Origin of the sequence: Atlantibacter sp. (assembly GCF_032062175.1) — a bacterium.
Lineage (GTDB): Bacteria > Pseudomonadota > Gammaproteobacteria > Enterobacterales > Enterobacteriaceae > Atlantibacter.
Genome location: NZ_DAMBQK010000028.1, coordinates 1 through 53,492 on the forward strand (window position 1 = coordinate 1; position 53,492 = coordinate 53,492).

A 53,492-nucleotide genomic window follows, 5' to 3' on the forward strand; every position below is an offset into this window, starting at 1 on the left:
TATCAGAATATGGTGCTGGTTTATTAGCGCTGAGTTTGTGGGGATCCCTCAGCGCCAAGGCGGGGTTTTTTATCTCTGCCTTACTCGTCGAAATACCAGTAACCCTGGTTAATCAGCGCGGTTAACTCATCCACGAACGCCGGGTTATCCAGCGCCGCGCCGAGTTGTTGTTTACCGAGGGTGGTATAGCGACACAGCGCATCGGCTGCCTGCGGCTCGACCGTCTCCAGCTTTTCGCTGTTGATAAAGAAGCTGTCGCCAATATGCAGCACCCGCAGCCCGCTGAGGCGTGTCAGCATTTCACCATCCATTAACGCGCCAAGCACTTCCTCTGCCTCGTACGGCGGCTCTGCCGGGGCGATATCCAGCTCGTGGCGCGGCGTGGTGGCGAAGCGGCCAAACCACTGTTTGAAATCTTCCGGCTGGTTGATCATGGCGATCATCATCTCGCGCAGACGATCCAGCTCGTATTCTTCAACGCGGCCCGGATGTTCCCGGCAGGTTAAATCTGGATCGCTATAATGCTCACCGCCCAGATCGTTTTCCAGCGCATAATCGGCAAAGCTGCTGATCAAGTCGCGGCCATTCGGCCCACGGAAGCCGACGGAGTAGTTGAGCGCAGTTTGATGCGTGAAACCGTCGTGCGGAAATCCCGGCGGGATGTAGAGAATATCGCCCGGTTCAAGATCTTCATCGATGATCGGTGGGAAAGGATCGACGTGCAGCAGCGCCGGGTGTGGGCAGAACTGGCGCATTGGCAGTTTATCGCCCACGCGCCAGCGGCGGCTGCCCATGCCCTGAATGATAAACACATCATACTGATCGATATGCGGGCCCACACCGCCGCCCGGCACGGAAAACGAGATCATCAGATCGTCCAGACGCCAGTCGGGCAGTACGCGGAACGGCTTAACCAGTTCTGCGGACGGCATATGCCAGTGGTTTACGGCCTGGGCCAGTAGCGACCAGCCGGTCTCACCTAAGTTATCGAAATCCTCGAAAGGCCCATTAGCGGCCTGCCATTGACCATTTTTATGGCTGACCAGGCGGCTATCCACTTCGGGTTCCATCGCCAGCCCTGCCAGTTCGTCCGGAGTAATCGGATCGACAAAATTGGGAAAGGCATTTTTCAACACAACAGGTTGTTTCTGCCAATATTTCTCTAAAAACTCGGGCCAGTTAAGATTCAGTTGATAAGCCATGATGGTGACCATTGTGAAGACAAACGGGCCTGATTATAAAGAGGCGAAGATTGGAACCGCTTTGTCATTGGTCAAGGTCGGATGCGCCGTCCTGTAAAAATGGACAGTGTAGTGGGATGCTTATAAAGCAAAACCCCGCCGAAGCGGGGTTTCTAATGTGTGAAGCTGACCGATAAGCCGCGTTCTTTTCATAGAGAGTGTCGTGGACAGTCATTCATCTTTCCATGCTTTAGAAAAAGCAAAACCCCGCCGAAGCGGGGTTTCTAATGTGTGAAGCTGACCGATAAGCCGGGTTCTGTCGTGGACAGTCATTCATCTAGGCCAGCAATCGCTCACTGGCTCAAGCAGCCTACCCGGGTTCAGTACGGGCCGTACCTTGTGAACCCCTATTTGGCCTTGCTCCGGGTGGAGTTTACCGTGCCGCGAACTGTTACCAGTCGCGCGGTGCGCTCTTACCGCACCCTTTCACCCTTACCTGATCCCGCTTGCGCGGGCCATCGGCGGTTTGCTCTCTGTTGCACTGGTCGTGGGTTTCCCCCCCAGGCGTTACCTGGCACCCTGCCCTATGGAGCCCGGACTTTCCTCCCCTCCGCCCGTCTCCCCCCGAAAGAGGACGACGACGAAGCGGCGACTGTCTGGTCAGCTTCGGCGCGGAGTATAGAGGGTTTGCGCCTGCCTGTCACGCCTTAAGGCGCGGTATGCATCCCGACATTCAGCGTCGCCGCGATGTTGCGCGATGCACGATAGATGTTTTCAAACGCATTCTTTAACGCCTCTTCCAGCGAACCAATGCTGGTTAGCACGCTGAATACCGCGTCGATGCCGTACTGATGTACCACGCCGACGTCCGGCGTCAGGCTACCTGCAATACCGATAACGGGCTTGTGGTACTTCATCGCCACATTCGCCACGCCTACCGGCACTTTGCCGTGAATACTTTGGCTGTCGATGCGCCCTTCGCCCGTCACTACCAATGTACAGTCGTGAATATGTTCTTCGAGGTTGAGCGCTTCGGTGACAATCTCAATCCCGCTACGCAACTCCGCGTTCAGGAACGCCATCAGCGCCGCACCCATCCCGCCTGCCGCGCCCGCACCCGGCACAGCTTTAACGTCTACACGCAGCGATTTTTTGATCACATCGGCAAAATGGCCGAGATTGCGATCGAGCTCGACGATCATCGCTTCCGTCGCGCCCTTCTGCGGGCCAAAAATCCGCGATGCGCCCGTCTCGCCTACCAGCGGATTGGTCACGTCGCAGGCAACGCGAATCGAGCATTCGGCAAGACGCGGATCGAGCCCGGAAATATCAATACTGTTTAGCGCCATCAAACTGCCGCCACCGTGGCCGATCTCTTTACCGGTCGCATCCGTCAGCTTTGCGCCCAGCGCCTGCACCATGCCTGCGCCGCCATCATTGGTGGCACTGCCGCCAATGCCGATAATAATATTGCGCGCCCCGTTATCCAGCGCGTGCAGAATCAACTCGCCAGTTCCACGCGAAGTGGTAATCAGCGGGTTGCGTAAGTTCAGTGGCACCAGCGAAAGCCCGCTGGCTTCCGCCATTTCAATAAAAGCGGTCGTTTTATCGCCCGAAATACCCCAACTGGCATTCACGCGCTCACCCATGGGACCGGTCACCTGAGTGGTAATTTTGCTGCCGTCAGTCGCCGAAATCATGGCATCCACGGTCCCTTCGCCGCCATCGGCAACCGGTACGCGAACATACTGAGCGTCAGGGAAAATTTCCCGAAATCCTTTTTCGATGGCCTGGGCTACCTCAGCAGCAGGAAGGCTTTCTTTATAAGAGTCTGGTGCTATTACAATTTTCATCATTATTAAGCCCTTCTTGCCGTGCGGGGCGTGAAACCAAGGGCGCGTCCCCGCGCCCTGTTTTATTACCGGGTGACTTCGATCTTCGCCAGTTTTTCGTAGTAGCACGCCAGCGCGCTATGGTCGTCGTTGCCATGACCATCGGCACGCAGCGCCTGCATCATTTCCATAACCGCAGCGGTCAGCGGCAACTGCGCGCCCACGCCGTGAGAGGTGTCCAGCGCGTTAGCCAGATCTTTAATATGCAGATCGATACGGAAACCCGGTTTGAAATTGCGATCCATCACCATCGGCGCTTTCGCGTCCAGTACGGTACTGCCTGCCAGGCCGCCACGGATAGCCTGGTAAACCAGATCCGGATTAACACCCGCTTTGGTTGCCAGGGTCAGCGCTTCGGACATCGCCGCGATGTTCAGCGCCACAATCACCTGGTTTGCCAGCTTGGTCACGTTACCCGCGCCGATTTCACCGGTATGCACCACAGAGCCCGCCATCGCTTTCAGCAGATCGTAGTACTTGTCGAAAATCGCTTTATCGCCGCCAACCATCACCGACAGGGTGCCGTCGATAGCTTTCGGTTCGCCGCCGCTCACCGGTGCGTCCAGCATGTCGATGCCTTTGGCTTTCAGCGCGTCGCTGATTTCACGGCTTGCCAGTGGGGCGATGGAGCTCATATCAATCACTACGGTGCCCGGCTTCGCGCCTTCGATAATGCCGTTTTCACCCAACGCGACGTCTTTGACGTGCGGAGAGTTCGGTAGCATGGTGATGATGACGTCACATTGCTGAGCGATCTCTTTCGGGTTGGCGGCGGTACTGGCGCCAGCCTCAACAACTTCAGCAATCACCTCAGCATTGCGGTCGGCAACCACCAGGGAATAACCGGCTTTAATGAGGTTTTTACTCATTGGTTTACCCATGATGCCCAGGCCAATAAAACCAACTTTCAGTGTCATAGCGTTAATCTCTCTCGTTAATTACGGGGGTGGTTATTTTTTAAAAGCGTCACACAGTTTCTGCGTGGCGGAGCGGAACACACCTAAATCGCTGCCGACGGCAACAAAGGTCGCGCCCCATTCCAGATAGCGACGAGCGTCGGCTTCAACCGGGGCCAGGATCCCTGCCGGTTTGCCGTGCGCTTTAGCGCGTTCGAAAATGTACTGAATGGCGCGCTGCACATCGGGGTGATTGGCGTTGCCCAGATGGCCCAGCGCTGCGGCCAAATCGCTTGGGCCGACAAAAATACCGTCTACGCCGTTGGTCGCGGCAATCGCGTCAACGTTATCCACGCCCTGCTGGCTTTCGATCTGCACCAGGATGGTGATGTTTTTGTTCGATTCGGTCAGGTAATCCGGCACGGTGCCAAACATATTGGCGCGATGAGAAACCGACACGCCGCGAATACCTTCCGGCGGATAGCGGGTAGACGCCACCGCCAGCGCCGCTTCTTCCGCCGTTTCCACGAACGGGATCAGGAAGTTGTAGAAACCGATATCCAACAGGCGCTTGATGATGATCGGCTCATTGGTTGGCGCGCGAACAACCGGCGCGCTGTGGCTGCCTTTTAACGCCATCAATTGCGGGATAAAGGTGGTGATATCGTTCGGTGCGTGTTCGCCGTCCAGCACGATCCAGTCAAAACCTGCCAGACCCAGCACCTCGGCGCTGATCGGATTTGCCAGTGCGGACCAGCAGCCGATTTGAGTCTGTTTGGCCGCCAGCGCGGCCTTAAATTTGTTAGGGAAAATAGCGCTCATTCTGTTTACCTTCATGTCATCGATGCTTATTTCTGCAGTTCCATACGCTTGATGTCGCCCACCACGAACAGGTAGCAAACCATCGCCATCAGGGCGGAACAGCCCACGAACAGCAGCGCAGCGTTAAAGGAGTGCAACTCACTCACCAGATAGCCAATCACCAGCGGGGTGACGATAGAGGCGACGTTACCAAACACATTGAATACCCCGCCGCACAGGCCGACAATTTCTTTCGGCGCGGTATCGGAGATAACCGGCCAGCCCAGTGCGCCAAAACCTTTACCGAAGAACGCCAGTGCCATCAGGGCAATGACCAGCACGGTATTATCGGTGTAGTTACAAAGAATAATGGTTGATGCCAGCAGCATGCCCAGCACAATCGGCAACTTTCGGGCCAGCGTCAGTGAATGGCCGCGTTTAATCAAGGAATCGGAGAACACACCGCCCAGTACGCCACCGGCGAACCCGCACAGCGCCGGGATAGACGCCACCATCCCCACTTTCAGAATCGACATGCCCTTTTCCTGCACCAGGTAAATCGGGAACCAGGTGAGGAAGAACCAGGTAATAGTGTTGATAAAATATTGGCCGAAGAACACGCCTAACATCATGCGGTTAGTCAGCATCTGCTTGATGTAATGCAGTTTCGGGCCGCTGTCAGTGGTGGTTTTTTTGTGGTCCATATCAACCACCGCGCCGCCCTTCTTGATGAACGCCAGTTCAGCCGCAGACATTTTCGGGTGGTCGGTTGGGTTATGGATAAATTTGACCCACATGATCGTCAGCACAAAACCCATCGCACCCATGACGGTAAAGACATGCTCCCAACCCCATGCGAAAGTCAGCCAGCCCAGCAGCGGCGAGAAGATCGCCAGGGAAAAATATTGCGCTGAGTTGAAGATAGCCGAGGCGGTGCCGCGCTCTTTGGTAGGGAACCAGGCCGCCACGATACGGGCGTTGGCCGGGAATGACGGCGCTTCGGAGAAGCCGAGCATAAAGCGCATCAGGAACATCGACACGCCCGCCCAGGCCAGCGGCACCATATCCACAAAACCTTGCAGGAAGGTAAACAGTGACCAGAAGAACAAGCTGTAGGTGTAAACTTTCTTCGAACCGTAGCGGTCAAGCAGCCAGCCGCCCGGAATTTGCATCAACAAGTAGGCCCACCCGAAAGCGGAGAAGATGTAACCCATGGAAATCGCGCTGAGCTGGAGCTCCTTCGCCACTTCGGTCCCGGCGATCGACAACGTTGCGCGGTCGGCGTAGTTAATCGCGGTAACAATAAAAATAATCAGCAATATATAATATCGGGTATGCATACCCTTTTTTGTTTCACTGGCGGCGTCAAGCATCATATTATTTACCTCTGGCTCAGGCACTCTATTCGGAATTAAATTGAACCGGCGTGGGCGTAGTATTTATATTTGTTTTGTTATTCAGGGATATTACTTTCACACCATTAGGTTATGAATCAGTATAAACAGCACCCTTCACCCCCGCATCATGCATTTGCACAACAAAATAAAGTTAAACAGGATTTTTGTTTTGCCAAAGCCCAACTTCATGGGCGCTAATCCACAGAATTAATCATTGCCGCCCTTGCCAGCACTGGCTTCACGGCGTCTGGTGATCTGCGTCACATTTTTATTTTTGAACACCTGACATTCTTACTGTCATTACTGCTTGATACCGATAAAAATAATATTCCTTAATTTATTAACCATGCCTTGAGCACGCGGAGAATACTGGACAATGGCTAATATAGAAATTAAACAACAACCGCCCGGCGCTTTTTATATTAAAGTGCACGACACTGATAACGTTGCCATCATTGTTAATGATTACGGCTTAAAAGCGGGCACCCGTTTCGCGGATGGTCTTGAGTTGATTGAACATATTCCTCAGGGCCATAAAGTCGCGCTGAGCGATATTCCCGCGCATGGCGAAATTGTCCGTTACGGTGAGGTCATCGGTTATGCGGTAAAAGATATCCCGCGCGGCAGCTGGATTGAAGAGTCCCTGGTAGAGCTACCGAAAGCGCCGCCGCTGAATACTCTGCCGCTGGCGACCAAAGTGCCAGAGCCGTTACCGGCGCTGGAAGGCTATACCTTCGAAGGCTATCGCAACGCGGACGGTAGCGTCGGCACCAAAAACCTGCTTGGCATCACCACCAGCGTACATTGCGTGGCGGGCGTCGTTGATTACGTGATTAAAATTATCGAGCGCGATCTGCTGCCGCGCTACCCGAACGTGGACGGCGTAGTCGGCCTGAACCACCTGTACGGCTGCGGCGTGGCGATTAACGCCCCGGCGGCGGTGATCCCGATTCGCACTATCCACAACATCGCCCTGAACCCTAACTTTGGCGGCGAAGTCATGGTGATCGGCCTGGGCTGCGAAAAACTTCAGCCGGAGCGCCTGCTTCAGGGCACCGAAGACGTACAGCCCATCGCGGTCGACGATGCCAGCATTGTACGCCTGCAGGACGAACAGCACGTAGGCTTCCGCTCGATGGTGGACGATATTCTGCGCGTCGCCGAGCGCCATCTGGAAAAACTCAACCAGCGTAAGCGCGAAACCTGCCCGGCCTCTGAACTGGTGGTCGGTATGCAGTGCGGCGGCAGCGATGCATTTTCCGGCGTAACGGCTAACCCGGCGGTGGGCTATGCCTCCGATCTGCTGGTGCGCTGCGGCGGCACGGTGATGTTCTCGGAAGTGACTGAAGTCCGTGATGCTATCCATCTGCTGACGCCGCGTACCGTCGACGAACAAGTCGGTAAACGCCTGCTGGAAGAGATGGCCTGGTACGATGATTATCTCGATATGGGCAAAACCGACCGCAGCGCCAACCCGTCTCCGGGCAACAAGAAAGGCGGCCTGGCCAACGTGGTGGAAAAAGCGCTGGGTTCTATCGCGAAATCTGGTCAGAGCGCCATTGTGGAAGTGCTGTCGCCGGGCCAGCGCCCGACCAAACGCGGTTTAATCTACGCGGCGACCCCAGCCAGCGACTTTGTGTGCGGCACCCAGCAGGTGGCCTCCGGGATCACCGTGCAGGTGTTCACCACGGGTCGCGGTACGCCGTACGGCCTGATGGCGGTGCCGGTGATTAAAATGGCGACCCGTACCGAACTGGCGAACCGCTGGTATGACTTAATGGACATCAACGCAGGCACTATCGCTACCGGGGAAGAGACCATTGAGCAGGTGGGCTGGAAGCTGTTCCACTTCATCCTTGATGTGGCGAGTGGTCGCAAGAAAACCTTCTCCGATCAGTGGGGCTTGCATAACCAGTTGGCGGTGTTCAACCCGGCCCCCGTGACCTGATATCGCCTTTCAGTTTCCTTGCCATTATGCCAGCCGCCGTGCTGGCATTTTTTTATTACTGCCTTGCCTCCCCACCGAGTTTCTCAGCATTTTCCTGCACATTCCTGGTACATATTCCGAATGTATCCGATAACTTTCTTTTGTGAATGCAGATCACAATCATCAAAAACGAAAACGATTAAATTCCTTTCAAAAGAAATAAAACGAAAGATTAAGGAAAGGATATGGCAATCACTTCACATCAACCGAAGCTCTTATATGATGCCGCTGGCGTTGCCTGGCACCCCAGCGCTAAAACGCGCGCTTGCTTCCGAATTGAAAAATCACTTTGCGGCGTGCCCCGAAGAAAACGCTGCACGTCATTCCAGACAGCCGGCCAAAACGGTTATGAAACCAGTCGTACACAAGTAATTGAGACTTGCCGTTGTAAGGGAGAGATATCGGGCACGGTTTAAGTCTGGCCAGAAGAAACCCAAACTCACGATGCAGAAATAAATTTAACTGACTGAATAACAGCAATTTTATACAGATTGCTGATGGGCTTTCTTTGCCCTGAATAAATCAAATACACCAACGAATTCGTACTGCCAGAGGAGAAAGTCATGACCCAACTGTTCGTTCGCACCGGTATCCACTTCGCCAACAGCGATGAGGCGCTTGAGCATATCGGCGCGGAAATGCTGGCAAAAGGCGTCGTGAAAGCGAGCTATCCGCAGGCCCTGAAACAGCGCGAAGCGGTGTTTCCGACAGGTATCGCCCTGGAGCAACACGCGGTTGCTATCCCGCACTGCGAAGCCCTGCACGCCATTTCGCCCGCTATCTATCTTATCCGCCCGGATAACCCTGTCTGTTTTCAACGCGCGGATGATGACGGTGAAATTGCCGTCCCGCTGATTATCGCGCTGATCGTTGAAAACCCAGACGCTCAACTCAGACTGCTGCGCCAGCTATTCAACGGGTTGCAAAACCCGCAGCGAATAGCGGCGCTACTGAATACCCCGCAGGCAGAACTGGGCAAAGCATTTTGGGAAACCCTGATTGAACCGCAGCCCGACGCGGCTTCGTCATTATAAAAAAGGAAAATGTTATGAAACGAAAAGTGATCGTCGCCTGCGGCGGCGCTGTGGCGACATCTACCCTGGCTGCCGAGGAAATCAAAGAGCTGTGTGCGGCGCAGGGCATCGAACTCGATCTGGTGCAGTGTCGCGTGACGGAAATCGAGACCTATATGGAAGGCGCTGACCTTATTTGCACCACCGCGCGGGTCGATCGGACCTTTGGCGATATCCCCGTGGTGCATGGCATGCCGTTCGTCTCCGGCGTGGGTATTGAAGCCTTGCAGCAAAAAATCCTGGCTATCCTGACGGAGTAAAATCATGTTTAACGACATCATGCGTTATATCCTCGATCTTGGCCCCACCGTGATGCTGCCGGTGGTCATCATTATTTTTTCCCTGTTGCTGGGGATGAAACTGGGCGACAGTTTTAAATCCGGTCTGCATATCGGCATCGGTTTTGTCGGCATCGGACTGGTGATTGGCTTAATGCTCGACTCCATCGGCCCCGCGGCGAAAGCAATGGCGGAAAACTTCGACATTAACCTGAGTGTGGTGGATGTTGGCTGGCCCGGATCTTCACCGATGACCTGGGCCTCGCAAATTGCGTTGGTCGCGATTCCCATCGCCATTGCGGTCAATATTGTGATGCTGGTGACCCGGATGACCCGGGTGGTGAATGTCGATATTTGGAATATCTGGCACATGACCTTTACCGGCGCGCTGTTGCATCTGGCGACCGGCTCATACTGGATTGGCATTCTCGGCGTTGTGGTCCATGCCGCCTTTGTTTACAAGCTCGGTGACTGGTTTGCTAAAGACGTGCGCGACTACTTTGGACTAGAGGGCATGGCGATCCCCCACGGCACATCCGCCTATCTGGGGCCCATCGCCGTGCTGGTGGATACGCTGATTGAAAAAGTACCCGGCCTGAACCGAATCCACTTTAGCGCCGACGATGTCCAGAAGCGGTTTGGCCCTTTCGGCGAGCCGGTTACCGTGGGCTTTGTGATGGGGATTCTGATTGGTTTGTTGGCCGGATATGACGCCAAAGGCGTGCTGCAACTGGCGGTCAAAACCGCCGCCGTGATGCTGCTGATGCCGCGCGTGATTAAACCGATCATGGATGGCTTAACGCCCATCGCAAAGCATGCGCGTAAACGCCTGCAGGCTAAATTTGGCGGCCAGGAATTTTTAATTGGCCTCGACCCGGCATTGCTGCTCGGCCAGACCTCGGTGGTATCCGCCAGCCTGATCTTTATTCCGCTGACCATTTTGATTGCCATTGCGGTTCCCGGAAACCAGGTGTTGCCTTTTGGCGACCTCGCTACCATTGGCTTCTTTGTGGCGATGGCAGTGGCGGTGCACCAGGGAAACCTGTTCCGCACCCTGATTTCCGGCGTCATCATCATGAGCATCACACTCTGGATCGCCACGCAAACCATTGGGCTGCACACCCAACTCGCCGCTAATGCCGGCGCGCTTAAAGCAGGCGGTATGGTGGCGTCTATGGATCAGGGCGGTTCGCCGGTGACCTGGCTACTGATCCAACTCTTCACCTGGCAAAATGTCGTTGGGTTCTGTGTCATCGCCACGATTTATGCCACCGGCGTATTCCTGACCTGGCGCAGGGTCAGGGGCTTCATCGCCGCAGAAAAACAGGCTGCGTTGACATCCTCGCAGTCGCCTTCTTAATTCAACGGGGGGCGTTGCCCCCTTATTCTGCCGTTCTGGTGATCCATACTGACGTCGAGCCATGTATAACCAAAGCGATTAGCAAAATACCGACCCGCTGCGGGTGGAATAAAAAATAAGATTTTATCTACACATGGCACCAGGGACAGGCTGGCAGACTTCGTTCACGCCGTAATGGTGCTGATAAACCGCCCCCTACATGGCAAATGCCTGTCGCCGCAGAATTAACCCCCGGTCCTCATTTAACGCTGGCTATCATCGCCTTTCGAAAGGCAGCGCTAACCTTTCAAAACGCTTTCGATTACACTAAGGATAATTATTTTTAAGGATAGAAAAGATGAACTCCTTTGAACGACGCAACAAGATAGTCGAACTGGTGAATGCTCATGGCAGTGTACTGGTGCTCGACTTGTCGAACACCTTTGGTATCTCAGAAGTGACGATTCGCGCCGACCTGCGCCTGCTTGAGGAAAAGGGTCTGGTAACGCGTTTTCACGGCGGCGCGGCGAAACCAGGCAATAACACAGCAGAGAGCGATAATCATGAAGTGCTGCTCGAAGCACGCTATCAACTGGCTAAAGATCCTAAAAAACGTATCGCACAAACGGCAGCCGCGATGATCGAAGAAGGCATGACCGTGATCCTTGACAGTGGCAGTACCACACTGTTGATCGCGGAGGCGCTGGTTAAGCGCGCCAATATCACGGTGATCACCAATAACCTGCCCGCTGCGTATATTCTTTCTGATAATAAAGACATCACCCTGGTGGTGTGCGGCGGTACGGTACGCCATAAGACTCACTCAATGCACGGGACCATCGCCGAGCGCTCACTCCAGGGGATCAGCGCCGATGTAATGTTTGTTGGCGCTGATGGTTTTGATACCACCAACGGTATTACCACCTTTAACGAAGGCTATTCCATCAGTGCGGTAATGGCGGCGACGGCACATCGCGTGATTGCCGTTCTCGACGCATCGAAGTTCAATCGCCGTGGTTTTAACCAGGTCATTCCCATGGAAAAGATCGACGTCATCATAACGGATGACGGAATAAGCGAAGAGGATAAGCTTCTGCTGAATAACAGCGGCGCGAAATTGATGGTGGTGTGAGAAACCGGTACGGCAAATCCGGTTTCTCAGTGGCGCAGCGCAAGATCACTCTTGCGCTTGCTGTTCCAGCGCATATTTATACAGCGCGTTTTTCTTCACGCCGTGAATTTCCGCCGCCAGCGCCGCCGCTTTCTTTAACGGCAGTTCGGCTTGCAACAGCGCCAGAGTACGCAATGCATCAGCGGGCAACGCCTCTTCCTGCCTGTCGAAGCCTTCAACGATGAGTACCATTTCACCCTTGCGGCGATTTTCGTCTTCTTTAACCCACGCCAGCAGTTCGCCGATGGGCGCGCCGTGAATTGATTCCCAGGTTTTCGTGATCTCGCGGGCCAGCACGACATAACGCGACTCGCCCAGTACCGTACAAATATCTTCCAGGCTTTCCAGCAGGCGATGGGTGGATTCGTAAAAAATCAGAGTACGCGGCTCCTGCTCGATGGCTTTGAGCGCATCGCGGCGGGCTTTCGATTTGGCAGGCAAAAAGCCTTCGTAGCAAAAACGGTCGGACGGCAGCCCGGCAGCGCTTAACGCGGCAATGGCGGCGCACGGCCCCGGCAGCGGTACAACGCGAATACCCGCCTCACGACAGGTGCGAACCAGGTGATAGCCCGGATCGTTGATCAATGGCGTACCCGCATCGGACACCAGCGCGATATTTTGCCCTTCCCGCAGTTTCGCCAGCAGTGTTTGCGCTTTTTGTTGCTCATTATGATCGTGTAATGCGAACAACCGCGCGGAAATAGCAAAGTGTTGCAGCAATAAGCCGGTATGGCGCGTATCCTCGGCAGCAATCAGGTCAACCGACTGCAACACCGAGAGCGCCCGCTGGGTTATGTCCCCAAGATTGCCAATCGGCGTCGGGACAATATAAAGCTGGCCCTGAGAATTCTCGGTGGAATCGTGTTGTTTCATTGTTTAGTCCGTATTGCCGATTTAATATTGAATATTGATTAAAAAAAAACTCACTGGATACAGTATGGTACCGTCAACCTTAATACGTTCTAAAGCCGCGCGCTGCCTGCCTGTCGTGCTGGCCGCGCTGCTTTTCGCCGGCTGCGGCACCCAGGCGCCGGATCAAAGCGCCGCGCATATGCAGGGTGAAGCACAAGCGAATTCCGCTTACTACTTACAGCAAATGCAGCAAAGCTCGGATGATACCAAGACCAACTGGCAATTACTCGCGATACGTGCCCTGATTAAGGAAGGTAAACGCGAACAGGCGACCGAACTGTATCGACAATTACCCACCGATCTCACCGCTGAACAGCACCGCGAACAGCGTCTGCTGGACATCGAATTAATCCTGGCGAATAAAAACTATCAGGGTGCCGCTGCGGAACTGGCCTCGCTGGATATCTCTGATTTCAACGACGGCCAGAAAGCCCGGTACTATCAGGCACAGATTGACGCCAACCAGGGCCGCCCGTCGCTGGAGCTGCTGCGCGCATTGATTGCGCAGGAGCCGCTGCTGAAACCTGCCGATAAGCAAAAAAATATCGACGCCACCTGGCAAGCACTCTCATCCATGACGCCCGACCAGGCCAATGCGCTGGTGATTAGCGCTGATGAAAACGTGCTGCGCGGTTGGCTCGATTTACAGCGCATGTGGTTCGATAACCGCAGCGATCCCGCCATGCTGAAAGCGGGTATCCAGGACTGGCAAACCCGTTATCCCCAAAACCCAGGCGCGAAGCTACTCCCGACCCAACTGGTAAACGTGCAGAATTTCAAACCCGCCTCGGCGGACAAAATCGCCCTGTTGTTACCGCTTAATGGCCAGGCCGCGGTATTTGGGCGCGCGATCCAACAGGGTTTTGAAGCAGCGAAAAACAGCGGCGTCAGCCCGGTAAACACGCCGGCAAATGCGCCGCAAACCGAAACCGCCCAGCCCGCCGCTGAACAGCTTACCGCTGACCAGCCAGCCGCTGAACAACCTGCCGGAGCCGATGGCATCGTCAGCCCGTCGGCGGCAAACGTTAATGATCTGACCCGGGACGCCGCCGCGCCAGCCGCTGAACCCGCGACGCAGACACCGGTTGCGCAAGCCTCTGTAAGTGCGCCCGCCAATCCTGGCGCGGAAATTAAAATCTACGACACCAGCAGCCAGCCGCTCAATCAGGTTCTGAACCAGGTGCAGCAGGATGGTGCCAGTATTGTCGTCGGCCCGTTGCTGAAACCTAACGTTGAAGAGCTGGTACGCAGTAACACCCCCTTAAACGTATTGGCGATGAATGAACCTGAAAACGTGCAGAACCGCGCCAACGTTTGCTATTTCGCCCTCTCCCCCGAAGACGAAGCCCGTGACGCTGCGGAGCATATCTGGCAACAGGGGCAACGTAATCCGTTGGTTTTGGTACCGCGCAGCGCGCTGGGCGACCGCGTGACCCGCGCGTTTGCCGAACAATGGCAGCATCTGGGCGGCGGTACGGTGTTACAGCAAAAATTCGGCTCGGTATCGGAGTTGAAAATGGGCATCAACAGTGGCTCCGGGATTGCCTTAACCGGTTCGCCGGTGGCGTCCAGCCTGCCGTCCCAGCAAGCCACCACTATCGGCGGCCTGACTATTCCTGCTCCGCCGACCGATGCGCAAATCACCGCAGGCAGCAGCGGCAACGTCGATTCGGTTTACATTGTGGCTAGCCAGGATGAAATCGCATTAATCAAACCGATGATCGCCATGCGTACCGGCAGCCATAACGGCGCGACGCTGTATGCTTCGTCACGCAGTTCGCAGGGCAATACCGGGCCGGATTTCCGTCTGGAAATGGAGGGCCTGCAATTCAGCGAAATCCCAATGTTAGCTGGGGAAAACCCCGGTTTGCAGCAGCAGGCGCTGGCCGCAGTGAATAATGACTTTTCACTGGCGCGACTGTACGCCATGGGCGTTGATGCCTGGTCCCTGGCGAATCACTTCTCGCAGATGCGCCAGGTGCAGGGCTTCCAGCTCAACGGCAATACCGGCACGCTGACCGCCGATCAGGATTGTGTGATCAACAGGAAGTTAACATGGCTCAAATACCAGCAGGGACAGGTGGTGCGGGCAAATTAAGCTCACAGCAGGGCGCGGTCTGGGAACACCGGGCGCGCCTGTGGCTGGAAAGTCAGGGATTACAGTTTGTCGCGGCAAACGTGCGCGGACGCTGGGGTGAGATTGATTTGATCATGAAACACCGCCACGTCATCGTGTTTGTCGAAGTACGTTACCGCCGCTCCGCCTGTTTTGGCGGGGCCGCCGCCAGCGTGACGCAAGCCAAGCAACATAAATTATTACAAACCGCGCGCGGCTGGCTCGCCCGTCAGTCCCAGAGTTTTGATACTGTGGATTGCCGGTTCGATGTGTTAGCCTTCACCGGCGATGAAGTCGAGTGGATTGAGAACGCGTTTTCCGCCTAATAATCAATTGACGTATTTTTCAAAGGATCACTGTGTTAGAACGAATCAAAGTCTGCTTTACGGAAAGCATTCAAACTCAAATTGCTGCTGCCGAAGCTCTCCCGGATGCCATTTCTCGTGCGGCAATGACGCTGGTTCAGTCCTTACTCAATGGCAATAAGATCCTCTGCTGCGGCAATGGGACCTCCGCCGCTAACGCCCAGCACTTCGCCGCCAGCATGATCAACCGGTTTGAAACCGAACGCCCCAGTTTACCCGCCATTGCACTAAATACGGATAATGTGGTCTTAACAGCCATCGCTAACGACCGGTTGCATGAAGAGATTTATGCCAAACAGGTCCGCGCGTTAGGCCACGCGGGCGATGTATTACTGGCGATTTCCACTCGCGGCAACAGCCGGGATATCGTCAAAGCGGTAGAAGCCGCAGTCACCCGCGATATGACCATTGTCGCCCTCACCGGCTATGACGGCGGTGAGCTGGCGGGTTTGCTGGGTCCGCAGGATGTGGAGATTCGTATCCCTTCTCACCGCAGCGCGCGTATTCAGGAGATGCATATGCTGACGGTGAACTGTCTGTGCGATTTGATAGATAACACGCTTTTCCCTCACCAGGATGATTAAGGAGTACACATGAAGGCATTTTCGCCCCTCGCAGTCCTTATTGCCGCGTTGCTATTACAAGGTTGCGTTGCCGCAGCGGTTGTCGGAACTGCGGCGGTAGGCACTAAAGCCGCTACCGATCCGCGCTCGGTAGGGACGCAGGTTGACGACGGAACGCTGGAGCTACGGGTCAATAGCGCATTGTCTAAAGATGAGCAGATCAAGAAAGAGGCGCGCATCAATGTGACCGCGTATCAGGGCAAAGTCCTGTTAACCGGACAAGCACCGAATACCGAACTGGCCTCGCGCGCGAAGCAGATCGCTATGGGTGTAGAAGGCACTACCGAAGTGTATAACGAAGTGCGCCAGGGCCAGCCGATTGGCCTGGGAACTGCCTCTACCGATACCTGGATCACCACCAAAGTACGCTCCCAGCTATTGGCAAGCGATCTGGTGAAATCCTCCAACGTGAAAGTCACCACCGAGAACAGCGAAGTGTTCCTGCTGGGCCTGGTCACCGATCGCGAAGGGAAAGCGGCGGCAGATATCGCCAGCCATGTGAGCGGCGTGAAACACGTCACCACCGCGTTTACCTATATTAAATAACCGCTTGCGCCCGCTAATTTACGCGGGCGCTTTTTATTACCGCCCCGCCAGCTGTGCTTTTTCCCGCAGTTCAGCAGAGTCCAGAATCGTCACGCCAGGCTTTCCTCCCGTCATCGCATCCTGAAACATCGCCAGCGCCACGTCCCGCGCGTGAATCGATTTCCATTTCCCCGGCAGCAGGCCGAACAGCGGTGCGAACAGCGACTCGGCAACGCGTTTTTTATTTCGATGGCCAATCAGCATCGACGGACGGGCGATGGTTAATCGTGGCCAGCCCTGCGCACGTAGCGTCTCCTCCATCTCGCCTTTTACGCGATTATAAAAGAATGGCGAATGGGCATTCGCGCCCATCGCGCTGACCACCAGCATATGGGTCGCGCCAAGACGTAACCCCGCCAGGCCCGTATCCACCACCAGCGTAAAATCGGCATGGACAAACGCCTCTTTGCTGCCAGCCTCGTGCCGGGTAGTGCCGAGACAGCAGAACACAATATCCACCGGCTCGGTGGCCTGGGCTAACGCATCCGTAAGCTGCGGATCGTGGGGGTTAAACATCTTTTTCATGGGCGCAAGCGGCCTGCGGCTGGGCGCGACGATGTTTTCGATGCGCGGTTCGTCGTTCAGCAGTCTAAGTAAGTGCCCGCCAACTAAACCGCTGGCACCCGTGATCAATACCCGGCTCATTATTTCCCCCTTGCAGATTAATCCGTGTTGCAAAGCTATGCCCTTCAACCAGGCTTAATAGTCAGTATTCACTATTTTCAGTGATTAGGTGTGTCGAAAACGAACTGAGGAGTAAACATGAGCAAGAAGATTGCAGTCCTGATTACCGACGAGTTCGAAGATTCCGAGTTCACTTCCCCGGCGGAAGAATTTAAAAAAGCGGGCCACGAAGTGATCACCATTGAGAAGCAAGCCGGGAATACCGTAAAAGGCAAAAAAGGCGAAGCTCAGGTGACTATCGATAAAGGCATTGATGACGTTAAACCTGATGAGTTTGATGCCCTGTTGCTACCTGGCGGCCATTCGCCAGATCATCTGCGTGGCGACAGCCGCTTTGTCGATTTTACCCGTGAATTTGTCGAAAGCGGCAAACCGGTATTTGCGATATGCCACGGGCCGCAGTTGCTGATTAGCGCCGACGTGATCCGGGGACGCAAGCTGACGGCGGTGACGCCGATCGTGATTGACGTAAAAAACGCAGGCGCGGAGTTTTTCGACCAGGAAGTGGTTGTCGATAAAGACCAACTGGTTACCAGCCGCACGCCAGATGATTTACCGGCGTTTAACCGCGAGGCATTACGCCTGCTCGGCAGTTAACGGTTAACGTTGCCAGCAAAATTTTTTACCAAAACCCAGAGTGTTGTCAGTCAATTTGAGTTCATTCAGCCGGATTTGCCAGACCGGTGCTGACATCCCTCTGGCAATAGGGAAGCGTCGGTTATAGCCTTCACGAAGGCTCTCTGACGCTTCGCCCTCAAGCAACTGGATCTCGCCTTTAAACTGCACTCCGCGTATGAGCGCTACGTTTTTGGTTTGCCCGCTTACCGTACCCGCCACTCTCGCTCTTGCGCCGCTGATTTGCCCGTGCCGCGTCTGCGGGTCGCTCAACAGGTAGAATGCCACGTCTTGTGGGCAATACAGGTAAAACGCATTTGCGCACCATATATCCTGGTCGTTCGCCACGCAGTAGCTCACCACATGCTGTTTGCCGAGCCAGCGGCTGATGCTTTCCAGTGCTTCCATAACGCCTCCGAAAATGGTTTGCCGACACACTACCACAGTGTCGTCACAGAGAAAGCGTGATAAGGTGCGGCAAAATCTTCGTCCGAATACGCTTTATGAACTGCTGGTTTCTCTATTTAATTCGCACCGCCGATAACCGACTTTACACCGGCGTCACCACCGACACCGCGCGCCGTTTGCTACAGCATCAAACCGGTAAAGGCGCACGTTCGCTACGGGGAAAAGGCGAATTAACGATGGTTTTCGCCGAACAAGTTGGTGAGCGCTCACAAGCTTTACGCATTGAGTACCGTATAAAGCAATTGCCGAAGCGGGAAAAAGAACGGCTGGTGGCGGGAGAAATCGCGCTGGCGGATCTGTTCCCAGATTTACCAGCGCCTGCGATTAAAAGCGATTGAAGTGCTCGTGGTATTCCACCAGACCGCTTACGCCCTTAAGCGCATCGGGAGCCAGCGGATGGATCTGGAATGCGGCTTCGGTCCCCGGCCAGCGGCAGTGTAAATCGTAATGGGCGGCCAGTTCAAAACCGAAACGGCCATACAGCGCCGGATCGCCCAGCGTCACCACGGCAGCGTAGCCAAATTCATTCAGGGAATCGAGCCCTTCATACACCAGTTGACGCGCTAAACCTTGCCCGCGCAACGATTCGTCCACCGCCAGCGGCGCGAGGCCTACCCATTGTAGATCTTCACCCTGTACGCTCACCGGGCTGAACGCGACGTAACCGACCACTTGCCCTTCATCATCGGTAGCCACCAGGCCCAGCGTCAGCAAGCCGTCTTCACGCAGGTCATGGATCAAATCCGCCTCGCCGCCGTCTTTAAACGTGTGGCGCAGCAGCGCATCAATACCGGGTGCATCTATGGGAATTTCTACACGAATTAGCATGGTTCACCTACTGAGGTTGCTTTTGTCGACGGCGCGTCTTTCAGACCCGCTTCGACGAAGTCAGCCAGTTGCAGAAGCATGATGCGCAGGGGTTTTGGCATCGACTCCAGCTCAATGGCGTCCATCAGGTTTTTGACGTACAAACCGAGTTCGGTATCGCCTTCAATGATTAATCGGCGCTGGAAGAATAGCGTATCCGGGTCCTGTTTGCGTGCGGCAATCATTAAAAGATCGCTGGCATCGGCGCTGAAGCTGACGTCCGCTGGCGCATCTTCTTTTACCACCAACCGGTCATTTTCCACTGAAGTAAACCATCTCAAACCGATATCGCGCACTTCAATGCATAACCAGCGCCCATCAAGGAACGCCAGCTCTCCCTCTTCAAGCGCCTGACGGAACTGCCAGGCCAGTACCTGCTCCAGTACTTGTCGCTTCAGAGCAAAGGGCGCCAGCTTAACGGGCGTCCTCATTAGTGAGGGGCCAAGACGAACCAGGCGCGAACGCAGTTGATCTAACACGAGCTCTACTCCTTGATAACTATCGACCCATCATTGTGCCATATCGTTCCTGCGACATAGCGGCGTAAATCAAGATTTTAAACGTTTTGATTACCCCTTTATTGATTTCATCAATACGCGTTTAACTGCCTCAAATCAAATATTGTCGCCGCCAGGTTAACTAAAATCGCCGTTCATTAACAATATGGCGACTTTTTTTGTCCGCCCCCTCACCTTCAGGAAATTCTATGGAGTTGCTGTGTCCTGCCGGAAACTTGCCGGCACTGAAAGCGGCTATCGAAAACGGGGCTGATGCGGTTTATATCGGCCTGAAAGACGATACCAACGCCCGCCATTTTGCAGGCCTCAACTTTACTGAGAAGAAACTTCAGGAAGCGGTGAATGTGGTTCATCAACATCGCCGTAAGCTGCATATTGCGATTAATACTTTTGCGCATCCCGATGGCTACCCGCGCTGGGAGCGTGCGGTGGATATGGCGGCGCAATCCGGGGCCGATGCCCTGATTCTTGCGGATATCGCCATGCTGGAATACGCCGCCGAGCGCTATCCGCACGTCGAACGCCACGTCTCGGTGCAGGCGTCCGCGACCAACGAAGAGGCAATCCGCTTTTACCAGCGCAACTTTGATGTGGCGCGGGTAGTGCTGCCGCGCGTGTTGTCTATTCACCAGGTTAAGCAACTGGCGCGCGTGACGCCGGTGCCGCTGGAAGTGTTCGCCTTCGGCAGCCTGTGCATTATGGCGGAAGGCCGCTGCTATCTCTCTTCTTATCTGACCGGCGAATCGCCCAACACCGTCGGGGCGTGTTCACCGGCGCGTTTTGTGCGCTGGCAGCAGACGCCCCAGGGGCTGGAATCTCGCCTGAACGATGTGCTGATCGATCGCTATCAGGACGGGGAGAACGCAGGCTATCCAACGCTGTGTAAAGGGCGCTATCTGGTTGACGACCAGCGCTACCACGCCCTTGAAGAACCCACCAGTCTCAACACCCTGGAACTGCTGCCGGAACTGCTGGCGGCTAATATCGCTTCGGTGAAAATCGAAGGCCGCCAGCGTAGCCCGGCGTACGTTAGCCAGGTGGCGAAAGTGTGGCGTCAGGCCATCGACCGCTGCATGGCGAATCCGCAACAGTTCCAGCCGCAGCAGGCCTGGATGGATACCCTCGGAGCGATGTCAGAAGGCACACAAACCACGCTCGGCGCGTATCACCGCAAATGGCAGTAAAGGAACCTCCATGAAATACTCATTAGGACCCGTACTGTATTACTGGCCGAAAGCGACGCTGGAACAGTTCTATCAGGCGGCAGCAAACAGCAGCGCCGATATTGTCTATCTCGGCGAATCGGTATGCAGCAAACGCCGCGACACCAAAGTCGGCGACTGGCTGGAGATGGCGAAAATTGTTGCGGCCAGCGGTAAGCAGGTGGTGATCTCCACGTTAGCGCTGGTGCAGGCACCCTCTGAGCTGAATGAACTGAAACGCTATGTGGAAAACGGCGAGTTTCTGATTGAAGCCAGCGATTTCGGTACCGTGAATATGGCCTGGGAACGCAGGTTGCCGTTTGTCGCCAGCCATGCGCTCAACTGCTACAACGCCGTCACGCTGCGCCGCCTGGCGAAACAGGGGATGATGCGCTGGTGCATGCCCGTGGAGCTTTCCCGCGACTGGCTGGTGAATTTGCTGACGCAGTGCGATGAGCTGGGTATTCGCCAGCAGTTTGAGGTGGAAGTGTTGAGCTACGGTCATCTGCCGCTGGCTTATTCCGCCCGCTGCTTTACCGCGCGCTCAGAAGACCGGCCTAAAGATGAATGCGAAACCTGCTGCATTAAGTATCCCCACGGGCGGGTTATCCATTCGCAGGAGGGCCAGCAGGTGTTTGTGCTGAACGGCATCCAGACCATGAGCGGCTACGTCTACAATCTCGGCAATGAGTTAGCCTCTATGCAGGATTTAGTGGATGTGGTGCGACTCTCCCCTATGGGCACGGAGACCATCGAGATGCTAAACGCCTTCCGTGCCAATGAAACCGGCGCGGCGCCATTGGCGTTGGAAGCCAACAGCGACTGCAACGGATACTGGCTGCGCCTGGCCGGACTTGAGCTACAGGCCTAAAAAAAGCTCACTTTGTTAACAGCAATCAGCGAATTTTAATGCAGTATTAAAAGGTACAGCTTTCTGGCGCGTACGCGCCAGAGGCAGACCTTTAATCTGAAACAGTGCTGTGACAAAGTGAGCTGCTATGACCACGCAATCAACTGTACCTTTCTCTTTGCTCGACCTGGCCCCGATCCCGCAAGGGCTCAGCGCCCGGGACGCTTTTCAACATTCTCTGGATTTAGCGAAGCTTGCCGAAGCGCGCGGCTATCACCGCTACTGGCTGGCTGAGCACCATAATATGACCGGTATCGCCAGCGCGGCGACGTCGGTGCTGATCGGCTATCTTGCCGCGAATACCTCCACGCTGCGCCTGGGCTCTGGCGGCGTGATGCTGCCTAACCACTCACCGCTGGTGATCGCCGAACAGTTCGGCACTCTGGACGCGCTGTATCCTGGCCGTATCGAGCTGGGGCTGGGCCGCGCGCCGGGCAGCGATCAGCGCACCATGATGGCGCTGCGCCGCCATATGAGCGGCGACATAGATAACTTCCCGCGCGATGTGAATGAGCTGGTGGAATGGTTTGATGCCCGCGATCCGCATCCTGCCGTGCGTCCGGTGCCGGGCTACGGCGCGAAAATACCGCTGTGGCTGTTAGGCTCCAGCTTGTACAGCGCACAGCTGGCGGCCCAGATGGGCCTGCCTTTCGCGTTTGCCTCGCACTTCGCCCCGGATATGCTGTTCCAGGCGCTGCATCTGTATCGCACCCAGTTCAAACCGTCCGGGCGGCTGGAAAAACCGTACGCGCTGGTGTGTATCAATATTGTGGCCGCCGACAGCAATCGCGACGCGGAGTTTTTGTTTACCTCAATGCAGCAGGCATTTGTTAAGCTGCGCCGTGGCGAAGCCGGGCAGTTACCGCCGCCGGTGGAAAGCATGGAGAGTATCTGGAGCCCGGCTGAACAGTACGGCGTTCAGCAGGCGCTGGGGATGTCGCTGGTGGGTGATAAAGCCAAAGTGCGCCACGGTTTGCTATCAATCCTGCGGGAAACCGAGGCTGACGAAATCATGGTTAACGGGCAGATTTTCGATCATCAGGCCCGTCTTCACTCCTTCGATTTGGCGATGCAGGTTCGTGAATCGCTTTAACAGAGCGCCCTCCACACGGAGGGCGTTTTTTATTGATAAACCGGTAGCAGATTCGCCGTCGATAACAGATGCACCAACGCATTGCCGATGCCGAAGACCAGAATCAACACGATCATTCCCTTCCCGCCCCAGACGCGAAACAGCGGACTGCCGAAGCGCTTACGCGACGCGCGGGCCAGTAATGCCGGCACAATCGCGGCCCAAATAGTGGCGGCCAGCCCGGCGTAGCCGATGGCGTACAAAAACCCGTTCGGCCACAGCATCCCGCCCGCGACAGGCGGTACGAAGGTTAACAGCACGGTTTTGAAACGCCCGAGTGCGGAATCATCAAAACCGAGCAAATCCGCCAGATAATCAAACAGGCCCAGGGTTACGCCCAGGAATGAACTGGCAACGGCGAAGTTAGAGAAGATGATTAACAGCAGATCGAGGGTTTTGCTGTTCAACACGCCAGCCAGCGCCTGGACCAGCACATCAATGTTGCCGCCCTGACGGGCAATCTCAATAAATGCCGGACGCGGGATATTCCCCATGGTCGCCAGCAGCCAGATGGTATACAGCGCCAGCGCAATAAGCGTTCCCCAGACGATGCAACGGACGATAGTGCGCGGATCTTTGCCGTAATACTTCATCAGGCTCGGCACATTGCCATGATAGCCAAACGACGCAAGACAGAACGGCAACGTCATTAATAAATAGGGGAAGTAGGAAGGCTGCGGTTCCGCGACGTTAAACAGCGTGGCGGGTTCCACATGGCCTAACAGACTGCCGAAGGTCAGGAAAAAAGTAATCACTTTCGCGCCAAGCACAATCGCCGTCATTCTGCTGACCGCGCGTGTGCTGAGCCACACCACGAATGCTACGATCAAAGCAAAAATCAGCCCCGCCAGCCGAGGAGAAAACGACAGCGACATTTCCGACAGCGTGTGATGCAGTATCGAGCCGCTTGCCGAGATATAGGCATAGGTCAGGATATACAGCACAAAGGCGATAGAGAGGCCGTTAATCCAGGTCCAGTATTTGCCCAGCAGATCTTTGGTCATGGTATCGAAGCTGGCACCGGGCGCGTAGTTGAGGTTAGCTTCGAGGATCATTAAGCCGGAGTGCAGCATACAGAACCAGGTTATCCCTAACGCCGCCAGCGACCAGAAAAACCACGCGCCAGACATAACGACCGGCAGAGAAAACATCCCCGCTCCGATGATAGTGCCTGCAATGATAACAATGCCGCCCAGAATGGAAGGCGATACGCTGGTGGTGGAGAGGGTTGCCATTTTATGTCCTGTAGTAACAATCGAATCCTGAAAGAGGATGCCTCATTGTACCAGTACATGAGTACAAACCAGATAAAAAAAGTCCCAATCATTTTGACTGGGACTGTTTATTAAACTTTACAGTTTGTAAACCGTAAGGCGTTCAGGACTTATGCGTCACCAAAGCGACGACGGGACGGTGCTGCGCCATCTTCACGACGCGGGCCACGGCCACCTTCACGACGCTCACCGCTAAAGCTACGGCCTGCGCCACCTTCACGACGTTCGCCGCTGAAACGACGACCTTCGCTACGACCGCCTTCACGACGCTCGCCGCCGAAACCGCCACGGCCAGCGCCAGCCCCGGCACCACCACCACGACGTTCACCGCCGCGATCCGGACGCGGTTGCGCGTCGCCCAGCAGTTGCATATTCATCGGTTTGTTGAGAATACGCGTGCGGGTAAAGTGTTGCAGAACTTCACCCGGCATACCTTTCGGCAGCTCAATGGTGGAGTGGGAAGCAAACAGCTTGATGTTGCCGATGTAACGGCTGCTGATGTCGCCTTCGTTAGCGATAGCGCCAACGATATGACGAACTTCAACGCCATCATCACGACCCACTTCAATGCGGTACAGTTCCATATCGCCAACGTCACGACGTTCACGGCGCGGACGCTCTTCGCCTTCACGCTGCGGACGGTCGCTACGCGGACCACGATCGTTACGATCGCTGCGACGTTCGAAACGATCGTCACGCTCACGGAATTCACGACGCGGACGCATCGGCGCATCCGGCGGCAGGATCAGCGGGCGTTCGCCCTGTGCCATTTTCAGCAGCGCGGCAGCCAGAGTTTCGATGTCCAGCTCTTCGTCTTCCGCAGTCGGCTGGATTTTCGCCAGCAGGGCGCGGTACTGATCCAGATCGCTGCTTTCCAGCTGCTGCTGTACTTTAGCGGCGAATTTCTCCAGACGGCGTGTGCCCAGCAGTTCTGCGTTCGGCAGTTCCACTTCCGGGATGGTCAGTTTCATGGTGCGTTCGATGTTGCGCAGCAGACGACGCTCGCGGTTCTCAACGAACAGCAGCGCGCGGCCAGCACGACCCGCACGGCCGGTACGGCCAATACGGTGAACGTAAGATTCTGAATCCATCGGGATGTCGTAGTTAACAACCAGGCTGATACGCTCAACGTCCAGGCCACGGGCCGCAACGTCGGTCGCAATCAGGATGTCCAGACGACCATCTTTCAGGCGCTCCAGGGTCTGCTCACGCAGCGCCTGGTTCATGTCGCCGTTCAGCGCGGCGCTGTTGTAACCGCTGCGCTCCAGCGCTTCAGCCACTTCCAGGGTCGCGTTTTTGGTACGCACGAAAATAATCGCCGCGTCAAAGTCTTCCGCTTCCAGGAAACGCACCAGCGCTTCGTTTTTACGCATGCCGTAAACAGTCCAGTAGCTCTGGCTGATGTCCGGGCGAGTGGTCACGCTGGACTGAATGCGTACTTCCTGCGGCTCTTTCATAAAGCGGCGGGTAATACGGCGAATCGCTTCCGGCATGGTGGCGGAGAACAGAGCGGTCTGATGACCTTCCGGGATCTGCGCCATGATGGTTTCAACGTCTTCGATGAAGCCCATACGCAGCATTTCATCCGCTTCGTCCAGTACCAGACCGCTCAGGTTGGACAGGTTCAGCGTACCGCGTTTTAAATGGTCAAGCAGGCGGCCTGGGGTACCCACAACAATCTGTGGGCCCTGACGCAGGGCACGCAGTTGCACGTCATAACGCTGGCCGCCGTAAAGGGCTACCACGTTTACGCCATGCATATGTTTAGAGAAGTCCGTCATTGCTTCAGCAACCTGAACCGCCAGCTCGCGGGTCGGGGCCAGCACCAGGATTTGCGGCGCTTTCAATTCAGGATCAAGGTTGTTCAGCAGCGGTAAAGAGAACGCTGCGGTTTTGCCGCTGCCTGTCTGGGCCATACCCAGAACATCGCGGCCACCAAGCAGGTGCGGAATACACTCAGCCTGGATCGGAGATGGCTTTTCGTAACCCAGATCGGTAAGGGCTTCAAGGATAGGAGTCTTCAGCCCCAGATCAGAAAAAGTGGTTTCGAATTCAGTCATGTAGTACGTGTGCCTCAAGATAAATGGCGGCCAGTCTACATAACTCATCATGAAAAAGATCTGCAATTTTCATTGAAAAGTGTGAACCGGCTCAAATTTGATTGATTGACGAACAAAAACGCCCTCACCCGTTAAGGTGATGACTTTAAAAAAGTTTATGGGCTGATAAATGTCCGTCAGCTATTGCTGGTCCGATTCTGCCAGGTCTTCTTGCTCCTGGCCCAAGAGCGCTAATTCCAACAATGCATAACGGTGTTCAACGTAGTTATGTACGTTGTTAGCTACCGCTAATTTGAACAGTGCCGTAGCGCTGTCCAATTCCCCCAGACTTAGGTAGTACTTACCTAAATAGAAGTTGGTTTCACTGAGATGCTCAGCGAGCGAGGTGTTATCCGTTGCGTCCGCCTTGAGGCGTTCCATTAACGTTGCTTCGTTAATGTTGCCCAGGTAGAACTCGACAATGTTCCATCCCCATTGCTCTTTATCCGATTTGTCTAAGCGCTGTTGTAACGACGCTTTGGCCTGTTTCTCATCCAGTTTGCTTTCAGCAATATAGAGCCACAGACTACGGAAAGGATCATTGGGATCGTCTTGATAAAACGCCAGCAGATCATCTTGCGCTAACCGGTAACGTCCGCCGTAATAGAGGGCGATACCGCGATTTAAATGCGCGTAGTTGTAAGTTGGATCAAGCTCAAGTACAGAATCAAACGCTTCATAGGCAGCATCAAAATTGCCTGCCTGCGTTAAATAAATGCCTAAGTAATTGAATACTTCAGGCATATCGGGGCGGATAGCCAGCGCTTGTGAAAAATCATTTCGCGCCAGTGCCCGCAAACCAAGACTATCATACAACACTCCGCGCTCATATAAAAGCTGAGCACGTTCATCATCGGTTAAAGCCCGACTGGCAAGAATTTGTTCCATGCGAGCCAGAATGACTTCTTGCTGCAAAGTCGGTTGCAATGGTACCGCGAGGACTTCACTCTTACGCCAGGCAGAGTTGCTGCATCCTGCCAGCGTGAGAGCTGTCGCAACGAAACACCAGCGCAAAAAAGGCTTCATTTCCCACTCCCGAAGACAACAATTGGATGAACGTCCTGTTCCCCGGTTGCAAACCCGGCTTCCAGCCCGGTATCAAAGAGCTCTCCATGCGAACATGGAGAGCCTAATAGCAACCCTTATTCAGCTTGCGGTGCTGCCGGAGCGTCCGGTGCGGCCGCCGGCTGAGACGGCTCGGCTGCTTCTTTAATGCTTAAACGGATACGGCCCTGGCGATCCACTTCCAGAACTTTGACCGGCACTTCCTGATTCATCTGCAGATAATCAGTCACTTTCTCAACGCGCTTGTCAGCGATCTGGGAAATGTGTACCAGGCCTTCTTTGCCGCCGCCAATGGCAACAAACGCACCGAAATCAACGATACGGGTGACTTTACCGTTATAAACGCGACCCACTTCGATTTCAGCGGTGATCTCTTCGATACGGCGGATAGCATGTTTCGCTTTTTCACCGTCGGTCGCTGCGATTTTCACGGTACCGTCATCTTCGATTTCGATGGTGGTGCCGGTTTCTTCGGTCAACGCACGGATCACAGAACCACCCTTACCGATCACGTCTTTGATCTTGTCCGGGTTGATTTTGATGGTGTGGATACGCGGAGCGAACTCGGAGATATCGCCACGCGGTGCGTTGATAGCCTGCTCCATCACGCTCAGGATGTGCAGACGCGCGCCCTTAGCCTGGTTCAGTGCCACCTGCATGATTTCGCGGGTGATGCCTTCGATTTTGATGTCCATCTGCAGCGCGGAGATACCTTCACGGCTACCGGCTACTTTAAAGTCCATGTCGCCCAGGTGATCTTCGTCGCCCAGAATGTCAGACAGAACCACGAAGTTGTCGCCTTCTTTCACCAGACCCATCGCGATACCCGCAACGGCAGCTTTCACCGGCACACCTGCGTCCATCAGCGCCAGAGAAGCGCCGCACACGGAAGCCATGGATGAAGAACCGTTGGATTCGGTGATTTCAGATACGACACGTACGGTGTACGGGAAGCGCTCTGCATCCGGCATAACTGCCATCACGCCGCGTTTCGCCAGACGACCGTGACCGATTTCACGACGCTTCGGTGAACCTACCATTCCGGTCTCACCAACAGAGTACGGAGGGAAGTTATAGTGGAACAGGAAGTTGTCGGTACGTTCGCCCATCAGCTCGTCCAGGTTCTGCGCATCACGTGCAGTACCCAGCGTCGCGGTAACCAGCGCCTGCGTTTCACCACGGGTGAACAGTGCGGAACCGTGAGTACGCGGCAGTACGCCGGTACGAACGTCCAGACCACGGATCATGTCTTTTTCACGGCCATCGATACGCGGCTCGCCACGCAGTACGCGGCTACGCACCACGTTTTTCTCGATAGCGTGCAGAATGTCGTTCAGTTCGTTTTCATCCAGCGCGTCGCCTTCTGATTGTTCCGCCTGCAGTGCAGCGATAACGTCAGATTTGATAGCGTCGATCTGAGAATAACGTTCTTGTTTGTCGGTAATGCGGTAAGCGTCGCTCAGACGAGCTTCAGCCAGCGCGGCAACGCGGCTGTTCAACGCATCGTTAGCGGCTTCCGGCTGCCAGTCCCAACGCGGTTTGCCCGCTTCAGCAACCAGTGAGTTGATGTTCTCGATAACAATCTGCTGTTGGTCGTGGCCAAATACTACTGCGCCCAGCATCTGATCTTCGCTCAGCAGTTCTGCTTCGGATTCCACCATCAGCACAGCGCCTTCAGTACCGGCAACCACCAGATCCAGCTTGCTGTTTTTCAGTTCGTCGGCAGTCGGGTTCAGCACATACTGGTCGTTGATGTAACCCACGCGTGCAGCGCCGATTGGGCCATTGAACGGAATACCAGATAGGCTCAGCGCAGCGGACGCGCCGATCATCGCCACGATATCCGGGTGAACTTGCGGGTTTACGGACACAACGGTCGCGATAACCTGGACTTCGTTAACGAAGCCTTCCGGGAACAGCGGACGAACCGGACGGTCAATCAGACGTGCAATCAGGGTTTCGCCTTCGCTCGGACGGCCTTCACGACGGAAGAAGCTACCCGGGATACGGCCAGCAGCGTAGGTACGCTCCTGATAGTTAACGGTCAGCGGGAAGAAATCCTGGCCAGGTTTGGCTTTTTTCTGACCCACAACGGTAACGAATACTGCGGTGTCGTCCATGCTTACCATCACAGCGGCGGTAGCCTGGCGCGCCATCATACCGGTCTCTAACGTGACGGTATGCTGACCATATTGAAATTTACGAACGATCGGATTTAGCAAAATAATACCCTTTCTGAATGAATGACAGCACACCGATGCGGCGTGCTGTTGAGTATTGACCTTCTTTGCATCCTCGCGACTAATGACAATCCTAACCCCGTCGCGGAGTCAAGCCTCTCATTAGCCGCGCGAACCTCTGCACAAGAAGATCCCTTCAGGCAACAATACAGTATTGTACTGTGGATTTCTGCCATCTGGTTGAAAAAAGGGGCCATAAAGGCCCCCTTTTCTGAAACTCGCAAGAATTAGCGACGCAGGCCCAGACGTTCGATCAGGCTGGTATAACGTGCTACATCTTTACGTTTCAGGTAGTCGAGCAGTTTACGACGCTGAGAAACCATGCGCAGCAGACCACGACGGCTGTGGTGATCTTTTTTGTGCTCTGCAAAGTGGCCTTGCAGGTGGTTAATCTGAGCAGTCAGCAGAGCAACCTGTACTTCGGTAGAACCGCTGTCGTTAGTACCACGACCGAACTCAGAAACGATTTTAGCTTTAGCTTCAACGCTTAGAGACATTTTCAACTCCAAAATTATAGATAAAAAAGAGGGTGCCGATCTCTAATTCAGCCACCCCAGATACCTGTCAGCGTTAAGATAACGACTGGCAGTGTATTTAGCCGCAATATTCTACCTGTCACAGCAGCTTATCGCAAACGTTAGTCGTGGTATTCCACAACCAGACGACGGGGCGCGACGCGACCCTCATCATCAATTTCACCCATGCCAATAAACTTCTGCTCATCGCCTTCGGTGACGCGCACCAGGCCCTGCGACGGCACATCCGCGACGCGCACTGGCTGACCATTTTTGAAATAGCCAGCGATAACAGGTTGAATATTCACCATCGGGAAATCCGAAGCCGGACTGTCCATCGGCATCAGCAACGGGTCGAGCACCGTTGCCAGATCAACGCCTTGTTCATCTGCCTGAGCACGCAGTTCCGTCAGTTGCTCAAGCGTCACCATGCGGTCGATAGGATATTTACTCACCGCAAGCCGACGCAGATAGCTGACGTGCGCGCCGCAGCCGAGCTTTTCGCCCAGATCGTCAATGATAGTGCGAATATAGGTGCCCTTGGAGCAGTGAACTTCCAGCTCCAGCTCCAGCCCTTCATGACGCATAAACAGCAGCTCATACACGGTGATCGGACGCGCTTCACGCGGTACCACAATCCCCTGGCGTGCATATTCGTACAGCGGTTTGCCCTGATATTTGAGCGCCGAGAACATGGTTGGAACCTGCTGCGTCTCGCCTCGGAAACTGTCCAGTGCGCTCTCCAGCTCCTGAGCGGTAAAGGTTACCGGCCTTTCCTGGACGATATTACCGTCAGCGTCCGACGTATCGGTACGCTGGCCGAGCCGCGCAATCACACGATAGCGTTTATCGGAATCAAGCAGATACTGGGAAAACTTCGTCGCCTCGCCAAGGCAAATCGGCAACATACCGGTCGCCAGCGGGTCCAGCGCGCCGGTATGCCCTGCCCGATTAGCATTGTAGAGGCGTTTGACTTTTTGCAGCGCGTCGTTGGATGAAAGCCCACCGGGCTTATCAAGTAACAACACGCCATGCACATCGCGGCCGCGACGACGAGGACGACTCATCAGTCCTCCTTGCTATCGTCCGGGTTGACGCGACGCGCTTCGTCGTCCTTGATGACATTACTCACCAGGTTAGACATGCGCATCCCTTCTACCAATGAGTTGTCATAGAAGAAGGTTAATTCCGGCACGATACGCAGACGCATTGCTTTACCCAGCAGCGAGCGGATAAAGCCGGAGGCTTCCTGAAGGGCTTTAATGCCCGCTTTGATAGCCTCTTCGTCTTTATCGTTCAAAAACGTAACGAATACTTTCGCATACGCCAGGTCGCGGGACATTTCCACGCCGGATACGGTGGTCATCAGACCTAAACGCGGATCTTTGATTTCGCGCTGCAGGATAATGGCAATTTCTTTTTGCATTTCCTGAGCCACCCGCTGCGGGCGACCAAATTCTTTCGCCATAGTAAAATCTCCAGACAAATCGGGGGGCACTCGGCCCCCCTAAAATTACGCAGTCACATCAGTCTGATTAAGCGATGGTACGTTTAATCTCAATGACTTCGAACACTTCGATCATATCGCCAACGCGAACATCGTTGTAGTTCTTCACGCCGATACCACATTCCATGCCGTTACGAACTTCGTTAACGTCATCTTTGAAGCGGCGCAGGGATTCCAGTTCGCCTTCATAGATAACCACGTTGTCGCGCAGTACGCGGATTGGGTTGTGACGTTTAATTGTGCCCTCGGTAACCATACAGCCCGCGATCGCACCGAATTTCGGTGATTTGAACACATCACGCACTTCAGCCAGACCGATAATCTGCTGTTTCAGTTCCGGAGACAGCATACCGCTCATCGCCGCTTTCACTTCATCAATCAGATGATAGATAACGGAGTAGTAGCGCAGATCCAGGCTTTCCGCTTCGATAACGCGGCGGGCAGATGCATCGGCACGCACGTTGAAGCCCACCAGAATCGCGTTGGACGCGGTAGCCAGCGTCGCATCGGTCTCGGTGATACCACCCACGCCGGAGCCGACAATCTTCACCTTCACTTCGTCGGTGGAGAGTTTCAGCAGCGAGTCGGTAATCGCTTCCACAGAACCCTGAACGTCGGCTTTCAGCACGATGTTCACTTCGGACACTTCGCCTTCGGTCATGTTGGCGAACATGTTTTCCAGTTTAGATTTCTGCTGGCGAGCCAGTTTCACTTCGCGGAATTTACCCTGACGATACAGAGCCACTTCACGCGCTTTCTTCTCGTCACGTACCACGGTCACTTCGTCACCCGCAGCCGGAACGCCGGAAAGGCCGAGGATCTCTACCGGGATAGACGGACCGGCTTCGGTCACTTCGCGACCCAGTTCGTCACGCATCGCACGTACACGGCCATATTCGAAGCCGCACAGCACGATATCGCCTTTATTCAGCGTACCTTCGCGAACCAGAACGGTGGCTACCGGACCACGGCCTTTGTCCAGGAAGGATTCGATAACCACGCCGCTTGCCATGCCGTTGCGAACGGCTTTCAGTTCGAGAACTTCAGCCTGCAGCAGGATAGCGTCCAGCAGGTCATCGATACCGGTACCGGCTTTCGCGGATACGTGGATGAACTGGCTTTCACCGCCCCACTCTTCCGGCATGATGCCGTACTGGGACAGTTCATTCTTCACGCGGTCCGGATCGGCTTCTGGCTTATCGATCTTGTTCACTGCAACCACAACCGGCACCTGCGCCGCTTTCGCGTGCTGGATAGCTTCGATGGTTTGCGGCATCACGCCGTCGTCCGCAGCAACAACCAGAACCACGATATCCGTCGCCTGGGCACCACGTGCACGCATTGCGGTAAACGCGGCGTGGCCCGGGGTATCCAGGAAGGTGATCATGCCGTTGTCAGTTTCAACGTGGTAAGCACCGATGTGCTGGGTAATGCCACCCGCTTCGCCTGAAGCCACTTTCGTTGAACGAATATAGTCCAGCAGCGAGGTTTTACCGTGGTCAACGTGACCCATGATGGTCACAACCGGTGCGCGCGATTCAGAAGCCGCTCCGGTATCACGGTCGCTCATTACCGCTTCTTCCAGCTCGTTTTCACGACGCAGGATAACTTTGTGGCCCATCTCTTCGGCAACCAGCTGTGCGGTTTCCTGGTCGATGACCTGGTTAATGGTGGCCATGGCGCCCAGTTTCATCATCGCTTTGATGACCTGAGAACCTTTAACCGCCATCTTGTTAGCCAGTTCGCCAACGGTGATGGTTTCGCCGATCACAACGTCACGGTTAACGGCCTGAGCCGGCTTGTTGAAGCCCTGCTGCAGCGCGCTGCCTTTACGCTGTTTACCGCCTTTACCACCGCGAACGGCTGCACGAGCTTCTTCGCGATCGGCTTTAGATTCAGCGTGTTTGTTGCCTTTTTTCTGACGGGCAACTTTAGGTGTGTTACGACCACGGCCGCGTCCGCCTTCTACTTCGCGATCGCTGTCATCTTCAGCCTGACGAGCGTGCTGAGACGTAGTGACGTGGTAATCACTCTTGTCTTCTTCCACGGTTTCAGTGCTGGTCCAGCCCGGCGTGTTTTCTTCAGCCATACGGCGCGCTTCTTCAGCGACACGGCGAGCGTTTTCTTCGAGTTTACGACGCGCTTCTTCTTCAGCCTTACGCTTCAGTTCATTCGCTTCAGCTTCGCGGCGGGCTTTTTCAGCCTGAGCGGCTTTGGTTGCTTCGTCAGTTTGTTGATTGCTCACTTTACTATTTTCCGCAGCTTCGCGTTTAGCCTGGTCTGCAAGCTCACGTTTAGCCTTTTCGTCTGCATCGCGTTTAGCTTTCTCTTGCGCTTCACGCTTCGCTTTTTCCTGAGCCTCGCGCTTTGCAGCTTCCTCTGCTTCACGTTGGGCCTGCTCTTCCGCTTCACGCTGCGCTTGCTCTTCCGCGGCGAGGCGTTCTGCCTCAGCCGGATCACGTTTTACAAAGGTGCGTTTCTTGCGGACTTCGATCTGTACCGATTTGCTCTTACCACCGGTACCCTGAATGCTTAAAGTACTGCGCGTTTTGCGCTGCAATGTCAACTTATCCGGCGCCGAACCATGTTCACGGTTCAGGTGAGCCAGTAAAGTTTGTTTCTCTTGCGCCGTCACAGAGTCTTCAGCGGACTTCGGGATCCCTGCATCAGCGAATTGCTGTACCAGGCGGTCCACCGAGGTCTGAATCTCTGCGGCCAGCGCTTTTACGGTTACATCAGTCATGCTGTTCCTTCCTGCTACAGTTTATTACGCTTCGTCACCAAACCAACAGATATTACGCGCGGCCATGATCAGCTCACCGGCTTTCTCATCCGTCAACTCTTCAATATCTGAAAGGTCATCAACGCCTTGTTCGGCGAGGTCTTCCAGCGTACAAACCCCACGAGCAGCCAGCTTCCAGGCAAGAGTACGATCCATCCCTTCCAGGGCTAGCAGATCTTCGCTCGGCTTCTTATCGCCAAGGCTTTCTTCCTGAGCCAACGCCAGCGTCGTGAGTGCGTTTTTGGCACGTTCGCGCAATGCTTCAACGGTTGCTTCATCCAGCCCGTCGATTTCAAGCAGCTCTTTCATTGGCACGTAAGCGAGTTCTTCGAGGGTTGAAAAACCTTCTTCAACCAGAACCGTAGCGAAATCTTCATCAATACCAAGATGTTTGGTGAAGGTATCGATAGCGGCATGCGCTTCGGCCTGGTGTTTCGCCTGCAGATCTTCCACGGTCATCACGTTGAGTTCCCAACCGCTTAACTGCGAGGCGAGACGCACGTTCTGGCCGTTACGACCAATCGCCTGCGCCAGGTTACCGGCTTCAACAGCGATATCCATGGTGTGTTTATCTTCATCAACAACGATAGAAGCCACATCTGCCGGTGCCATTGCGTTGATCACGAACTGCGCCGGGTTATCGTCCCACAGAACGATATCGATACGCTCGCCGCCCAGTTCGGTAGAAACCGCCTGAACACGTGCGCCACGCATACCTACGCAAGCGCCAACCGGGTCGATACGCTTATCGTTGGTTTTCACTGCGATTTTGGCACGGGAACCTGGATCGCGAGCGGCTGCTTTAATTTCAATCACTTCTTCGCCGATTTCCGGCACTTCAATGCGGAACAGTTCGATCAGCATTTCCGGTTTGGAACGGGTCACGAACAGCTGCGCACCGCGCGCTTCAGGGCGCACGGAGTACAGCACGCCGCGAATACGGTCACCCGGACGGAAGTTTTCACGCGGCAGCATATCTTCGCGCAGAATCACGGCTTCCGCGTTGCTTCCCAGATCGAGGCTGATATTGTCGCGGTTCACTTTCTTCACCACGCCGGTAATGATATCGCCTTCGTGCTCGCGGAACTGATCGACCACCATTGCGCGTTCAGCTTCACGTACTTTCTGCACGATAACCTGCTTCGCGGTCTGAGTAGTGATACGGTCAAAGGTGACCGATTCAATCTGATCTTCTACATAGTCACCGACGTTGAAGTTCGGATCTTCGTACTGCGCCGCTTCTAATGTGATTTCACGGGTCGGCTGGGTCACTTCTTCAACCACCATCCAGCGACGGAAGGTATCGAAATCACCGCTTTTACGATCGATGCTGACGCGCACGTCGATCTCTTGCTCATATTTTTTCTTGGTTGCCGTGGCCAGGGCACTTTCCAGCGCTTCGAAAATCTTCTCGCGCGGAACCGCTTTTTCGTTAGAAACAGCTTCGACAACAGCCAAAATTTCTTTGTTCATCCTGGGCTTCGCCTCAATCCGGACTGTTAAAAATGGGGAACCAGATTCGCTTTCTGAATGTTGCTCAGTGCGAACACTTCGTCTTTGCCCTCAACCGTTACGGTGATCATTTCGCCTTCAACGGCTTTGATGACACCCTGCCATTTGCGGCGGTTCTGAACCGCCATACGCAGCACTACCGTTACCTCTTCACCAAGAAAACGGGTGTAATGCTCAGCGGTAAACAGTGGACGGTCGAGACCTGGTGAGGAAACTTCCAGGTTGTATGCCACAGTGATCGGATCTTCGACGTCGAGTACAGCACTCACCTGGTGGCTAACATCAGCACAATCGTCAACATTGATGCCATCTTCACTATCAATATAGATGCGTAGCGTCGATGTGCGACCACGAAGAAACTCGATGCCGACAAGTTCATAGCCCAGTGCTTCAACCGGCGCTGTAATCATCTCTGTTAATTTTTGCTCTAATGTGGACAAGCCCACCCCCAAGACATAAAAAAAGGGCATAAAGCCCAGTTATTATTAACTCAGATAACAAAAAACCCCGATAAATCGGGGCTTTTAATAACTGAACCCTGTAAGCCGCTAGCGCGACCCGGACACTTCCGAGAGAATTTTCTTTCAAAATTCATAGTGTAAAGCGTCAACCGCTCATCACAGTCTATTTGAAAAAAAACTTTCAGGGAAAGTGGTTGCGGGGGCCGGATTTGAACCGACGACCTTCGGGTTATGAGCCCGACGAGCTACCAGGCTGCTCCACCCCGCGTCCGAAAACGTGGCAAATACTACGCCTAAAACGTTTAAAATGCAAATTTTGCTATGATTTGGTACCGAGGACGGGACTTGAACCCGTAAGCCCAATCGGGCACTACCACCTCAAGGTAGCGTGTCTACCAATTCCACCACCTCGGCACTTTGTGTACGGCTTCGTCGATAACCGTACTGAAGCTGACAACTTATTGCGGGATATCGCTGGTCGGTTTAGCCGGCGCGGCGTCCTGAACTTTCTCAGTCTGAGCTGGCGCGTTCAGGTTATCCCACTCGCTTCCTTTATTGGTTTTGTTGCTATTGATATTACCCAGAGCCAGGCTGATGATGAAGAACAGCGTCGCCAGAATAGCCGTCATACGGGTCATGAAGTTACCAGAACCACTTGAACCGAACAGCGTGGCGGAAGCGCCTGCTCCGAAGGAGGCTCCCATATCAGCGCCTTTACCTTGTTGCAGCATGATCAGACCTACCAGGCCAATGGCTACAATAAGGAAAACTACCAAAAGAGCTTCGTACATAATCAACCTGTTCCTTGCGGGTTACCGCATACCAATTGCTTCACCAAGTAAAGTGGGAGGCGTTTGTCATTCCCCACTGAAGCGGGTGTGAATACTAACCAAAGCCAGGGTGGCACGCAAGACCATTTTCACCATCCTGGCGCGTTTGCAGAAAAAAACATCAACCATGTGACTTTCGGGACAATTTCTCCCAGCAAAGGCTAAGAATTGGGCGATTCTCCTGGCGCTGACACCAAATCACAATCGCGATTTCGCGCTGCCGGGAGAGATTGTCCGGCCAGAGTTGTACCAATTCACCGCTGGCAAGTTGCTCCGCAATCGTCGATTCCGGCAGCCACGCCAGCCCCATCCCACGCAGCACCATTTCGCGAATACTTTCGCTGAGCCCGCTTTCAAACACTGGCCTGAGCCGGGAAGCGACCTGCTTTTCAGCAGGCGCGATAATTTGCTGCACAAATGTGTAGTCACTGTAGCGCAGCCAGGGAATAGCGCTGCTCTCATCCGCGATAAGCGGCAGCAGAGGCGCAGCCATGACGGGAATAAACCGCTCATAACGCCAGACCGTGCGCTTTAGCTGTTCCGCCGTTTCAAGCGATGGCTGGGCCTGTAACAGATCGTAGGTGATTAGCAAATCGATCTGGCGATTCAGCAACGCATTGAAGTGATTATCGATGCCCTGCATACAGGCGTTCACCGTAAAGCTGGCCTCAGGGTAAGTGCGGTGAAGATAATTAATCATATCCGGCAGGACATTAATCGACAGAGTATGCAAGCTCACCATCACGATAGTGTTATCGGTTTGCGGCAGCATGCACGATAGCTCGTGTTGCGCCTCTTTGAGCGTTGAGACCACCTGCCTGGCGTAAGGCTCAAAGCGTGCGCCGTAGCGCGTGAGCGTCACGGGCGTAGTGGTGCGGTCAAATAGCGGCGCGCCCAGCGTTTCCTCCAGCGCCTTAACGCGGCGGCTAAATGCCGGTTGGGTGACGCATCGCTCGCGTGCAGCCAGAGAGAAATTACCGTGCCGAGTCAGGCTTAAGAAATCCTCCAGCCATTTACTGTCCATGTGTATTGCCCTGCTATGCCGTTTCGGTATCACCCGATACTAAATCCGCAATAGCCACACAAAAAGTAAAACTTTACCTTTTAGTGCAGCGGCACCGATTTCAATTCTCATATTCCTAAGCCGCCATGCTTTACCTTCCCTTTTTCACACTAACAGCAGGCCTGATATGTTTACGTTACTGACCAATGCCAGGGTTTTTGCACCACAGGATTTAGGCAGGCAGTCTGTCTTACTCTACGGCGATAAGATTGTCAGCATTAGCGAGACCGCCCCCACGCTCCCTTTCCCGGCGACTACACACGACTGTAAAGGGAAATGGCTGGTCCCCGGATTTATCGATCAGCATGTTCATTTAACCGGCGGCGGCGGCGAAGCGGGATTTGCCAGCAGAACGCCAGCGTGTAGCCTGACTCGCCTGATTTCCGCAGGCATCACGACCGTGGTTGGCGTGCTGGGTACCGATGGGATCTCGCGTTCGCCAAAAGATCTGTACGCCAAAATGCAGGCACTGAATCTTGAAGGGATTCGGGCGTTTATGCATACCGGTTCTTACGAACTGCCCACCCGCACTCTTACCGGTAATGTGCGGGACGATCTCGCGTTTATTCCTGCCATTTTGGGCGTGAAGATTGCCCTTGCCGATCATCGCGGCTCTTTTCCAACGGTGCAGGAGTTGTTGCGGCTGGTAAGCGACATTCGCGTCGCCGCCCTGCTGGCCGGAAAAAAAGGCCTGCTGCATATTCATCTTGGCGGTCTGCCTGACGGGTTCGCCGCGCTGAATGCAGTATGCGATGCCGGTATACCTATTCACCACCTTTCCCCGACGCACGTTGCCCGCACCGCGCCGCTGTTCGAGCAGGCGATTGCTTTCGCCCGGCGCGGCGGCACGATTGATGTCACCTCTGGCGGCAGCCGCTATGCATTGCAGGAAGAGGCGATTGTTCATGCGCTGGGATCCGGCGTCGCGCCGCAAAACATCACCATCAGTTCCGATGGTAACGGCAGCGTACCGCGTTTCAACGCCAACGGCGTGGTGGAAGGGCTCTCCGCCGCCCCGGTTGACGGCAATATTCGCCTGCTGCCGCGTCTTGTTGATGCCGGAATTCCGGTGGATCAGGCGCTGGCAATGCTGACGTCGAATGTTGCCGACTCTTTAGGCATCAGCGGCGGCCGTATCGCCGTGGGCGAGCGCGCCGATCTCTGCGTGCTTAACGACGACCTGTCGCTTTATCAGACTTACGCTGCCGGACAACTGATGTTCGCATCTGGCGAATGTCTGGTTCGCGGCAATTTTGAGTGAGGGACTGGCCATGTCATTACTGATCGCACTGCTCGCGGTGATTTTTGCCGGTCGGCTGATCCTAAAAAAATATAATCCCCAGGCGGTGCTGCTGTTAACCGGCCTGGCGCTGCTGTTTATCGCCCAGATTTTCAGCATGTCGGATATCACCGCGCTGGTGAAGAAAACCACCGGCGTCAGCGCCTTCGATGCGTTTGAGTTTATTCGAGATACCCTGAGCGTACGGCTTGGCGGGCTGGGTTTGCAGATCATGCTGATCGGCGGGTTTGCGGTGTATATGTCCGCCATTGGCGCCAGCCAGGTTCTGGTGCGCCTGACCTCTCGCCCGCTGCAAAAACTCAACTCGCCTTATTTATTGCTCGGCCTGGCATTACTCCTCGGCCAGTTTTTATCCCTGTTTATCAGCAGCGCAACCGGGCTGGGCCTGCTGCTCATGGCGACGCTTTACCCGTTGCTGACACGCCTGGGATGTAGCCGTGCGGCGGTTGCAGCGGTGATCGCCAGCACCTGCGCCGTTGAGTTTGGTCCTGGTTCCGGTAACTCGGTGCTGGCCGCCAAAACCGCAGGCATAGAAGTCGTTGAGTATTTTGTTCACGACCAACTGCCGGTCGTGGTCCCGGTCGTGCTGTTCATCGCACTGCTTCACGTGGTCGTGCAGCGCTTTTTTGATAAGCGTCAGCCGGAAAGCCTCGCGCAACAGGCCGACATTACCCTCAAAGAAAATGAAGGCCAGCCAGCGCCGCTTTTCTATATGTTCCTGCCGATGCTGCCGCTGGTGCTGATGTTGCTCTGTAGCAGCCTGGCATTTAGCAGCTTGCGTATCACTCTGGATACGGCGGTGCTTATCAGCGTCTTTATCAGTCTGGTTTGTGAGTACTTACGTCATCGTAATGCCCGTAACGTGATGGCCGGGTTACAGCGCGTATTCGACAGTATGGGCAGCGTGTTCGCGACCGTGGTCACGCTGATTATCGCCGGTGAGGTGTTCTCCGCCGGGCTAAAAGCCACCGGCGCGGTGGACGCGCTGCTGAATATGTCCAGCGAGTTTGGGCTCAGCGCGGCGTCGATTATTCTTCTGATGACGTTAATTACTTTCTCTATTTCTGCGCTGATGGGGTCAGGAAATGCGGCATTTTTCTCCTTCGCGCCGATGGTGCCGGAAATCAGTAAGCATATTGGTAGCGATGTAGCGGTAATGATGTTACCTGTCCAGCTTTCTGCGGGGATTGGGCGCACGCTTTCGCCTATTGCCGGGGTGATCATTGCTATCGCGGGGATTGCTGGCGTATCGCCGGTGGAAATTGTAAAGCGCACCGCGCTGCCGATGCTGGGTGGATGGTTGCTGATGCTGGTGTTGACGTTTATGCGCGCCGGGCATTTGGTAAATATTCTACCGTGGCTGGCGGGAATGGTGTTGCTGATGCTGATTGGCGGGGTGGCATTACGTAAACGCCAGGCAAATCCTGACATCGCCTGATAAAAAAAGCGCCGGAATTCCGGCGCTTCGTTTTTTATGCAGCTTTAACCGCGTCGGCAATCCGGTTGGCAAATGCAGTGACCTGCGCTTCGTCTTCACCCTCTACCATCACGCGGATTAACGGTTCGGTGCCAGATTTACGCAACAGCACGCGGCCACGGTTGCCCAGCGCCTGTTCGACTTCGGTGGTGACCGCTTTCACCTGAGCGCTTTCCAGCGGGTCGCCGCTGCCAGCAGTGAATCGTACGTTCACCAGCACCTGTGGGAACAGCTTCATGCCGCTGCACAGATCGTGCAGGCTCATATGGTTTCTGGCCATCGCTGTTAATACCTGTAGCGCCGCCACAATGCCGTCGCCAGTAGTGGTCTGGTCGAGCAGTATCACGTGACCGGAGTTTTCCGCACCGATGCGCCAGCCATTTTCCTGCATTTTTTCCAGGACGTAGCGGTCGCCAACTTTAGCACGGGCAAACGGGATACCGAGCTGCTTCAACGCCACTTCCAACCCCATGTTGCTCATCAGCGTACCCACTGCACCGCCGCGCAGTTTGCCCTGGCGCAAGCCTTCCCGGGCAATGATATAAAGAATTTGGTCGCCATCGACTTTGTTACCTTCATGGTCGACCATAATCACACGGTCGCCATCGCCGTCAAACGCAATGCCCAGGTTGGCTTTCTCAGCCACGACGCGTTCCTGAAGCATACGGACATCGGTCGCGCCGCATTTTTCGTTGATGTTAACGCCATCCGGATCGCAGCCCACGGCAATCACCTGGGCACCCAGCTCGCGCAGGACGTTTGGCGCAATGTGGTAAGTCGCGCCATTGGCGCAATCCACCACGATTTTCAGGCCGTTCAGGTTGAGTTCATTGGGGAAAGTCGCTTTGCAAAACTCAATATAGCGGCCTGCCGCATCCACGATACGGGTAGCTTTACCGAGCTGTGCGGAATCTACACAGGTAATGGGTTTTTCCATTTCGGCCTCAATGGCTTCTTCCACTTCGTCAGGCAATTTGGTGCCGTCGATGGAGAAGAATTTGATGCCGTTGTCATAAAACGGGTTATGGGAGGCAGAAATCACAATCCCCGCTTCAGCACGGAAGGTACGGGTTAAATAGGCTACCGCAGGCGTCGGCATCGGGCCAGTGAACATCGCCGACAATCCCGCAGCGGCAAGGCCTGCTTCCAGTGCGGATTCCAGCATATAGCCTGAAATACGGGTATCTTTACCGATAATAATTTTACGTGAACCATGACGCGCCAGCACCTGGCCAGCGGCCCAGCCCAGTTTAAGCACAAAGTCAGGAGTAATTGGCGCATCCCCTACGCGCCCACGGATGCCATCGGTGCCAAAATATTTACGGTTACTCATAGCGTTTTTTATCCTTCGCTGAAAGTGTAGCTTCGACAACTCTCATTGCTTCTACCGTCTCTTTAACATCATGGACGCGAATAATTTGCGCCCCCTGCATCGCCGCGATCACAGCACAGGCAAGGCTGCCGCTCAATCGATCTGTCGGCCCGACATTCAGTAACTGGCCGACCATAGATTTACGCGACATTCCCACTAATAGCGGTAGTTCGAAATGATGAAATTCTGATAGCCTGGCGAGAAGTTGATAATTGTGGTGAAGATTTTTACCGAAACCAAACCCCGGGTCGAGCAACAATTTCTCTTTTGCGATTCCCGCCGCTTCGCAACGCGCGATTTGATCAACAAAATAGCGATTCACCGCCTCAAAGACGTCATCATAATGCGGCGCATTTTGCATGGTGCGCGGTTCGCCCTGCATATGCATCAGGCAAACCGGCAGACCGGTTTGCGCAGCGGCTTCCAGTGCGCCGGGCTCCTGCAATGAACGGATATCGTTAATGATATGCGCGCCTGCTCTGGCAGACTCGAGAATAACGTCGGGTTTCGAGGTATCAACGGAAACCCACACTTCAAAACGTTGCGCGATGGCCTCAACGACCGGAATCACTCGCGCTAACTCTTCATCCACGCTGACTTCATCAGCGCCAGGCCGTGTAGATTCGCCGCCCACATCGATAATAGTCGCCCCGGCATTAATCATGGCGTTAGCATGTTTCACCGCATCAACCAGTTGGTTGTGCTTGCCGCCGTCAGAAAAAGAATCCGGTGTAACGTTAAGAATTCCCATCACATGAGGGTGCGAAAGATCCAGCATGGATCTCTGGGCATAGAGTTTCATCGTTAATCCTTGAGACCAGTACACATACCAAAAAAAACCCCGGGCATGCCCAGGGTTTTATCATTACCGCTTCATTAAAGCTTACTTGTCGCCCAACTGTTCAGACATGGTATTACCCGGGTTCGGCGTACGCGGTTCGTCAATCGGACGCGGCGCTTGCGGGGTGCCATTGTTATCAGAGTTGTTAGTGCCTGGATCTTCCCAGCCTGCTGGCGGACGCACGTGGCGGCGAGCCATCAGGTCGTCAATCTGCGGCGCATCGATGGTTTCATACTTCATCAGTGCGTCTTTCATGGCGTGGAGAATATCCATGTTGTCATTCAGGATGGTGCGGGCGCGATTGTAGTTACGCTCAATCAACGCTTTCACTTCCTGGTCGATGATACGCGCGGTTTCATCAGACATATGTTTCGCTTTCGCTACGCTGCGGCCCAGGAATACTTCGCCCTCTTCTTCCGCATACAGCAGCGGACCGAGTTTGTCGGAGAAGCCCCACTGGGTGACCATGTTACGTGCCAGGTTCGTCGCCACTTTGATATCGTTGGACGCACCGGTAGAAACATGCTCAGCACCGTAAATAATCTCTTCAGCAAGACGACCGCCGTACAGCGTAGAGATCTGGCTTTCCAGTTTCTGACGACTGGCGCTAATCGCGTCGCCTTCCGGCAGGAAGAAAGTCACACCCAGCGCACGACCGCGCGGGATAATCGTCACTTTATGCACCGGATCGTGTTCCGGCACCAGGCGGCCAATAATGGCGTGGCCTGCTTCGTGATACGCGGTGGATTCTTTCTGCGCTTCGGTCATCACCATGGAGCGGCGTTCCGCACCCATCATGATTTTGTCTTTCGCTTTTTCGAACTCAACCATCGACACAACGCGCTTATTACCGCGGGCGGCAAACAGTGCGGCTTCGTTCACCAGGTTCGCCAGATCGGCACCGGAGAAGCCCGGCGTACCGCGTGCAATGATGGCGGCATCGATGTCCGGAGACAACGGAACGCGACGCATATGCACTTTCAGGATCTGCTCACGACCACGCACGTCCGGCAGGCCAACCACAACCTGACGGTCGAAACGGCCTGGACGCAGCAGCGCCGGGTCAAGGACGTCCGGACGGTTAGTCGCCGCGATAACGATAATACCTTCGTTACCTTCGAAGCCGTCCATCTCAACCAGCATCTGGTTCAGCGTTTGTTCGCGTTCGTCATGACCACCGCCCAGCCCAGCGCCACGCTGACGGCCTACGGCGTCGATTTCATCGATAAAGATGATGCACGGCGCGGCTTTTTTAGCCTGTTCGAACATATCGCGCACACGGGATGCGCCGACACCGACAAACATCTCTACGAAGTCAGAGCCGGAAATGGTGAAGAATGGCACCTTCGCTTCGCCCGCGATGGCTTTCGCCAGCAGGGTTTTACCGGTACCCGGAGGGCCGACCATCAGGACGCCTTTCGGGATCTTACCGCCCAGCTTCTGGAAGCGGCTCGGTTCGCGCAGGTATTCAACCAGTTCGCCCACTTCTTCTTTCGCTTCATCGCAACCGGCGACGTCGGCAAAAGTGGTTTTAATCTGGTCTTCGGTCAGCATGCGCGCCTTACTCTTACCGAACGACATGGCGCCTTTACCGCCGCCGCCCTGCATCTGGCGCATAAAGAAGATCCAGACGCCAATCAGCAACAGCATTGGGAACCAGGAAATGAAGATGGAAGCCAGCAGGCTCGGCTCTTCCGGCGGCTCGCCAACCACTTTTACGTTTTTGGTAATCAGGTTATCAAGCAGCTTCGGATCGTTAACGGGGATATAAGTCGTGTATTTGTTACTGTCTTTCTTGGTAACGTTGATTTCACGTCCGTTGATACGCGCTTCGCGAACCTGATCCTGGTTAACTTCCTGCAAGAAGGTAGAGTAATCCACCCTACGGCCATTCGACTCGCTGGGCCCAAAGCTCTGGAATACTGACATCAGCACTACGGCAATGACCAGCCAGAGTATTAGGTTTTTCGCCATGTCACTCAAGGGATTAACCTCATATTACAACTGTGTTAACAAACAGCGTCAGGGTACTATAGTTTGCGCCCAGTCGCTACAATGTAAACTTCACGTGAACGGGCACGAGAAGAATCCGGCTTACGAACTTTCACCTTCGTAAACAGGGAGCGAATATCCCTAAGATACTCATCGAAACCTTCGCCCTGGAACACCTTCACTACAAAACTACCACCCGGCGCCAACACATCGCGACACATATCCAGAGCCAGTTCGACCAGATACATGGAGCGAGGAATATCAACAGCAGGTGTCCCGCTCATATTTGGCGCCATATCTGACATGACAACCTGTACTTTACTCTCACCTACACGCTCCAGCAGCGCTTTCACGACTAATTCATCACGAAAATCGCCCTGAATAAAGTCCACACCGACGATAGGATCCATAGGTAAAAGATCGCATGCGATAATGCGACCCTGGCCGCCTATCTGCGTCACCACATATTGGGACCAACCGCCGGGTGCAGCGCCAAGATCGACAACCGTCATTCCTGGCTTAAAAAGTTTGTCACTTTGCTGTATTTCATCAAGTTTAAACCAGGCTCGGGAACGCAACCCTTTTTTCTGAGCCTGTTGAACATATTTATCGCTAAAGTGTTCCTGGAGCCAGCGGCTTGAGCTGGCAGAACGCTTTTTACCTGTCATTTCAATTTCCATCCGGGTTCATCGTGATACCCACGTGCCGTCAGGCTGAATACCCTGCACTTTCGCATCGCAGTACAATTTGAAATCTGTTGGGTATTAATGGGAGATGGCGGTAGAATGAACCGTTTTCAATCCCAACGTAAGTAAAAAAACCGATGAATCTGAGTACTAAACAAAAACAGCACCTGAAAGGTCTGGCACATCCGCTCAAGCCCGTAGTTATGCTTGGCAATAATGGTTTGACCGAAGGGGTACTGGCCGAGATTGAACAAGCGCTTACGCATCATGAGCTGATCAAGGTGAAGATCGCCACGGAAGACCGCGAAACAAAAACCCTGGTCGTTGAGGCCATCGTGCGGGAAACCGGCGCCTGTAATGTCCAGGTTATCGGTAAAACGCTCGTTCTGTACCGTCCTTCACAAGAGCGCAAAATTAGCCTGCCGCGTTAATCATCATTGGATGAGCCACATAATTGTAACAATAATGTGGCAGCGCTGAGCAAAATGCCATGCTCTGTGTGATGTTAAAAGGCCGCATTGCGGCCTTTTACCTGGCTTTACAATAGCCGCAAATTTTCGTTCCGCAATCATAATGATTTTTATCTAACGCCTGCTGCCCAACTTGCCACTCAGACGTATATTCTTTAACCATTCGGATTATGCCGAAAATGTGCGTCCGTAATCGCCGTTATTAAAGATATTCGACTTTAACGATCTCGAACTCAACTTGCCCACCCGGGGTGTTGATCACCACAACGTCGTCGACTTCTTTTCCTACCAGTCCACGCGCAATCGGCGAGTTTACCGAGATCAGATTTTGCTTAAAATCTGCCTCGTCATCACCCACAATGCGGTAGCTTAACTCTTCATCAGAATCCAGATTCAGCACGGTCACAGTTGAACCGAAAATCACGCGGCCATTGTTGGGCATTTTAGTGATATCAATCACCTGGGCGTTGGAGAGCTTGGCTTCGATATCTTTGATGCGCCCTTCACAAAAACCCTGCTGCTCACGCGCGGCGTGATATTCAGCATTCTCTTTCAGGTCTCCATGTTCACGCGCTTCGGCAATCGCGGCAATGATCTCCGGACGACGAACGGATTTCAGGAAATCCAGCTCTTCGCGCAATTTATCAGCACCACGTAAGGTCATCGGAATCGCTTGCATTTTTATACCTCTTAAACAGTCCTTTTCGCAGCGGTGATCCCCGCTACGGCCAGTATGTCGCCCCGGCCAACACCCGCAGGCGCCGGGTAACAAACAAAAAAAAACCGACCCGGAGCATAGCACCAGGTCAGGAACGATTTTGCATTTTGATATGCATTTTAACCTGAAGTTCCCTGAGGGTCATCGTTTACTTTACCGTACGATGCACCGTAGTATGACGGCACGTTTCCAGGCTGTTACCGCGAGATTATGCGATTTACCAGATTTGTCATTGGATTGGCCACAAGTATGGCGTTGACTGCAAATGCAGCAAACGTTGAAGAATACATTAATCAACTCCCCGCCGGCACAAACCTTGCGCTGATGGTGCAGAAAGTCGGCAGCCAAACCCCGGCAATTGATTATCACAGCCAGCAGATGGCTCTGCCCGCCAGTACTCAGAAGGTGATTACGGCGCTGGCGGCGCTATTGCAGTTGGGCCCTGACTATCGCTTCACCACCTCGCTGGAAAGCCGGGGTAGTCAGGAGAATGGCGTGCTGAACGGTGATGTGATCCTGCGCTTCGGTGGCGACCCCACGTTCAAACGCCAGGATATACGCAATTTAGTCGCGGCGCTGAAAAAAACCGGTATTCAGGAAATCAAAGGAAACGTGTTGATTGATACCTCGGTTTTCGCCAGCCACGATAAAGCGCCGGGCTGGCCGTGGAATGATATGACGCAATGCTTCAGCGCTCCGCCGTCCGCCGCGATTGTTGACCGTAACTGTTTTTCTATTTCGCTCTACAGCGCGCCAAAACCTGGCGAGATGGCGTTTATCCGTATCGCCTCTTACTACCCGGTCACCATGTTCAGCCAGGTAAAAACCTTGCCTAAAGGGTCGCCTGAAGCGCAGTACTGCGAGCTGGACGTGGTGCCCGGCGATTTGAACCGCTTTACCCTGACCGGTTGCCTGACGCAGCGAACGGACCCGCTGCCGCTGGCGTTTGCCATTCAGGACGGTGCGGGCTATGCCGGTGCGATTTTAAAATCGGAGTTGAAAACGGCGGGCATCAGCTACAGCGGCACGCTGTTGCGTCAAACGCAGCCCAATCCGCAGGCAACGGTTATCGCCAGCAAGCAGTCGCCACCGCTCCATGATTTGCTAAAAATCATGCTGAAAAAATCTGACAACATGATTGCCGATACCGTGTTTCGCACCATTGGCCACGAGTACTTCGGCGTACCGGGGACCTGGCGAGCAGGTGCTGATGCGGTGCGCCAGATCCTACGCCAGAAAGCGGGCGTCGATTTGGGCAACAGTATTGTGGTTGATGGGTCCGGCCTGTCGCGCCACAACCTGATTTCCCCCGCCACCATGATGCAGGTGCTTCAGTACATCGCGCAGAATGATGCCCAGTTGAATTACATTTCGATGCTGCCTCTGGCTGGCTATGACGGCTCGTTGCAGTATCGCGCCGGGCTTCACGAGGCGGGCGTAAACGGGAAAGTGTCGGCGAAAACCGGTTCGCTACAGGGCGTGTACAACCTGGCCGGGTTTATCACCACCGCAAGCGGTCAGAAGATGGCATTTATTCAGTATTTGTCCGGCTACGCCGTTGAACCGGCCAATCAGCGCAACCGACGCATTCCGCTGGTGCGTTTTGAGAGCCGCCTGTACAAAGACATTTACCAGAATAACTAATGGAGAAGGCCGGGGAAACCCGGCCTTTTTTATTAACGTTCGTAGATGATTTCGACGCCTTCGTCGTCATCTTCATCCCAGTCGTCGTCCCAGTCTTCATCGTCTTCAGCTTCCATCTCTTCAAGCTGCTGACGGTGATAGTCATCCCACATGAATTCGACTTTTTCCGGGCCGTTCCCGGCATTTTCCTGGGTGATAGGGTTCTCGATGATGAAGTTCATCACGTCCCAACACAGCGGGTTCACGCCCTGCTGGGTGGCTGCGGAGATGAGGTAATATTCCCCTTCCCAGCCCAACGCGTCGGCAATCGCTTTCGCGCGTTGTTCCGCCTCTTCACGATCGATCAGATCGATTTTATTGAACACTAACCAACGCGGTTTCGCGGCCAGCTTCTCGCTGTATTTTTCCAGCTCGCCAACGATCACGCGGGCGTTTTCTACTGGATCGGAACCATCAATCGGATCGATATCAATCAGGTGCAACAATACGCGGCAGCGTTCAAGGTGCTTAAGGAAACGGATACCGAGACCCGCGCCTTCCGCTGCGCCTTCAATCAGGCCAGGGATATCGGCAACCACGAAGCTCTTCTCGTTATCCATACGCACCACGCCCAGGCTTGGTACCAGAGTGGTAAACGGATAATCCGCGACTTTTGGTTTTGCAGCGGAAACCGCACGGATAAAGGTCGATTTACCGGCGTTCGGCAAGCCGAGCATACCCACGTCAGCCAGCAGCATTAGCTCCAGTTGCAGATCGCGTTTTTCGCCCGGCGTACCCATGGTCTTCTGACGCGGGGTACGGTTGACCGACGATTTGAAACGGGTGTTGCCCAGACCGTGCCAGCCGCCCTTCGCCACCATCAGGCGTTGACCGTGTTTGGTCATATCACCCATGGTCTCACCGGTGCCCTGATCGATAACGCGCGTCCCGACCGGCACTTTCACCGAAACATCTTTGCCACGTTTACCGGTACAGTCGCGGCTCTGGCCGTTCTGCCCGCGTTCGGCGCGGAATGCTTTCTCGAAACGGTAGTCGATCAGGGTGTTCAGGTTCTCGTCGGCTTCCAGCCAGACGTCGCCGCCATCACCGCCGTCGCCGCCGTCAGGGCCGCCTTTCGGGATATACTTCTCACGACGGAAGCTAACGCAACCGTTGCCGCCATCACCCGCGACGACCAGAATCGTTGCTTCATCAACAAACTTCATTTTACTTCTCCGTAAATCATTCGCCCGAGCGGGGTAGCGTGACTACCGCTTCGCTTTTACGCCAGCGTCCCCAGAGACGATGACCAATGGCGGAATACATCGCGCCCGCAACCACGACAAACGCACCGACATAACCCAACACGTTGAGCATCGGTTTGGCGAAGAAATCGGGCCAGGCAATGGATAACAAGTCCGAAAACAGCAGGGTAAATAACGGGGTCAGTGTAATCAGCGCACTGACCTGTGACGCCTGCCAACGCGCCATCGCTTCAGCGAGCGCGCCATAACCTACCAGCGTGTTCAAACCGCAAAAAACCAGGCATGCCAGTTGCCAGGTGCTTAATTGCCCGATGACCTCAGGATCGGCCAACGGGAACATCGCAATAGTACATAAAGTGTACAGCAAAAAGAGGATCTGTTGCGAGGCCAGTCGTCGCAGCAATACTTTCTGCGCAACGCCGTAACTCACCCAAACCGTCGCGGCACCCACGCCGAAAATAACGCCCCACGTGTAATCCGTTAGACGTGTGAAGATCTCAATCAGGCTGGTGTTGAAAAACATCACCAGACCGGACAGCAGCATAATGGCCCCCACAATCTGAGTTCCACGCATCTTCTCTTTGAGGATAAAAACGCTGGCTACCATCATTCCCACGGGCGACAGTTGACCAATCACCTGCGACGCCGTCGGGCTTAAATACTGTAGCGAAGAACTGAACAGAATAAAGTTGCCGAACAGTCCTCCGGTCGCGATAGCCAACAGAATCAGCCAACGCGGTTTACGAAACATTTTTAACAGCGGCAGCTTGCCCTTCATGGCCAGAATAGCGCCTAACCCAATAGATGCCATCAGAAAGCGGTAAAACACCACCGTAGGCGGTTCCATTACCGTCAGCACCTGTTTCATTGCAATGGGAAGCGCGCCCCAACAAATCGCTGTGGTAAGCGCCAGAAGGATACCGATGCCAGCCTGCTGTTTCATGAAAATCCCTGGAGATTTTTCCAGATACGGAATGTAAAAAGCCCCGCAACAAGTGCGGGGCTCAATCCGTTACCGGGACACGAAAAACTTATTCAGCAACGATGCTGATGAATTTACGGTTTTTCGGACCTTTAACTTCGAACTTAACTTTACCGTCAGTCAAAGCGAACAGAGTGTGGTCACGGCCGCAACCTACGTTCGAGCCAGCGTGGAATTTGGTGCCACGTTGACGAACGATGATGCTGCCTGCCAGAACTGCTTCACCGCCAAAGCGTTTCACGCCCAGACGTTTAGCTTCGGAATCGCGACCGTTACGAGTTGAGCCGCCAGCCTTTTTGTGTGCCATTTAATCTGCTCCCCTGTATTAAGCGCTGATGCCAGTGATTTTCACATCAGTGAACCACTGACGATGGCCTTGCTGCTTACGGTAGTGTTTACGACGACGAAACTTAACGATTTTAACTTTCTCGCCACGACCGTGAGCAACAACTTCAGCTTTGATTACGCCGCCATCAACGAAAGGAACGCCGATTTTGACATCTTCACCGTTTGCGATCATCAGAACTTCAGCGAACTCAACAGCTTCGCCAGTTGCGATGTCCAGCTTTTCCAGGCGAACGGTCTGACCTTCGCTTACTCGGTGTTGTTTACCACCACTTTGGAAAACCGCGTACATATAAAACTCCGCTTCCGCGCACGCCTTCTATAGGATTCAGAGTGCGCTACAAATATTCACAATAGGGCGCGAATATTACGCAAAACGTGAGCCTTTGACAAGTCCTGTCGTGAAACAGCGCAGAAAAAAAACACAACATTGATGGTGACGTTTATCTGCTACGTTTTTACGGTACAATCAACCCTACGTCTTCAACCCTACTATCTTACGTTCTTCCATTGTTACTTGTGGTAAACAGGACGATAGCCAGACTTTTGCGATGAATTTAGAAAAAATTAATGAGTTAACCGCGCAAGATATGGCGGGCGTTAATGCGACCATCCTTGAGCAACTCAACTCGGATGTTCAGCTTATCAACCAGTTAGGCTATTACATTGTGAGCGGTGGCGGTAAGCGCATCCGTCCGATGATTGCCGTGCTTTCCGCTCGCGCGCTGGATTACCAGGGCAACGCGCACGTGACCATTGCAGCGCTGATCGAGTTTATTCATACCGCCACGCTTCTGCACGACGACGTCGTGGATGAATCCGATATGCGCCGGGGTAAAGCCACAGCCAACGCGGCATTCGGTAACGCCGCCAGCGTACTGGTGGGCGATTTCATTTATACCCGCGCGTTCCAAATGATGACCCAGCTCGGTTCGCTAAAAGTGCTGGGCGTGATGTCTGAGGCCGTTAACGTCATTGCGGAAGGTGAAGTCCTCCAGCTAATGAACGTCAACGATCCTGACATCACAGAAGAGAGCTATATGCGGGTTATTTACAGCAAAACCGCGCGGCTTTTCGAGGCGGCATCACAATGTTCCGGCATCCTGGCAGGCGCCAGCGACGTTCAGGAACAGGCGTTGCAGGATTATGGGCGCTATCTGGGCACCGCGTTCCAGCTGATTGACGATTTGCTGGATTACAGTGCAGACGGTGAACGGCTGGGTAAAAACGTCGGTGACGATCTCAATGAAGGGAAGCCAACGCTGCCGTTGCTGCATGCCATGTGGAATGGAACAGAGGATCAGGCGAAGATGATCCGTGACGCTATTCAGCAGGGTAATGGCCGTCATCTTCTCGATCCGGTGCTTCACGCCATGGCGGAATGCGGCTCGCTGGAATGGACGCGCCAGCGTGCTGAAGAAGAGGCGGATAAAGCCATCGCTGCCCTGGATGTGCTGCCTGACACGCCTTACCGTGAGGCATTAATCGCGCTGGCGCATATGTCCGTTCAGCGCGATCATTAATTCCCTTCCCTCTCCTGTTTCTGCGCCGTCTGGCGCAGAAATTCTCCCGTCAACGTCTACCGCTTGCATTAAATAGTGCGTATCTGTGCACACTTCTGGTTATATCTAAAACTAACAGGAACTATTCGGAACTTTTCATGCTATATCTGTTGCAGGAAAAAACAGCAGACGAAAGCGTGCGTCATTTTTGTATAGAGGGAAAACATGCAAAAGAAAGTCACAGACTGGCATCCAGCAGACATTATCGCGGGGTTACGCAAAAGAGGGACCTCTTTAGCGGCTGAGTCACGAAAAGCAGGGCTGAGTTCATCAACGCTGGCCAACGCGCTGACGCGCCCGTGGCCCAAAGGGGAGCGCATTATTGCCGATGCGCTGGGCGTGGAGCCCTGGCTGATTTGGCCCTCTCGTTATTACGACCCGAATACCCACGAGTTTATCGATCGCTCGCAGCTGATTCGATCGCGTTAAAATAATAAATATCCTCCGGCATAGCCGGAGGTTTTTCAGATGCGCCTGTAAGGCTCTGTTACCAGCCGCG

Annotated in this window: 52 protein-coding genes, 2 tRNA genes and 1 other RNA gene; 20 read left to right on the forward strand and 35 right to left on the reverse strand. The window is 54.4% G+C overall.

The window, feature by feature from the left end; genetic code table 11:
* Positions 1-80: 80 nt before the first annotated feature.
* The 6 genes from RT120_RS19180 to RT120_RS19205 all read right to left on the reverse strand — a co-directional run bounded on the left by RT120_RS19180 (position 81) and on the right by RT120_RS19205 (position 6,146).
* Entirely contained in the window at positions 81-1,202 is a 1,122-nt protein-coding gene (locus RT120_RS19180; protein WP_312985153.1) for a cupin domain-containing protein, read from the reverse strand.
* A 268-nt stretch (positions 1,203-1,470) separates the two neighbouring features.
* An RNA gene (gene rnpB / locus RT120_RS19185) (RNase P RNA component class A) lies at positions 1,471-1,849 on the reverse strand.
* Positions 1,850-1,888: 39 nt separating this feature from the next.
* Entirely contained in the window at positions 1,889-3,034 is a 1,146-nt protein-coding gene (gene garK, locus RT120_RS19190) for a glycerate 2-kinase (RefSeq protein ID WP_312985223.1), read from the reverse strand.
* A gap of 65 nt (positions 3,035-3,099) precedes the next feature.
* Complete coding sequence (gene garR / locus RT120_RS19195) at positions 3,100-3,990, reverse strand: 2-hydroxy-3-oxopropionate reductase (RefSeq protein ID WP_312985155.1); 891 nt, start codon at positions 3,988-3,990, stop codon at positions 3,100-3,102.
* A gap of 33 nt (positions 3,991-4,023) precedes the next feature.
* Positions 4,024-4,791 (reverse strand): 2-dehydro-3-deoxyglucarate aldolase, encoded by a 768-nt coding sequence (gene garL / locus RT120_RS19200; protein WP_312985157.1) that lies wholly within the window; start codon positions 4,789-4,791, stop codon positions 4,024-4,026.
* A gap of 26 nt (positions 4,792-4,817) precedes the next feature.
* Positions 4,818-6,146, reverse strand: a complete 1,329-nt coding sequence (locus RT120_RS19205) for an MFS transporter (RefSeq protein ID WP_312985159.1) — start codon at positions 6,144-6,146, stop codon at positions 4,818-4,820.
* Positions 6,147-6,543: 397 nt separating this feature from the next.
* Here RT120_RS19205 and garD point away from each other — a divergent pair, with 397 nt between their 5' ends.
* The 5 genes from garD to RT120_RS19230 all read left to right on the forward strand — a co-directional run bounded on the left by garD (position 6,544) and on the right by RT120_RS19230 (position 11,976).
* Positions 6,544-8,115 carry a galactarate dehydratase gene (gene garD, locus RT120_RS19210; RefSeq protein WP_312985161.1) on the forward strand — a complete coding sequence of 524 codons (1,572 nt, stop codon included), beginning with the start codon at positions 6,544-6,546 and terminating at the stop codon, positions 8,113-8,115.
* Between the two features lie 602 nt (positions 8,116-8,717).
* Complete coding sequence (gene gatA, locus RT120_RS19215) at positions 8,718-9,188, forward strand: PTS galactitol transporter subunit IIA (protein WP_312985163.1); 471 nt, start codon at positions 8,718-8,720, stop codon at positions 9,186-9,188.
* Between the two features lie 14 nt (positions 9,189-9,202).
* Entirely contained in the window at positions 9,203-9,487 is a 285-nt protein-coding gene (gene gatB, locus RT120_RS19220; protein WP_312985165.1) for a PTS galactitol transporter subunit IIB, read from the forward strand.
* A gap of 4 nt (positions 9,488-9,491) precedes the next feature.
* Positions 9,492-10,865 (forward strand): PTS galactitol transporter subunit IIC, encoded by a 1,374-nt coding sequence (locus RT120_RS19225; RefSeq protein ID WP_312985167.1) that lies wholly within the window; start codon positions 9,492-9,494, stop codon positions 10,863-10,865.
* 337 nt (positions 10,866-11,202) lie between these two features.
* Positions 11,203-11,976 carry a DeoR/GlpR family DNA-binding transcription regulator gene (locus RT120_RS19230; protein ID WP_312985169.1) on the forward strand — a complete coding sequence of 258 codons (774 nt, stop codon included), beginning with the start codon at positions 11,203-11,205 and terminating at the stop codon, positions 11,974-11,976.
* Positions 11,977-12,021: 45 nt separating this feature from the next.
* Here the strand turns inward: RT120_RS19230 and rsmI are convergent, their stop codons facing one another.
* Complete coding sequence (gene rsmI / locus RT120_RS19235) at positions 12,022-12,888, reverse strand: 16S rRNA (cytidine(1402)-2'-O)-methyltransferase (RefSeq protein WP_312985171.1); 867 nt, start codon at positions 12,886-12,888, stop codon at positions 12,022-12,024.
* A 64-nt stretch (positions 12,889-12,952) separates the two neighbouring features.
* Here rsmI and RT120_RS19240 point away from each other — a divergent pair, with 64 nt between their 5' ends.
* From RT120_RS19240 to dolP, 4 genes are read left to right on the forward strand one after another with little or no spacing between them, the layout of a single operon-like run.
* The gene (locus tag RT120_RS19240; protein ID WP_312985173.1) at positions 12,953-15,025 is read left to right on the forward strand and encodes a penicillin-binding protein activator; all 2,073 of its coding nucleotides are present in this window, start codon (positions 12,953-12,955) and stop codon (positions 15,023-15,025) included.
* Positions 14,983-15,369: a YraN family protein gene (locus RT120_RS19245; protein ID WP_312985175.1), complete on the forward strand. Its 387-nt coding sequence runs from the start codon at positions 14,983-14,985 to the stop codon at positions 15,367-15,369. The genes RT120_RS19240 and RT120_RS19245 overlap by 43 nt, the downstream gene beginning before the upstream one ends.
* A gap of 32 nt (positions 15,370-15,401) precedes the next feature.
* Positions 15,402-15,992: a DnaA initiator-associating protein DiaA gene (gene diaA, locus RT120_RS19250; RefSeq protein ID WP_125294272.1), complete on the forward strand. Its 591-nt coding sequence runs from the start codon at positions 15,402-15,404 to the stop codon at positions 15,990-15,992.
* A gap of 9 nt (positions 15,993-16,001) precedes the next feature.
* A complete protein-coding gene (dolP, locus tag RT120_RS19255; protein WP_125294271.1) occupies positions 16,002-16,577 on the forward strand; it encodes a division/outer membrane stress-associated lipid-binding lipoprotein in 576 nt (191 codons plus the stop codon).
* Between the two features lie 36 nt (positions 16,578-16,613).
* On the opposite strand, the gene RT120_RS19260 is transcribed toward dolP, so the two are convergent.
* The gene (locus tag RT120_RS19260; RefSeq protein WP_312985177.1) at positions 16,614-17,261 is read right to left on the reverse strand and encodes an NAD(P)H-binding protein; all 648 of its coding nucleotides are present in this window, start codon (positions 17,259-17,261) and stop codon (positions 16,614-16,616) included.
* A 117-nt stretch (positions 17,262-17,378) separates the two neighbouring features.
* Between RT120_RS19260 and RT120_RS19265 the strand changes: the two genes are divergently transcribed.
* Positions 17,379-17,897 carry a type 1 glutamine amidotransferase domain-containing protein gene (locus RT120_RS19265; RefSeq protein WP_125294269.1) on the forward strand — a complete coding sequence of 173 codons (519 nt, stop codon included), beginning with the start codon at positions 17,379-17,381 and terminating at the stop codon, positions 17,895-17,897.
* 3 nt (positions 17,898-17,900) lie between these two features.
* Here the strand turns inward: RT120_RS19265 and RT120_RS19270 are convergent, their stop codons facing one another.
* Positions 17,901-18,323 carry a YhbP family protein gene (locus RT120_RS19270; protein ID WP_312985179.1) on the reverse strand — a complete coding sequence of 141 codons (423 nt, stop codon included), beginning with the start codon at positions 18,321-18,323 and terminating at the stop codon, positions 17,901-17,903.
* A gap of 95 nt (positions 18,324-18,418) precedes the next feature.
* Here RT120_RS19270 and RT120_RS19275 point away from each other — a divergent pair, with 95 nt between their 5' ends.
* Complete coding sequence (locus tag RT120_RS19275) at positions 18,419-18,721, forward strand: GIY-YIG nuclease family protein (RefSeq protein WP_312985181.1); 303 nt, start codon at positions 18,419-18,421, stop codon at positions 18,719-18,721.
* Here RT120_RS19275 and RT120_RS19280 read toward each other — a convergent pair.
* Together RT120_RS19280 and RT120_RS19285 are read right to left on the reverse strand one after the other, a co-directional pair.
* Entirely contained in the window at positions 18,708-19,211 is a 504-nt protein-coding gene (locus tag RT120_RS19280) for an N-acetyltransferase (protein WP_312985183.1), read from the reverse strand. The genes RT120_RS19275 and RT120_RS19280 overlap by 14 nt on opposite strands.
* Entirely contained in the window at positions 19,205-19,729 is a 525-nt protein-coding gene (locus RT120_RS19285; RefSeq protein ID WP_312985185.1) for an SCP2 domain-containing protein, read from the reverse strand. The genes RT120_RS19280 and RT120_RS19285 overlap by 7 nt, the downstream gene beginning before the upstream one ends.
* 227 nt (positions 19,730-19,956) lie before the next feature.
* On the opposite strand from RT120_RS19285, the gene RT120_RS19290 reads away from it, so the two are divergent.
* The 3 genes from RT120_RS19290 to RT120_RS19300 all read left to right on the forward strand — a co-directional run bounded on the left by RT120_RS19290 (position 19,957) and on the right by RT120_RS19300 (position 22,973).
* On the forward strand, positions 19,957-20,952 hold the full coding sequence (locus RT120_RS19290) for a peptidase U32 family protein (protein WP_312985187.1): 996 nt from the start codon (positions 19,957-19,959) through the stop codon (positions 20,950-20,952).
* A gap of 10 nt (positions 20,953-20,962) precedes the next feature.
* Positions 20,963-21,841 carry a U32 family peptidase gene (locus tag RT120_RS19295; protein ID WP_312985189.1) on the forward strand — a complete coding sequence of 293 codons (879 nt, stop codon included), beginning with the start codon at positions 20,963-20,965 and terminating at the stop codon, positions 21,839-21,841.
* A gap of 127 nt (positions 21,842-21,968) precedes the next feature.
* A complete protein-coding gene (locus RT120_RS19300; RefSeq protein WP_312985191.1) occupies positions 21,969-22,973 on the forward strand; it encodes a luciferase-like monooxygenase in 1,005 nt (334 codons plus the stop codon).
* Between the two features lie 29 nt (positions 22,974-23,002).
* Here RT120_RS19300 and mtr read toward each other — a convergent pair whose 3' ends face one another.
* The 15 genes from mtr to RT120_RS19375 all read right to left on the reverse strand — a co-directional run bounded on the left by mtr (position 23,003) and on the right by RT120_RS19375 (position 38,321).
* Entirely contained in the window at positions 23,003-24,247 is a 1,245-nt protein-coding gene (gene mtr, locus RT120_RS19305) for a tryptophan permease (RefSeq protein WP_312985192.1), read from the reverse strand.
* A gap of 149 nt (positions 24,248-24,396) precedes the next feature.
* Positions 24,397-26,346, reverse strand: coding sequence for a DEAD/DEAH family ATP-dependent RNA helicase (locus RT120_RS19310; protein WP_312985194.1), 1,950 nt, complete (start codon positions 26,344-26,346; stop codon positions 24,397-24,399).
* Positions 26,339-26,419 carry a protein YrbN gene (yrbN, locus tag RT120_RS19315; protein WP_121497548.1) on the reverse strand — a complete coding sequence of 27 codons (81 nt, stop codon included), beginning with the start codon at positions 26,417-26,419 and terminating at the stop codon, positions 26,339-26,341. Before yrbN ends, RT120_RS19310 begins: the two co-directional genes overlap by 8 nt.
* Positions 26,420-26,526: 107 nt before the next feature.
* A complete protein-coding gene (nlpI, locus tag RT120_RS19320) occupies positions 26,527-27,411 on the reverse strand; it encodes a lipoprotein NlpI (RefSeq protein WP_312985196.1) in 885 nt (294 codons plus the stop codon).
* Between the two features lie 116 nt (positions 27,412-27,527).
* On the reverse strand, positions 27,528-29,672 hold the full coding sequence (gene pnp / locus RT120_RS19325; protein WP_312985197.1) for a polyribonucleotide nucleotidyltransferase: 2,145 nt from the start codon (positions 29,670-29,672) through the stop codon (positions 27,528-27,530).
* Between the two features lie 245 nt (positions 29,673-29,917).
* Positions 29,918-30,187: a 30S ribosomal protein S15 gene (gene rpsO / locus RT120_RS19330; protein WP_002434239.1), complete on the reverse strand. Its 270-nt coding sequence runs from the start codon at positions 30,185-30,187 to the stop codon at positions 29,918-29,920.
* 140 nt (positions 30,188-30,327) lie between these two features.
* Positions 30,328-31,272: a tRNA pseudouridine(55) synthase TruB gene (truB, locus tag RT120_RS19335; protein WP_312985198.1), complete on the reverse strand. Its 945-nt coding sequence runs from the start codon at positions 31,270-31,272 to the stop codon at positions 30,328-30,330.
* Complete coding sequence (gene rbfA / locus RT120_RS19340) at positions 31,272-31,673, reverse strand: 30S ribosome-binding factor RbfA (RefSeq protein ID WP_312985199.1); 402 nt, start codon at positions 31,671-31,673, stop codon at positions 31,272-31,274. The genes truB and rbfA overlap by 1 nt, the downstream gene beginning before the upstream one ends.
* A 67-nt stretch (positions 31,674-31,740) precedes the next feature.
* On the reverse strand, positions 31,741-34,455 hold the full coding sequence (infB, locus tag RT120_RS19345; protein WP_312985201.1) for a translation initiation factor IF-2: 2,715 nt from the start codon (positions 34,453-34,455) through the stop codon (positions 31,741-31,743).
* A gap of 24 nt (positions 34,456-34,479) precedes the next feature.
* A complete protein-coding gene (gene nusA / locus RT120_RS19350) occupies positions 34,480-35,967 on the reverse strand; it encodes a transcription termination factor NusA (protein ID WP_312985203.1) in 1,488 nt (495 codons plus the stop codon).
* A 26-nt stretch (positions 35,968-35,993) separates the two neighbouring features.
* Positions 35,994-36,446 (reverse strand): ribosome maturation factor RimP, encoded by a 453-nt coding sequence (rimP, locus tag RT120_RS19355; RefSeq protein WP_148051893.1) that lies wholly within the window; start codon positions 36,444-36,446, stop codon positions 35,994-35,996.
* Between the two features lie 212 nt (positions 36,447-36,658).
* A tRNA-Met gene (locus RT120_RS19360) sits at positions 36,659-36,735 on the reverse strand.
* A 59-nt stretch (positions 36,736-36,794) separates the two neighbouring features.
* Positions 36,795-36,881: transfer RNA gene (locus tag RT120_RS19365), tRNA-Leu, on the reverse strand.
* Between the two features lie 44 nt (positions 36,882-36,925).
* Positions 36,926-37,258, reverse strand: a complete 333-nt coding sequence (gene secG / locus RT120_RS19370; RefSeq protein ID WP_125294252.1) for a preprotein translocase subunit SecG — start codon at positions 37,256-37,258, stop codon at positions 36,926-36,928.
* Positions 37,259-37,418: 160 nt separating this feature from the next.
* On the reverse strand, positions 37,419-38,321 hold the full coding sequence (locus RT120_RS19375) for a LysR family transcriptional regulator (protein WP_312985205.1): 903 nt from the start codon (positions 38,319-38,321) through the stop codon (positions 37,419-37,421).
* Between the two features lie 166 nt (positions 38,322-38,487).
* Here RT120_RS19375 and iadA point away from each other — a divergent pair, with 166 nt between their 5' ends.
* Positions 38,488-39,621, forward strand: coding sequence for a beta-aspartyl-peptidase (gene iadA / locus RT120_RS19380; protein WP_312985206.1), 1,134 nt, complete (start codon positions 38,488-38,490; stop codon positions 39,619-39,621).
* Positions 39,622-39,631: 10 nt separating this feature from the next.
* Positions 39,632-41,098, forward strand: coding sequence for a C4-dicarboxylate transporter DcuC (gene dcuC, locus RT120_RS19385; protein ID WP_312985208.1), 1,467 nt, complete (start codon positions 39,632-39,634; stop codon positions 41,096-41,098).
* 34 nt (positions 41,099-41,132) lie between these two features.
* Here dcuC and glmM read toward each other — a convergent pair whose 3' ends face one another.
* The 4 genes from glmM to rlmE all read right to left on the reverse strand — a co-directional run bounded on the left by glmM (position 41,133) and on the right by rlmE (position 46,010).
* Positions 41,133-42,470: a phosphoglucosamine mutase gene (gene glmM / locus RT120_RS19390; protein ID WP_312985210.1), complete on the reverse strand. Its 1,338-nt coding sequence runs from the start codon at positions 42,468-42,470 to the stop codon at positions 41,133-41,135.
* A complete protein-coding gene (gene folP, locus RT120_RS19395) occupies positions 42,463-43,311 on the reverse strand; it encodes a dihydropteroate synthase (protein ID WP_312985212.1) in 849 nt (282 codons plus the stop codon). The genes glmM and folP overlap by 8 nt, the downstream gene beginning before the upstream one ends.
* A gap of 81 nt (positions 43,312-43,392) precedes the next feature.
* Complete coding sequence (gene ftsH, locus RT120_RS19400) at positions 43,393-45,324, reverse strand: ATP-dependent zinc metalloprotease FtsH (protein ID WP_040459606.1); 1,932 nt, start codon at positions 45,322-45,324, stop codon at positions 43,393-43,395.
* A 56-nt stretch (positions 45,325-45,380) separates the two neighbouring features.
* Positions 45,381-46,010: a 23S rRNA (uridine(2552)-2'-O)-methyltransferase RlmE gene (rlmE, locus tag RT120_RS19405; RefSeq protein ID WP_040459605.1), complete on the reverse strand. Its 630-nt coding sequence runs from the start codon at positions 46,008-46,010 to the stop codon at positions 45,381-45,383.
* Positions 46,011-46,165: 155 nt separating this feature from the next.
* Between rlmE and yhbY the strand changes: the two genes are divergently transcribed.
* Positions 46,166-46,459, forward strand: a complete 294-nt coding sequence (gene yhbY / locus RT120_RS19410) for a ribosome assembly RNA-binding protein YhbY (protein ID WP_125294245.1) — start codon at positions 46,166-46,168, stop codon at positions 46,457-46,459.
* 241 nt (positions 46,460-46,700) lie between these two features.
* Here yhbY and greA read toward each other — a convergent pair whose 3' ends face one another.
* Positions 46,701-47,177 (reverse strand): transcription elongation factor GreA, encoded by a 477-nt coding sequence (gene greA, locus RT120_RS19415; RefSeq protein WP_312985214.1) that lies wholly within the window; start codon positions 47,175-47,177, stop codon positions 46,701-46,703.
* A gap of 249 nt (positions 47,178-47,426) precedes the next feature.
* On the opposite strand from greA, the gene dacB reads away from it, so the two are divergent.
* Positions 47,427-48,860 (forward strand): serine-type D-Ala-D-Ala carboxypeptidase, encoded by a 1,434-nt coding sequence (dacB, locus tag RT120_RS19420; protein ID WP_312985216.1) that lies wholly within the window; start codon positions 47,427-47,429, stop codon positions 48,858-48,860.
* A 32-nt stretch (positions 48,861-48,892) separates the two neighbouring features.
* Here dacB and cgtA read toward each other — a convergent pair whose 3' ends face one another.
* The 4 genes from cgtA to rplU form a co-directional block, all read right to left on the reverse strand.
* A complete protein-coding gene (gene cgtA, locus RT120_RS19425) occupies positions 48,893-50,065 on the reverse strand; it encodes an Obg family GTPase CgtA (RefSeq protein WP_312985218.1) in 1,173 nt (390 codons plus the stop codon).
* A 16-nt stretch (positions 50,066-50,081) separates the two neighbouring features.
* A complete protein-coding gene (locus RT120_RS19430) occupies positions 50,082-51,047 on the reverse strand; it encodes a DMT family transporter (RefSeq protein WP_312985220.1) in 966 nt (321 codons plus the stop codon).
* An 88-nt stretch (positions 51,048-51,135) separates the two neighbouring features.
* Positions 51,136-51,393 (reverse strand): 50S ribosomal protein L27, encoded by a 258-nt coding sequence (gene rpmA / locus RT120_RS19435; RefSeq protein ID WP_017457338.1) that lies wholly within the window; start codon positions 51,391-51,393, stop codon positions 51,136-51,138.
* An 18-nt stretch (positions 51,394-51,411) separates the two neighbouring features.
* A complete protein-coding gene (gene rplU, locus RT120_RS19440; protein WP_002434221.1) occupies positions 51,412-51,723 on the reverse strand; it encodes a 50S ribosomal protein L21 in 312 nt (103 codons plus the stop codon).
* A 259-nt stretch (positions 51,724-51,982) separates the two neighbouring features.
* Here rplU and ispB point away from each other — a divergent pair, with 259 nt between their 5' ends.
* Entirely contained in the window at positions 51,983-52,954 is a 972-nt protein-coding gene (gene ispB / locus RT120_RS19445) for an octaprenyl diphosphate synthase (protein ID WP_312985222.1), read from the forward strand.
* Between the two features lie 204 nt (positions 52,955-53,158).
* Entirely contained in the window at positions 53,159-53,422 is a 264-nt protein-coding gene (gene sfsB / locus RT120_RS19450) for a DNA-binding transcriptional regulator SfsB (protein WP_125294239.1), read from the forward strand.
* Positions 53,423-53,492: the final 70 nt, after the last annotated feature.

What these genes read in the sequence shown, in the direction of transcription:
- RT120_RS19180 (WP_312985153.1), bottom strand. Translation starts at nt 1,202, where the DNA reads ATGGCTTATCAACTGAATCTTAACTGGCCCGAGTTTTTAGAGAAATAT.
- garK (WP_312985223.1), bottom strand. Translation starts at nt 3,034, where the DNA reads ATGAAAATTGTAATAGCACCAGACTCTTATAAAGAAAGCCTTCCTGCT.
- garR (WP_312985155.1), bottom strand. Translation starts at nt 3,990, where the DNA reads ATGACACTGAAAGTTGGTTTTATTGGCCTGGGCATCATGGGTAAACCA.
- garL (WP_312985157.1), bottom strand. Translation starts at nt 4,791, where the DNA reads ATGAGCGCTATTTTCCCTAACAAATTTAAGGCCGCGCTGGCGGCCAAA.
- RT120_RS19205 (WP_312985159.1), bottom strand. Translation starts at nt 6,146, where the DNA reads ATGATGCTTGACGCCGCCAGTGAAACAAAAAAGGGTATGCATACCCGA.
- garD (WP_312985161.1), top strand. Translation starts at nt 6,544, where the DNA reads ATGGCTAATATAGAAATTAAACAACAACCGCCCGGCGCTTTTTATATT.
- gatA (WP_312985163.1), top strand. Translation starts at nt 8,718, where the DNA reads ATGACCCAACTGTTCGTTCGCACCGGTATCCACTTCGCCAACAGCGAT.
- gatB (WP_312985165.1), top strand. Translation starts at nt 9,203, where the DNA reads ATGAAACGAAAAGTGATCGTCGCCTGCGGCGGCGCTGTGGCGACATCT.
- RT120_RS19225 (WP_312985167.1), top strand. Translation starts at nt 9,492, where the DNA reads ATGTTTAACGACATCATGCGTTATATCCTCGATCTTGGCCCCACCGTG.
- RT120_RS19230 (WP_312985169.1), top strand. Translation starts at nt 11,203, where the DNA reads ATGAACTCCTTTGAACGACGCAACAAGATAGTCGAACTGGTGAATGCT.
- rsmI (WP_312985171.1), bottom strand. Translation starts at nt 12,888, where the DNA reads ATGAAACAACACGATTCCACCGAGAATTCTCAGGGCCAGCTTTATATT.
- RT120_RS19240 (WP_312985173.1), top strand. Translation starts at nt 12,953, where the DNA reads ATGGTACCGTCAACCTTAATACGTTCTAAAGCCGCGCGCTGCCTGCCT.
- RT120_RS19245 (WP_312985175.1), top strand. Translation starts at nt 14,983, where the DNA reads ATGGCTCAAATACCAGCAGGGACAGGTGGTGCGGGCAAATTAAGCTCA.
- dolP (WP_125294271.1), top strand. Translation starts at nt 16,002, where the DNA reads ATGAAGGCATTTTCGCCCCTCGCAGTCCTTATTGCCGCGTTGCTATTA.
- RT120_RS19260 (WP_312985177.1), bottom strand. Translation starts at nt 17,261, where the DNA reads ATGAGCCGGGTATTGATCACGGGTGCCAGCGGTTTAGTTGGCGGGCAC.
- RT120_RS19265 (WP_125294269.1), top strand. Translation starts at nt 17,379, where the DNA reads ATGAGCAAGAAGATTGCAGTCCTGATTACCGACGAGTTCGAAGATTCC.
- RT120_RS19270 (WP_312985179.1), bottom strand. Translation starts at nt 18,323, where the DNA reads ATGGAAGCACTGGAAAGCATCAGCCGCTGGCTCGGCAAACAGCATGTG.
- RT120_RS19275 (WP_312985181.1), top strand. Translation starts at nt 18,419, where the DNA reads ATGAACTGCTGGTTTCTCTATTTAATTCGCACCGCCGATAACCGACTT.
- RT120_RS19280 (WP_312985183.1), bottom strand. Translation starts at nt 19,211, where the DNA reads ATGCTAATTCGTGTAGAAATTCCCATAGATGCACCCGGTATTGATGCG.
- RT120_RS19290 (WP_312985187.1), top strand. Translation starts at nt 19,957, where the DNA reads ATGGAGTTGCTGTGTCCTGCCGGAAACTTGCCGGCACTGAAAGCGGCT.
- RT120_RS19295 (WP_312985189.1), top strand. Translation starts at nt 20,963, where the DNA reads ATGAAATACTCATTAGGACCCGTACTGTATTACTGGCCGAAAGCGACG.
- RT120_RS19300 (WP_312985191.1), top strand. Translation starts at nt 21,969, where the DNA reads ATGACCACGCAATCAACTGTACCTTTCTCTTTGCTCGACCTGGCCCCG.
- mtr (WP_312985192.1), bottom strand. Translation starts at nt 24,247, where the DNA reads ATGGCAACCCTCTCCACCACCAGCGTATCGCCTTCCATTCTGGGCGGC.
- RT120_RS19310 (WP_312985194.1), bottom strand. Translation starts at nt 26,346, where the DNA reads ATGACTGAATTCGAAACCACTTTTTCTGATCTGGGGCTGAAGACTCCT.
- yrbN (WP_121497548.1), bottom strand. Translation starts at nt 26,419, where the DNA reads ATGAAAATTGCAGATCTTTTTCATGATGAGTTATGTAGACTGGCCGCC.
- nlpI (WP_312985196.1), bottom strand. Translation starts at nt 27,411, where the DNA reads ATGAAGCCTTTTTTGCGCTGGTGTTTCGTTGCGACAGCTCTCACGCTG.
- rpsO (WP_002434239.1), bottom strand. Translation starts at nt 30,187, where the DNA reads ATGTCTCTAAGCGTTGAAGCTAAAGCTAAAATCGTTTCTGAGTTCGGT.
- truB (WP_312985198.1), bottom strand. Translation starts at nt 31,272, where the DNA reads ATGAGTCGTCCTCGTCGTCGCGGCCGCGATGTGCATGGCGTGTTGTTA.
- rbfA (WP_312985199.1), bottom strand. Translation starts at nt 31,673, where the DNA reads ATGGCGAAAGAATTTGGTCGCCCGCAGCGGGTGGCTCAGGAAATGCAA.
- infB (WP_312985201.1), bottom strand. Translation starts at nt 34,455, where the DNA reads ATGACTGATGTAACCGTAAAAGCGCTGGCCGCAGAGATTCAGACCTCG.
- nusA (WP_312985203.1), bottom strand. Translation starts at nt 35,967, where the DNA reads ATGAACAAAGAAATTTTGGCTGTTGTCGAAGCTGTTTCTAACGAAAAA.
- secG (WP_125294252.1), bottom strand. Translation starts at nt 37,258, where the DNA reads ATGTACGAAGCTCTTTTGGTAGTTTTCCTTATTGTAGCCATTGGCCTG.
- RT120_RS19375 (WP_312985205.1), bottom strand. Translation starts at nt 38,321, where the DNA reads ATGGACAGTAAATGGCTGGAGGATTTCTTAAGCCTGACTCGGCACGGT.
- iadA (WP_312985206.1), top strand. Translation starts at nt 38,488, where the DNA reads ATGTTTACGTTACTGACCAATGCCAGGGTTTTTGCACCACAGGATTTA.
- dcuC (WP_312985208.1), top strand. Translation starts at nt 39,632, where the DNA reads ATGTCATTACTGATCGCACTGCTCGCGGTGATTTTTGCCGGTCGGCTG.
- glmM (WP_312985210.1), bottom strand. Translation starts at nt 42,470, where the DNA reads ATGAGTAACCGTAAATATTTTGGCACCGATGGCATCCGTGGGCGCGTA.
- folP (WP_312985212.1), bottom strand. Translation starts at nt 43,311, where the DNA reads ATGAAACTCTATGCCCAGAGATCCATGCTGGATCTTTCGCACCCTCAT.
- ftsH (WP_040459606.1), bottom strand. Translation starts at nt 45,324, where the DNA reads ATGGCGAAAAACCTAATACTCTGGCTGGTCATTGCCGTAGTGCTGATG.
- rlmE (WP_040459605.1), bottom strand. Translation starts at nt 46,010, where the DNA reads ATGACAGGTAAAAAGCGTTCTGCCAGCTCAAGCCGCTGGCTCCAGGAA.
- yhbY (WP_125294245.1), top strand. Translation starts at nt 46,166, where the DNA reads ATGAATCTGAGTACTAAACAAAAACAGCACCTGAAAGGTCTGGCACAT.
- greA (WP_312985214.1), bottom strand. Translation starts at nt 47,177, where the DNA reads ATGCAAGCGATTCCGATGACCTTACGTGGTGCTGATAAATTGCGCGAA.
- dacB (WP_312985216.1), top strand. Translation starts at nt 47,427, where the DNA reads ATGCGATTTACCAGATTTGTCATTGGATTGGCCACAAGTATGGCGTTG.
- cgtA (WP_312985218.1), bottom strand. Translation starts at nt 50,065, where the DNA reads ATGAAGTTTGTTGATGAAGCAACGATTCTGGTCGTCGCGGGTGATGGC.
- RT120_RS19430 (WP_312985220.1), bottom strand. Translation starts at nt 51,047, where the DNA reads ATGAAACAGCAGGCTGGCATCGGTATCCTTCTGGCGCTTACCACAGCG.
- rpmA (WP_017457338.1), bottom strand. Translation starts at nt 51,393, where the DNA reads ATGGCACACAAAAAGGCTGGCGGCTCAACTCGTAACGGTCGCGATTCC.
- rplU (WP_002434221.1), bottom strand. Translation starts at nt 51,723, where the DNA reads ATGTACGCGGTTTTCCAAAGTGGTGGTAAACAACACCGAGTAAGCGAA.
- ispB (WP_312985222.1), top strand. Translation starts at nt 51,983, where the DNA reads ATGAATTTAGAAAAAATTAATGAGTTAACCGCGCAAGATATGGCGGGC.
- sfsB (WP_125294239.1), top strand. Translation starts at nt 53,159, where the DNA reads ATGCAAAAGAAAGTCACAGACTGGCATCCAGCAGACATTATCGCGGGG.